Raw genomic sequence first — 55,665 nt, forward strand, 5'->3', positions numbered from 1 at the left:
GCTCGACCTCGCCCTTGATGAACTTCTCGACGTTGGCGAAGGCCTCGTCGTCGAAGTACTGCACCGGCGGGGACTTCATGAAGTACGAGGACGCGGAGAGGATCGGGCCACCGATGCCCCGGTCCTTGGCGATCTTCGCGGCACGCACGGCGTCGATGATGACACCGGCCGAGTTCGGGGAGTCCCAGACCTCGAGCTTGTACTCGAGGTTCAGCGGGACGTCGCCGAAGGCACGGCCCTCAAGGCGGACGTACGCCCACTTGCGGTCGTCGAGCCAGGCCACGTAGTCCGACGGACCGATGTGGACGTTCTTCTCGCCCAGCTCGCGGTCGGGGATCTGCGAGGTGACGGCCTGGGTCTTCGAGATCTTCTTGGACTCGAGGCGGTCGCGCTCCAGCATGTTCTTGAAGTCCATGTTGCCGCCGACGTTGAGCTGCATGGTGCGCTCAAGACGGACACCGCGGTCCTCGAACAGCTTGGCCATCACGCGGTGCGTGATGGTGGCGCCGACCTGGGACTTGATGTCGTCGCCGACGATCGGGACACCGGCCTCGGTGAACTTGTCCGCCCACTCCTTGGTGCCGGCGATGAAGACCGGGAGGGCGTTGACGAACGCGACCTTGGCGTCGATGGCGCACTGCGCGTAGAACTTCGCGGCGGCCTCGGAGCCCACGGGCAGGTAGCACACCAGCACGTCGACCTGCTGGTCCTTGAGGACCTGGACGACGTCCACGGGAGCCTCGGGGGACTCCTCGATGGTCAGGCGGTAGTACTTGCCGAGGCCGTCGAGCGTGTGGCCACGCTGGACCGTGACGCCCTTGTTCGGGACGTCGCAGATCTTGATGGTGTTGTTCTCGCTGGCGCCGATGGCGTCGGAGAGGTCGAGGCCGACCTTCTTCGCGTCCACGTCGAACGCGGCCACGAACTCCACGTCGCCGACGTGGTAGTCGCCGAACTGGACGTGCATGAGGCCGGGCACCTTGGACGCCGGGTCGGCGTCCTTGTAGTACTCGACGCCCTGCACCAGCGAGGCGGCGCAGTTGCCCACGCCGACGATGGCTACGCGAACCGAACCCATTCCGGTTGCTCCCTGTATGTCGTGGAAGCCCTGCTGACGCAGGGTTTCACTTTGCGGTGTCGTCGGACGGATCCGGCCGGGTACTGCCCCCGTGCCGGGGCAGGCCGCCCGTTTCTCCAGAATTTTTGTGCTGTTGAGCGGGGTCCTCGGGTCGGGATCGCTGATCCCGGCCCGCCCGCTCGCTCTCGATGAGCTCGTTCAGCCAGCGCACTTCGCGCTCCACGGACTCCATTCCGTGGCGCTGCAGCTCAAGCGTGTAGTCGTCGAGGCGCTCGCGCGTCCGGGCCAGAGAGGCGCGCATCTTCTCCAGGCGCTCTTCCAGCCGGCTGCGGCGGCCCTCCAGCACTCGCATCCGCACGTCGTGCTCGGTCTGGCCGAAGAACGCGAAGCGGGCGGCGAAGTGCTCGTCCTCCCAGGCGTCGGGGCCGGTGTGGGAGAGGAGCTCTTCGAAGTGCTCCTTACCTTCGGCCGTCAACCGGTAGACGATCTTGGCGCGGCGTCCTGCGAGTGAAGCGGCCAGCGCGTCCTCGGGGGCGCTGCCCGGCTCCTCGATCAACCAGCCGTTGGCGACCAGCGTCTTGAGGCAGGGGTAGAGGGTCCCGTAGCTGAAGGCCCGGAAGATGCCCAGCGAGGTGTTGAGCCGCTTGCGCAGCTCGTAACCGTGCATCGGCGCCTCGCGAAGAAGGCCGAGAACGGCGAACTCAAGGATTCCTGAGCGCCTGCTCATTCGCCGCCTCCTCCGCTCTCGGGACTCGTCTCTCGGAACCAGAAAACTCTTATGCCGAGTCGATGTGCCGCACCGATGTATCGACTCGATACATCCCGACGATAGAACGAGCCCCCGGTTGCGACAAGTGGGGCACGGGTGACCGGCGTCACAATGTCAATTCACAGCGTTCGACTTGCCGGATTTGGGATGAAGTCCGTATGTAGGTGGGTTTTGGCCGTGCGTAGTCTGTGCGGCATGCAGACCACCGGGAACCGAGCGATGCCGCAGGGCGTCAGTGAACCGGGTGACCGGCTGCGGCACGGTGGGGCTTTTCCCGAGGTCCCGCCGTGTGCATTTCGGGGGGACCGGAACTCAACTGCCGCTTCCAGGCGTACGCGCCTGCCCGAGGAGTAGTCGTTCGATGAGCGAGCACCGTCGCAAAATGCCGCAGCAACAGCCGCCGAGTGGCGGTCGCGCTGCGGCCCGGCGCGCGGCCCAGCAGCCGATGGGCCACAGGCCGGCCCAAGGCCATGACGTCGGTTCCGGGTCCCCTTCGGACTCGTACGGACCGCCTTCCGTCCATGGGGAGGAGCAGCGCCCCTACGGGGGGCGTGCCGAGGCCCGGCGAGCCGCCCAGCGGGGCGGTCGCAGGCGTGCGCCCGAGGCCGGTGGGCCCGGCGGCCCGAGCGGCCCCGGAGGCGGACGGCGCGGCGGTGGTGGCGGCGGTCAGGGCGGTGGTCCCGGACGCGGCCGCGGCGGACGCCCGCCCGGCAAGAAGCGGCTCATCGACTACCCGCGCTACGGCAAGTACGGCTGGCGTCGCTGGATGCCGTCGTGGAAGCTCGTCACGGGCCTGTTCCTGGCCTTCTGCGGCAGTCTCATGGGTGCGGGTGCCATCGCGTACGCCATGGTGGGGATCCCCAACGAGGACCTGAGCGCCAAGCAGCAGAACAACGTCTTCTACTGGTCCGACGGCACGGTGATGGCCGCGACCGGCGGTGAGGTCAACCGGCAGATCGTCGGCATCGAGCAGATCCCGAAGTCGATGCAGAACGCGGTGGTCTCGGCCGAGAACAAGACCTTCTGGACCGACTCGGGTATCGACCCGATGGGCATCGGCCGCGCCGTGTGGAACATGGCCAAGGGCGGCGAGACCCAGGGTGGTTCGACCATCACCCAGCAGTACGTGAAGAACAACCGGCTCAACGACCAGTCGCAGACCGTGACCCGCAAGGTGAAGGAACTCTTCATCTCGATGCGCGTCGGCAACGACCTGGAGAAGCCCGTCATCATGGCCGGCTACCTCAACACCTCGTACTACGGACGCGGTGCCTATGGCATCCAGGCGGCGGCCCGCACGTACTTCGGCACGGACGCCAGCAAGCTGAACCCCAGCCAGTCCGCCTTCCTCGCCTCGCTGCTCAAGGGCGCGACCTACTACGACCCGGCCGGCTCCCCCGAGATCGACCCGCAGGCCACCGCCCAGGCCAACCGCGCCCGCGCCGAGAAGCGCTGGAAGTGGATCCTGGACGAGATGGTCAAGGACGGGAACCTCCCGGCCACCGAGCGCGCCAAGTACACCGAGTTCCCCAAGGTGAAGGGCCGGACCCAGGGCGCCCAGCTGGGCGGCCAGGTCGGCTACCTGGTCCGGACGGCCGAGGCGAACTTCCTCAACAACAACGACAAGGGCATCACCGCCCAGCAGATTGCCAAGGGTGGCTTCGAGATCCACACGACCTTCGACAAGAAGAAGGTCGCGTCTCTCGAGAAGGCGATCAAGAAGGTCTACGAGGAGCACATCGACCCGAAGAAGCGCCCGAAGGAGGACACCCACGTCCAGTTCGGTGGCGCTTCGGTCGACCCGAGGACCGGCGCGATCGTGGCGATCTACGGTGGCACCGACGCCACCAAGCACTTCACCAACAACGCCGACCAGACGGGTGCCCAGGTCGGATCGACCTTCAAGCCCTTCGTCCTGGCGGCGGCGATGCGCGACGGTGTGCGGGACAAGACGCTGGGTCAGGAGCAGGGTCCGTCCTCGCGGACGATCGTCGACCCCGACAAGAGCCTCTACAACGGCCAGAACAAGCTGAGGATCAAGAGGTACGACGGCTCGATCTGGCACGACGAGAAGGGCGGCGAGTGGCTCCAGACGAACGACGACGGTGCGAGCTACGGGAACGTGACGCTTCGTAAGGCCATGCAGGTCTCCGCCAACTCGCCGTACGTGCAGCTCGGCATGGACATCGGCATCGACAAGGTCCGCAAGTCGGCCGTCGACGCGGGCCTTCTGGAGTCCTCGCTGATCAAGGCCGATGTGCCGTCGTTCTCGCTCGGTATCTCCTCCCCGAGCGCGATCCGCATGGCCGGCGCGTACTCGACCTTCGCGAACAACGGCGAGCAGAACGACCCGTTCTCCGTGACCAAGGTCCTCCAGAAGGGCGAGGTCGTCTACCAGCACGAGGCCGCGCCGAAGCGCGCGTTCTCCACCGCCGTCGCCAGCAACGTCACCGACGTGCTGAAGGACGTCGTGAAGAAGGGCACCGGCAAGAAGGCCGCGCTCGACGACCGCGAGGCGGCCGGCAAGACCGGTACGACCGACGGCAACAACTCGGCCTGGTTCGTGGGCTACACCCCGCAGCTGTCGACCGCCATCGACATGTACCGCTTCGCGGACGACGAGACGATCAAGGACCGTAAGTTCGAGTCCATGTTCGGCACGGGTGCCCAGCCGAAGATCCACGGTTCGTCGTTCCCGTCGCAGATCTGGCACGACTACATGACCGACGCGCTGAGCGGGACCAAGCCGGTGGACTTCCCGTCGCCCGAGGACCTGGGTGCCGAGGCGGTCTTCGGCGGCGGCGCGGTCAGCCCGACGCCGACGCCGACGGAGACCGAGTCCGAGACGCCGTCCGCCACCGCGACGACGCAGACGCCCACCACGAAGCCGACCAAGACGGCGGACCCTGGCAAGACCTGCTCCGTGTGGGACTGGCCGTGCGACCCGACCGGCGGCGCCAACAACGGCAACGACAACGGCGGCGCGTCCAACGGCGGTGCCACCACGACGCCCCCGCCGACGGCGACGGACTCCCCGTCCACCGATCCCGCAGCAGCGGGCGGCGGAGGCGGAAAGCCCAACGGCGGCACCGGCTGGACCGGCATGGGCGGCTGATCGGCCCACCGGCCGAGCGGCCTCGTCGAGGGCCGTCGCGCCCGGTCCGTACCCCGTGTACGGAACCGGCCGCGGCGGCCCTCACCGTTTTCCCAGGCCCGTACGGCAGGATGTCCCCCATGCCGAGCCTCCAGAAGACGACCCCGCCGCGGGAACCGGCGGTGGTCTGCCCCACGCGCAGCGACGACGTGGCCGCCGCGGGCAGCGAACTGATCGGCGGGCCGATCGGCCGCCGGGCGCTGCTGGGCGCCGGGCAGCTCACCCCGGTGCGCGTGGTGGCCCTGGTGGCCATCGGGATGTTCGCGCTCGGCATGGTGCAGAAGCTGCCCTGCTACAACTGGGCCTGGTTCCGCGGCACCACCTCCCAGTACACCCACGCCTGCTACTCCGACATCCCGCACCTCTTCTCGGGACGCGGCTTCGCGGACGGCCTGGTGCCCTACTTCGACCGGATCGGTGGCGACATACCGTTCCTGGAGTACCCGGTCCTGACCGGTCTCTTCATGCAGGTCGCGGCCTGGCTGACGCCCGGCGGCACCCTGTCGGAGCAGGAGCAGGGCTACTGGATGGTCAACGCGGGCCTGCTGCTCGTGTGCACGGCCGTCCTCGCCGTGTGCGTGGCCAGGACCCACCGCCGGCGCCCCTGGGACGCCCTCCTGGTGGCGCTCGCGCCCGCCCTGGCGCTGACCGCCACGATCAACTGGGACCTGCTGGCCGTCGCCCTGACCGCCGCCGCGCTGCTGATGTGGTCGCGCGGCCGGGCGCTCGGTGCCGGCGTGCTGCTCGGGCTCGCGACGGCCGCCAAGTTCTACCCGATACTGCTGCTCCTCCCCCTGTTCCTGCTCTGCTGGCGGGCCGGGAAGTGGCGTGCGTTCGGGACGGCGCTGCTCGGGGCGGTGGGCGCCTGGCTGGCGGTGAACCTGCCGGTGATGCTGCTCGCGCCCGAGGGCTGGAAGCAGTTCTACGTCTTCAGCACCGACCGGAACGTGGACTTCGGCTCCGTCTGGCTGCTCCTCAGCCAGACCACCGGCCGTCAGGTGCAGCCGGAGACCGCCAACCTCTGGGCGCTGCTCCTGATGCTGCTGGCCTCCGTCGGCCTGGCGATCCTGGCGTTCGCCGCGCCCCGCCGGCCCCGGCTGGCCCAGCTGGCCTTCCTGATCGTGGCCGCGTTCGTGCTCACCAACAAGGTCTACTCGCCGCAGTACGTCCTGTGGCTGATCCCGCTCGCCGCGCTCGCCCGGCCGCGCTGGCGCGACTTCCTCGTCTGGCAGGCCTGCGAGGTCATGTACTTCCTGGCCATCTGGTTCTACCTGGCCTACACGAGCAGCGGGAGCAAGCAGGGCCTGCCGACCGACGGCTACCAGTTCGCCATCGTGCTGCACGTCCTCGGCACGCTCTACCTGTGCGCCCTGGTCGTGCGCGACATCCTCGCGCCGGACCGGGACCCGGTACGCCGGGACGGCTCGGACGACCCCTCGGGGGGTGTCCTGGACGGCGCCGAGGACGTCTTCCTGCTGGGCTCGGCGGCGCGTCCGCCGCTGCACGCGGCCCCGGCGACGGAGGGCCCGCGGGTGGAGTGGGGCACACCCGACGGTGCCCCCTACGGCATCCCCGGGGGCGATCCCTGGGCTGCTCCGGGGAGCGCCTCCCGGGAGTGAGCGTACGGAGACACGAGAGCGGCCCCCGGGTGATCCCGGGGGCCGCTCTCCTGTCCGTACCGTGCCTGACGTCGGCTCCGCGTTCGGCGCTCAGCGCTCGACGAGCCGGTCGTACTGCGTCGTGGTGTGGCGCAGGTGGGCGACCAGCTCGTCGCCGACGTGCGGCTCCTGCGCGTCGGAGGGCACGAACAGGATCGACACCTGCATGTGCGGCGGCTCGGCGAACCAGCGCTGCTTGCCGGCCCAGACGAACGGGGAGAGGTTGCGGTTGACGGTCGCGAGACCGGCGCGGGCCACGCCCTTGGCGCGCGGCATCACACCGTGCATCGCCTTGGGGGCCTCCAGACCGACGCCGTGCGAGGTGCCGCCGGCGACGACCACGAGCCAGCCGTCCGACGCGGCCTTCTGCTGGCGGTAGCCGAAGCGGTCCCCCTTGGCGACCCGGGTGACGTCGAGGACCGCGCCCCGGTAGTCCGTGGCCTCGTGGTCGCCCAGCCACAGCCGGGTGCCGATCCGGGCCCGGAAGCGGGTCTGCGGGAACTGCTGCTGGAGCCGGGCCTGCTCGTCGGCGCGCAGGTGGCTGACGAACATGGTGTGCAGCGGCAGCCGGGCGGACCGCAGCCGGTCCATCCAGGCGATGACCTCCTCGACGGCGTCGGTGCCGTCCGGGCGGTCCAGGGGCAGGTGCAGGGCGAAGCCCTCCAAGCGTACGTCCTCGATGGCCGCGTGCAGCCGGCCGAGGTCCTCCTCGTGGACGCCGTGGCGCTTCATCGAGCTCATGCACTCGATCACGACCCGGGCGCCCACCAGGGCGTGCACGCCGTCCACGGAGGACACCGAGCGGATCACCCGGTCGGGCAGCGGCACGGGCTCCTCGCCGCGCCGGAACGGGGTGAGCACCAGCAGGTCGCCGCTGAACCAGTCCTTGATCTTGGCGGCCTCGTACGTGGTGCCGACGGCGAGCATGTCGGCGCCGAAGCGCGCGGCCTCGTCGGCCAGGCGCTCGTGGCCGAAGCCATAGCCGTTGCCCTTGCAGACCGGGACGAGACCGGGGAACTGGTCGATGACCGTCTTCTGGTGCGCCCGCCAACGAGCGGTGTCGACGTAGAGGGAGAGCGCCATGGCCGGCCCGGAACCTTTCTGGTGGCTGCGGTGGTGTCAGTTGCGGTGGATCAAGGGGGTGTACGTGTGTACGAGACTACGCAAGCCTCGGGCGTGGCGTCAGCGACGCGACATGTAGATGTCCAGCGCCTTGTGCAGGAGCTTGTTGAGCGGGAAGTCCCACTCGCCGACGTACTCGACGGCCTCGCCGCCCGTGCCGACCTTGAACTGGATCAGACCGAAGAGGTGGTCCGTCTCGTCCAGCGAGTCCGAGATGCCCCGCAGGTCGTAGACGGTGGCGCCCATCGCGTACGCGTCGCGCAGCATGCGCCACTGCATCGCGTTGGAGGGCCGGACCTCGCGGCCGATGTTGTCGGAGGCGCCGTAGGAGTACCAGACGTGGCCGCCGACGACGAGCATGGTCGCGGCGGACAGGTTCACGCCGTTGTGCCGGGCGAAGTAGAGCCGCATGCGGTTGGGGTCCTCGTTGTTGAGGACGGTCCACATGCGCTGGAAGTACGAGAGCGGGCGCGGCCGGAAGTGGTCGCGGACGGCCGTGATCTCGTACAGCCGCTGCCACTCGGCGAGGTCCTCGTAACCGCCCTGGACGACCTCGACACCGGCCTTCTCGGCCTTCTTGATGTTGCGGCGCCACAGCTGGTTGAAGCCCTTGAGGACGTCGTCGAGCGAGCGGTTGGCGAGCGGGACCTGGAAGACGTAGCGGGGCTGCACGTCGCCGAAGCCGGCGCCGCCGTCCTCCGCCTGCTGCCAGCCCATCTTCCGCAGCCGGTCGGCGACCTCGAAGGCGCGCGGCTCGATGTGGGTGGCCTCGACGTCCTTCAGGCGCTTGACGTCCGGGTCCTGGATGCCGGACTTGATGGCGGCCGAGTCCCAGCGCCGGATGACGACCGGGGGGCCCATCTTCACGGAGAAGGCGCCCTGCTGCTTCAGGTGCGCGAGCATCGGCTGGAGCCAGTCGTCGAGGTTCGGGGCGTGCCAGTTGATGACCGGGCCCTCGGGCAGGTAGGCCAGGTACCGCTTGATCTTGGGGAGCTGGCGGTAGAGCACCAGACCGACACCGACGAGCTCGCCGGCCTTGTCGAACCAACCGAGGTTCTCCGAGCGCCACTCGGTCTTCACGTCCGCCCACGCCGGGACCTGGCAGTGGCTCGCCGCGGGCTGGCTCTGGATGAATGCCAGATGCTGCTCACGGCTGATGGTCCTCAGGGTCAGGCTCATGCGGGGCGCTCCTCGGCAGGTGTGTCCCCATCGGTCAGGGGCTCCGGCTCTCGCGCCGAAGCCTACTGCGACCGGGGAGCGCCCCTGATGGGACGTGTGTCCCTGAGCCTGTCCGGCCCTCGGGTGGGATCAGGCGAGGCCCCCGTAGAACATGCCGAGGTAGAAGCCCACGGCCGAGGCGCCGAGGCCGACGATGAGGACGAAGCGTTCCCTCGTCGTGACGGAGACGAACTGTCCGACGGCACCGGTCAGGATGCCGATCAGGCCCGCCCAGGACGCCAGCACGTGCAGGCTGTGGAACTGGGCGGTGATGAAGGACAGCACTCCGAGGAAGAGCGTCACCGCCATCAGGGTGTCCTGGAGCGGGTGGGGCTTGCCGTCCGTGGCGAAGAGGGAGTGTCCGGGGTCGGGTCGCATTGCCTGTGCCATGGGGCACCTCCTGGCGTGGCTGCGGGAAGGCGGCGCACTGTGACGCCGCCGACATCCGTTGTGTACAGATTGCGTCCCCTCACCACAGGATTTCAACCGCAGGCCGATGTGCGGGTACTCTGTACGGTCTGCACCGGTGTCTGCCCAGGTCCTTCCTGGAGCCCGACGGAACCCTCGCTCGTCGAGGGGGATTGTCAGTGGTGGCCGATACCGTTGCTTACGCATCACGACCCTCCTGCCACGGAACGACCGTGGCCGCTGAGTCCAAAGGAGGTGGGTTCCACATGCGTCACTACGAGGTGATGGTCATCCTCGACCCCGATCTCGAGGAGCGCGCTGTCTCCCCGCTGATCGAGAACTTCCTTTCTGTCGTCCGTGAGGGCAACGGAAAGGTCGAGAAGGTCGACACCTGGGGCCGTCGTCGTCTCGCCTACGAGATCAAGAAGAAGCCCGAGGGCATCTACTCGGTCATCGACCTGCAGGCCGAGCCTGCGGTCGTCAAGGAGCTCGACCGCCAGATGAACCTGAACGAGTCGGTCCTCCGGACCAAGGTCCTCCGCCCCGAGACCCACTGAGCCTTCGGCTCACAGGTTTTCGGGTTCGAGTAGCAGTAAGCAGCCAGAAGCAATCCCGCCGAGAGGTTCACCCATGGCAGGCGAGACCGTCATCACGGTCGTCGGCAATCTTGTCGACGACCCCGAGCTGCGCTTCACCCCGTCCGGTGCGGCGGTCGCGAAGTTCCGTATCGCGTCCACTCCCCGCACCTTCGACCGCCAGACCAACGAGTGGAAGGACGGCGAAAGCCTCTTCCTGACCTGCTCGGTCTGGCGACAGGCGGCGGAGAACGTCGCCGAGTCGCTTCAGCGAGGCATGCGCGTCGTCGTGCAGGGCCGTCTGAAGCAGCGGTCCTACGAGGACCGCGAGGGTGTCAAGCGCACGGTCTACGAGCTGGACGTCGAGGAAGTCGGCCCCAGCCTGAAGAACGCCACGGCCAAGGTCACCAAGACCACGGGTCGCGGTGGCCAGGGTGGATACGGCGGCGGGCAGCAGCAGGGCGGCGGCGGTGGCAACTGGGGTGGAAACTCCGGTGGCGGCCAGCAGGGCGGCGGAGCTCCCTCCGACGACCCCTGGGCCTCCAGCCCCCCGGCCGGCGGCCAGCAGCAGCAGGGCGGCGGTAGCTGGGGTGGAAACTCCGGCGGCGGCTACTCGGACGAGCCCCCCTTCTAGGGCTACGCCCCAAGAAGCAGCTCGTACCCAAACTTCTTGATCACACAGGAGAAACACCATGGCGAAGCCGCCTGTGCGCAAGCCTAAGAAGAAGGTCTGCGCATTCTGCAAGGACAAGGTCACGTACGTTGACTACAAGGACACGAACATGCTGCGGAAGTTCATTTCCGACCGCGGCAAGATCCGTGCCCGTCGCGTGACCGGCAACTGCACGCAGCACCAGCGTGACGTCGCCACGGCCGTCAAGAACAGCCGTGAGATGGCGCTGCTGCCCTACACGTCCACCGCGCGATAAGGGAAGGGTGACCGAAAAATGAAGATCATCCTCACCCACGAGGTCTCTGGCCTCGGTGCCGCTGGCGACGTCGTCGACGTCAAGGACGGCTACGCTCGCAACTACCTGGTCCCGCGTGGTTTCGCGATCCGCTGGACCAAGGGTGGCGAGAAGGACGTGGCGCAGATCCGCCGCGCCCGCAAGATCCACGAGATCGCGACCATCGAGCAGGCCAACGAGTTCAAGGCCCGCCTCGAGGGTGTCAAGGTCAAGCTGGCCGTTCGCTCCGGCGACGCCGGCCGCCTGTTCGGCTCCGTGACCCAGGCTGACGTCGCTGCGGCGATCAAGGCCGCGGGTGGCCCGGACGTCGACAAGCGTCGTGTCGAGCTCGGTTCGCCGATCAAGACCCTCGGCGCGCACCAGGTCTCCGTGCGTCTGCACGCCGACGTGGTCGCCAAGCTGGGCGTCGAGGTCATCGCCGCCTAAGGCCGGCCTCGGCAGTCTCTGCTGAGCAGTGAGGAAGGGCCGCACCCCTCGGGGTGCGGCCCTTCCTTCGTTTCACGTGAAACATCGTGTTTCACGTGAAACGTCATCGATCGGACACCGGCGGCCTCGGACCGCAGCGGCCTCGGTCACCGGGTGGCGCCGGTCAGCGGGTGGCGCCGGTGACGATCCAGCGTCCGGAGCGGGCGCGGATCCAGAGGGTCGCCAGCCGGACCGTCATCATCAGCGTCATCGCGCCCCAGAGCGCGGTCAGCCCGCCCCCGAGCGTGGGGACCAGCAGGGCGACGGGGGCGAAGACGGCCAGGGTCACGAGCATGGCCCCGGCGAGGTAGCGCCCGTCGCCCGCGCCCATGAGGACGCCGTCGAGGACGAAGACCACTCCGGAGACCGGCTGGGAGAGCGCCACGACCAGGAGGGCGGGGAGCAGGGTGTCCTGGACCGAGGGATCGCTGGTGAACAGCGGGACGAAGAGCGGGCGGGTGACGATGAGCAGCAGCCCGAGCACGATTCCGGAGACCACGCCCCACTGCACCATCCGGCGGCAGACCTGGCGGGCGCCGTCCGCGTCCTCGGCCCCGAGGTAGCGGCCGATGATGGCCTGTCCGGCGATGGCGATGGCGTCGAGGGCGAAGGCCATCAGGCTCCACAGGGACAGGATGATCTGGTGCGCGGCGACATCGGCGTCGCCGAGCCGGGCGGCCACGGCCGTGGCGATCATCAGCACCGCGCGCAGGGAGAGCGTACGGACCAGGAGCGGGGCGCCGGCCTGGGCTCCGGCCCGGATCCCGGCGAGGTCCGGACGCAAGGAGGCGCCGTGCCGTCGGGCGCCGCGGACGACCACGAACAGGTAGGCGACGGCCATGCCGACCTGGGCGATGACCGTGCCCCAGGCGGATCCGGCGATGCCGAGCCCGGCTCCGTAGACCAGCCCGAGGTTGAGGAGCCCGTTGGCGGCGAAACCGGCGATGGCGACGTAGAGGGGGGTCTTCGTGTCCTGGAGGCCGCGGAGGACGCCGGTGGCGGCGAGGACGACGAGCATGGCCGGGATGCCGAGGATGGAGATCCGCAGATAGGTGATCGCGTAGGGGGCGGCGGTGTCGGAGGCGCCGAAGAGCCCCACGAGCCACGGGGCGGTGGGCAGGGTGAGGGCGACGACTCCGGCCCCCAGGAGGAGGGCGAGCCAGATGCCGTCCACGCCCTGCCGGATGGCGGACGGGAGGTCGCCGGCGCCGAGGCGGCGGGCGACGGCCGCCGTGGTGGCGTAGGCGAGGAAGACGAAGACGCTCACCGCGGTGGAGAGCAGGGTCGAGGCGATGGCGAGTCCGGCGAGCTGGGGCGTGCCGAGATGCCCGACGATGGCGCTGTCGGCCAGCAGGAACAGGGGCTCGGCGACGAGTGCGCCGAAGGCCGGGACGGCCAGCGAGACGATCTCGCGGTCGTGTTGCCGTCGAACGGCCTTGGGTGGCGCGGGAGCCTGATGCATGGGCACAATCTAATCTTCCACAGGTAAGAGACGCAATGCCCTTACAACCCTTACTTGGGGAGGGAGTGGACCTTCGGGTGTGCGCCGTTTGTTCTGATCTTGGTCCAGACGGCGAAGTTTTTCTCCCCCACAGCCGGTGGATGGAAAAACAGCAGGTCAGAGGGGTTCGGTCGAGGGTGATATGAGTTTGTCCACATGGCTGTCCCCCGGTCCGTGCACAGGTTCCGGGGAGTTCTCCACAGCATCCGGGCCTTCACCCACAGGCCCTGTGGATAACCAGATTGGCTGACGGTGCCGACGGGCCTACCGTGGACCGGCGCACGACGCGCCAGAAGCGGAGTCAAAGCCTCTCGTTTGTCGGAGCCGTGGCGTAAGAAAGAGTGGCACGGCGAGGTCCGCGGAGCGGACGGCAGGAGGTGGCTTGGTGAGCAGTCCCGAGCCCATGGACGATCCCTGGGCCGACAGCGGACCAGGTGACCGGCTGCCCACCCGCAGCCGCGGCGAGGGCCGTGGCCGGGGGCGCGGTCGTGAGGACCAGCACGAGCGCGGCAGCGAGGACTCCTGGGACTCCGGGATGTCCGGCTTCGAGCGCGTCCCCCCGCAGGACCTGGACGCCGAGCAGTCCGTGCTCGGCGGCATGCTGCTCTCCAAGGACGCCATCGCCGACGTCGTCGAGATCCTCAAGGGCCACGACTTCTACAAGCCGGCCCACGAGACGGTCTACGCGGCCATCCTCGACCTGTACGCGAAGGGCGAGCCCGCCGACCCCATCACGGTCGGCGCCGAGCTCACCAAGCGCGGCGAGATCACCCGCGCCGGCGGCGTCTCGTACCTGCACACCCTCGTCCAGTCGGTGCCCACCGCCGCCAACGCCTCCTACTACGCGGAGATCGTCCACGAGCGGGCCGTGCTGCGGCGCCTCGTCGAGGCCGGCACCAAGATCACGCAGATGGGATACGCGGCCGACGGCGACGTCGACGACATCGTCAACCGCGCCCAGGCCGAGATCTACCAGGTCACCGAGCAGCGGACCACCGAGGACTACCTGCCGCTCGGCGACATCATGGAGGGCGCGCTCGACGAGATCGAGGCGATCGGCTCCCGCAGCGGCGAGATGACCGGCGTGCCCACCGGCTTCACCGACCTGGACGCGCTCACCAACGGTCTGCACCCCGGCCAGATGATCATCATCGCGGCCCGTCCCGCCATGGGTAAGTCGACGCTCGCGCTGGACTTCGCCCGCGCGGCCTCCATCAAGCACAACCTGCCCAGCGTCATCTTCTCCCTCGAAATGGGGCGCAACGAGATCGCGATGCGTCTGCTGTCGGCGGAGGCCCGGGTCGCGCTGCACCACATGCGCTCCGGCACCATGACCGACGAGGACTGGACCCGGCTGGCCCGCCGGATGCCGGACGTCTCGCAGGCCCCGCTCTTCATCGACGACTCGCCGAACCTGTCGATGATGGAGATCCGCGCCAAGTGCCGTCGCCTCAAGCAGCGCAGCGGCATCAAGCTGGTCATCATCGACTACCTCCAGCTGATGCAGGCCGGCGGCTCCAAGCGGTCCGAGAGCCGCCAGCAGGAGGTCTCCGACATGTCGCGAAACCTGAAGCTGCTCGCCAAGGAGCTGGAGCTCCCGGTGATCGCGCTCTCGCAGCTGAACCGTGGCCCCGAACAGCGCACGGACAAGAAGCCGATGGTCTCCGACCTGCGTGAATCCGGCTCCATCGAGCAGGACGCGGACATGGTCATCCTGCTGCACCGCGAGGACGCCTACGAGAAGGAGTCCCCGCGCGCGGGCGAGGCCGACATCATCGTCGGCAAGCACCGTAACGGTCCGACCGCGACGATCACCGTGGCCTTCCAGGGCCACTACTCGCGCTTCGTGGACATGGCACAAACCTGATCGAGTTCTCCGCGGCCGCGCGGCATGATCACCGTATGACCTCATCCTTCGAAGCCCTGCTTCCCAGCACCGAACGTGCCCTGCTGCACCGCGTAGCCGTCGCGCAGACCGAGGGGCGCTCGCCCTCCTTCGCGGCCGGCCTGGTCCGGGAGGGCGAGACCGTCTGGTTCGGGTCGCGCAGCTGTGTCGACGGGCATGCCCCGGAGGCCGACACGCAGTTCCGGATCGGCTCGATCACCAAGGTGTTCACCGCGGTGCTGGTGATGCGGCTGCGGGACGAGGGGCTGCTCGGCCTCGACGATCCGCTGGAGAAGCACCTCAAGGGCACCGGCGTCGGCGAGGTGACGATCGCTCAACTGCTCGGCCACACCGCCGGGCTCGCCGCCGAGAGCCCGGCGCCCTGGTGGGAGCGGACGCCCGGCACGGTACGGCCCGAGCTCGACGACGTCCTTGGGGAGGAGCCGAGGCGGCACCCCGCCGGGCGGCTGTACCACTACTCCAACCCCGGCTACACCCTGCTCGGTTCGCTGGTCGAGGCCCTGCGCGGGGTGTCCTGGGAGGAGGCGCTGCGCACCGAGATCCTGGAGCCGCTGGGGCTGAGCCGGACGACCGCGCAGCCGGTCGCCCCGCACGCCGGTGGCTTCGCCGTGCATCCCTGGGCCGATGTGATGCTGGCCGAGCCCCAGCAGGACCTCGGGATCATGGCGCCGGCCGGGCAGCTCTGGTCGACGGTCGGCGACCTCTGCCGGTTCGGCGCGTTCCTCGCCGCGGGGGACGACCGGGTGCTGGCCCGGGCCTCGGTCGAGGAGATGCGGGTACCCGCATCTCCCCCGGCGGCCGGTGACGGGGAGTTGGGCTACGGCCTCGGGCTCCAGCTGCTGCGCAAGGACGGCCGGACGCTCGTCGGCCACACGGGTTCGCTGCCGGGCTTCGTCGCCTGCCTCTGGGTGAGCGTCGAGGACGGGCTCGCGGCGGTGGCGCTCGCCAACGCCACCTCGGGGCCCCTGACGGGCCTTGTGGCCGCCGATCTCGTGCGGATCGTGGCCGAGGCCGAGCCGCGCCTGCCGGAGCCCTGGCGCCCCCTTCCCGAGGCGGAGGTCGACCAGGAGCTCCTGGCGCTCACCGGTCCCTGGTACTGGGGGACGTACGCCTACGGCCTGCGGGTCGGTGCCGGCCGTGTGGTGACCCTGGAGCCGCTGCGTGGTGTCGGGCGCCGTGCCACGTTCCGGGCGCTCCCGGAGGGCGGCTGGGTCGGCCTGGACGGCTACTACGCGGGGGAGACGCTCCGGGTGATGCGGTGCCCCGACGGCTCGGTGAGCCATCTCGACCTCGGCTCCTTCGTCTTCACCCGCGAGCCGTACGAGCCCGGGGACGCCGTTCCCGGAGGCGTGGACGAGGCGGGCTGGCGCGGCCTCTGACCAGAAGCGCGCTGTTTCACGTGAAACAGCGCGCTCTCCCTCACAGGCTCAGCTTGAACCCGACGTGCGAGGCCTCGAAGCCGAGCCGCTCGTAGAAGCGGTGGGCGTCGACGCGCGTCACGTCGGAGGTCAGCTGCACCAGTCCGCAGTCCTGGGCGCGGGACTCCTCGACGGCCCACTCGATGAGCCGGGTGCCGAGTCCGCTGCCGCGCTCGTCGGCGTGGATGCGGACGCCCTCGATGAGGGAGCGGGTCATGCCCTTGCGGGAGAGTCCGGGGATCAGCGTCAGCTGAAGGGTGCCGACGACCCTGCCCTCGCGCACGGCGACGACCAGGCGCTGGTTCGGGTCCTGGGCGAGCCGGGCGAAGGCGGCCGTGTACGGCGTGAGGTCGTCGGGCGACTCGCGCCGGGCGCCCAGGGGGTCGTCGGCCAGCATCGCCACGATGGCGGGGAGGTCGTCCTGCCGGGCGGGCCGTATCTCGAGATCGCTCATGGAGGGCAGAGTACGTTCCGCCCGTCGGGTCGGCCGGGCCTCGTCGAGCAGCTGTCGGCCGGCCTCGGAATCAGCCCGCCGCGACGGTGAGCGGCGCGAAGCGGCGGTGCCAGTCGCCCGGGAGGTCGGGAAGGGAGTGGATCATGATCGCGTTGTCCATGATCCGCTCCAGGCCGTTCGCCTTCAGCCAGGTGGTCAGCGAGTCGTGCCGGCTGTCGACGTCCGTGCGCAGCGGGCGGTCGGAGGCGGCGGCCAGCGAGGCGACCAGGGCCTGGGCGGTGGCGACGTCGCGGGCGATCAGCGGGCCGATGACGTGGGTGTCCATGTTGGGCCAGAGTCCGGCGAAGCCGGTGATCTCGCCGTCCTGCTCCGCGACGCGCAGCTGGTCGGCGAAGGCCGGCAGCCGGGTGATCATCGCGGTGCGGTCGAGGCCGAAGATCTCGTGGTCGAGGCGCAGCACCGCCGGGAGGTCCTCCGCGGTGGCGGGGCGGACCGGGAGGGCGGGAGCCGGTTCGGCGAAGGTGAAGCGGCCCGTGAGCATCTCCGAACGGCCGACGTCCACGAAGCCCAGCTCCTCGTAGAGGGGCTGGCCGTTGGGGGTGGCGTAGAGGGTGACCGGAGTGTCCCCCGCCTCGGCGAGCACGTGGCGCATCAGCCGGCGCCCGACGCCCTGGCGGGCGTGGCGCGCGGCGACCAGGACCATGCCGATGGCGGCGAGACCGGGCCCGTACGAGGTGACGACGCAGGCGGTCACCAGGCCCTTCCCGGACGGGTCGTCGATGCCGTATCCCGTGCCCGCGGTGAGTAGCAGCCCCCACTTGTGCTCCTCCCGCTCCCATCCCCGGTCCTCGGAGAGGTCCGCGCAGGCGAGGACGTCGGCCGGAGTGAGGTGGCGGATGGGGAGCTGGTCGAGCGAGGGCTGCGAGGAGGGCATGGGGTTCAGGCTCTCCGAAGCGGTGCGGAGGCGTCCACCGTTTTACGGGGGCGGGCGGCGTCCCGCAGGCGGCGCCCGCGTCGGGTGGGCCCCCAGGGCTTGAGCACCGAGATGGCGGTCATGAAGAGATAGGCGCTGGTGGAGATCGCGGGGGCGGCGACCAGGCTGGGGTCCGGCACGCCGGCCGCCGCCACGTGGGCGATCTCCGGGCGGAGCGCGAAGATCGTGGCGGTGGCTGTGGCGAGGGTGATCCAGAACTTGATCCAGACCCATCGGTGCCGGGCGAGCCCCCAGGGCGTCCCCAGTGAGAGCACCAGGCCGGTGCCCAGGGTCAGCAGGGCGACGGGCGCGAGCAGCCAGTCCGCGAACACCTGCATGGCGCGGTAGGACGCGTCCGTCAGGGACGGGTCCTGGGTCGTGTACGCGGTGATGCCGAGGGTCAGCAGCCCCAGGCTGAGGCCGAGCCAGGACACGGAGACGGAGACATGGACGACGAGGAGCGCCCGCCGAGCGGGCCGCCGGAGTTGTTTCACGTGAAACACGGTGCCGTCCGGGGCTCTTCTCCCGCGTCCGGCCGGGGGAGTAACCGGTCGTACTAGCCTCGGCGTACATGACCACCCTCAGCGGCAGCCGCAGGCTCCATCTCTTCGACCTCGACGGCACCCTCATCCGGGGCTCGGCGGCCGCGGTGGAGATCTCGCGGCAGCTCGGACTGAGCGAGGAGATCGCGGAGCTGGAGCAGGGCTTCCTGCTGCACGGCCTCACTCCCGACGAGTTCGCGGTGCGGGCCAGGGCGCTCTGGTCGGAGCTCACCCCGGAGCAGGTGACGGCGGCCTTCGAGGGGGCGCCCTGGCTGGCCGGCATCCAGGAGGTCTGGGCGGGGATCCGGGCCGAGGGCGGCCACTGCGCGGTCATCTCGCTGTCGCCGGACTTCTTCGTCGAGCGGCTGCTGGCCTGGGGCGCCGACGCGGCCCATGGCTCGCTCTGGCCCTCCGTTCCGTTCACGGAACCGATCCACCGCCCGGGGATCCTCGACGCGTCGGCGAAGGTCCGGATCGCCAGGGAACTCTGCGCGCGCTTCGACCTCCCGTTGGACGCCTGTGTGGCGTACGGGGACTCGATGTCGGACGCGGAGCTCTTCGCGGTCGTGCCCGAGACGGTGGCCGTGAACGCGGACCATCACCTCGCGGGTCTCGCCCGGCACCGCTACGCGGGAGCGGACCTGCGCGAGGCGTACGCACTCGTGCGAAAGAGCGCAGCCTAGTCGCCGACGGGAGGCGACCGGCCGGGAATTCCGCTTTCTGCCCGGGATTCGCGCCGGACTGTCATCCTGCGAACACGGAAGGCGACCATCCGGGTCGGCTACGGGGAGGCGAGGACATGACGGATGCTCTGGCTACGGCCCCGGACGCATCACCGCCCCGAATACCTCCGGACGAGAGCGACACGCCCTCGCCGGACGCGGTGCTGGTGCGTCGCACGATGGTGGAGATCGGACCGGTCGCCGACCGGGTGACCTCGTACTTCTACGCCCTGCTCTTCACCCACCAGCCCGATCTGCGGGCGATGTTCCCGGCCGCCATGGACGCCCAGCGCGACCGGCTGCTCAAGGCGCTGCTCACGGCGGCCGAGCACCTGGACGACGTGCCCGTGCTCACGGAGTACCTGCGGAACCTCGGCCGGGGGCACCGCAAGTACGGCACCCAGCCCGGGCACTACCCGGCGGTGGGCGAGGCCCTGATCGGGGCCCTGACGCGGTACGCCGACAGCTGGGACGAGGAGACCGAGGCGGCCTGGGTCCGCACGTACACGACGATCTCCCAGATCATGATCGACGCGGCGGCGGAGGACGAGCGGCACGCGCCGGCCTGGTGGCAGGCCGAGGTGGTCTCGCACGACCTGCGGACCCCGGACATCGCGGTGATCACCCTCCGGCCCGATCAGCCGTACCCGTTCCTCGCCGGGCAGTACACGAGCCTGGAGACCCCCTGGTGGCCGCGGATCTGGCGGCACTACTCCTTCGCCTCGGCGCCCCGCCCGGACGGTCTGCTCTCGCTGCACGTCAAGGCGGTGCCGGCCGGCTGGGTCTCCAACGCCCTGGTGCACCGCGCCCGTCCCGGGGACGTCCTGCGGCTCGGACCGCCCGCCGGGTCGATGACCGTCGACCACTCCACCGACAACGGGCTGCTCTGCCTGGGCGGAGGGACGGGGATCGCCCCGATCAAGGCCCTGGTCGAGGACGTGGCCGAGCACGGCGACCGGCGGCGCGTCGAGGTCTTCTACGGGGCGCGCAGCGACCACGACCTCTACGACATCGACACCATGCTGCGGCTCCAGAAGACCTTCCCCTGGCTGGCCGTCCGCCCCGTCACCGAGGACCAGGGAAGGCTCCCGGACGCCGTGCGCCAGTACGGGCCGTGGGCCGAGTACGACGCCTATCTCTCCGGGCCGCTCGGCATGATCCGCAGCGGGGTGGACGCCCTGCGCGGCGTCGGCATCCCCACCGACCGGATCCGCCACGACTTCCTGACGGAACTGGTCCCGCAGGGCTAGGGCGACAGGCCCCAGGCCGTGTCCGGACCCGGCCTAGCCCAGGTCGGGCGCGTGCATCGCGCGGACGCCCTCGATGTTGCCGTCCAGGTAGTGGCGCAGGGAGAGCGGCACCAGGTGCACGGCGGCGATGCCGACCCGGTTGAAGGGCACCCGGACGATCTCGTACTCGCCCTGTGGCTCCTCGATCTCGGGGCCGTGCCGCAGCGAGGTGTCCATGGACTCCAGCCGGCAGACGAAGAAGTGCTGGACCTTCACGCCGGAGACCCCGCCGTCGACGATGTGCTCGACGGTGTCGACGAAACAGGGCACCACATCGGTGATCTTGGCGCCGAGCTCCTCGTGCACCTCACGGTGCAGGGCCTGGACGACGGTCGGGTCCGAGGGTTCGACCCCGCCGCCGGGCGTCACCCAGTACGGATCCACTCCGGGCTTGGTGCGCTTGATGAGGATCAGGTCGTCCCCGTCGAGCAGGATGGCGCGTGCGGTGCGCTTGACCACAGGTCGTTCGGTCATGGGAAGAAAATGGCCCGTCCCAGGTGTCCTGAAACTCACCAGCCCCCTGCGGTCCGCACCAGCCGCTCGTGGGCCCGCGCGATATGCGGCAGTGCGAGGGTGCCGGTGCGCACCACCAGGAAGTAGGTGCGCAGCGGCGGCACCGGCGGGTCGAGGAGCGCCACGAGCCGGCCGTCGGCCAGGGCCTCCTCGCACAGGTAGCGGGGCAGCACGGCGAGCCCCGCTCCGGCGGCGGTGGCCTCCAGGACGGCCCGCAGGTCCGGTGCGACCACGGTCGCGGCGGCGGCCGGCTTCGACTCGAAGACGGCCGCCCAGTAGCGCGCGACGAAGGGCAGCGACTCGTGCACCTCGACCACGGGCAGCTGCTCCAGGACGACCGCGCCCCGGCGCAGCAGCACCCCGGGCGAGAGGCGGGCGGCCCAGCGCGGGGCGGCGACCAGGACGTGCTCCTCGTCGCAGAGCGGGGTGGCGGTGAAGAGCCCGCCGCGGGGCCGGGCGGTGGCGACGGCCAGGTCGTGGTGCCCGGCGGCGAGCCCGTCGAGGACCTCGTCCGCGGCGCCCAGGAACGAGACGCGCAGTGCGAGGCCCTGCGCGACCAGCGGGGTCAGGGCGGGCAGCACCCGGACCGAGGTGAACTCGGGCGGCCCGGCGAGGTGCAGGGTGCGGAGGCCGCTCTGCTCCCCGAGGCCCGTCTCGGCGATCTCGACGAGCGCGTCCAGGTGAGGGGCGGCGCGGTGGGCGAGCTCGTCGCCGATGGTGGTGGGGGTGACCCCACGGGCCTGACTGAGGAAGAGCGGGCGGCCCAGCTGCCGTTCCAGGGTGCGGATCTGGCCGGTGACCGCGGGCTGGGAGAGGCCGAGGAGGGCGGCGGCGCGGGTGAAGGAGCCGGCCCGGTGCACCATGACGAACGTGCGCAGCAGGGCCAGATCCATGTCCGCCCCCTCCCGGCCGCGGGGGCCGTTCGACTCGGGCGCTCCGCTGACGGCGCCTCAGGACCGTCCAACTATAAATAAGTCGATAGGCCGCTGTCGCTACCGTGATTGGACACTGACGCACAGTCAACTAGCCTTGTCCAGGCGGGTCGTCGGCGCTGGGAACGCCGGGGGAACCGCTGGGGGAAGCAAGGGGGAGAAGGGCGTTCCGAGCCACGAGGGGGGAGGTTCGGAACGCCTCTTCAGGGGACCGCCCGCGTCTGTCAGGCGCCCTTGGCCGCGGTGTCGAGGGCCTGGAGGACGTCGGCGAGCAGGTCCTCCGGGTCCTCCGCGCCCACCGAGAAGCGGACGAAGCCCTCGGGCACGGCGTCGCCGCCCCACCGTCCGCGCCGTTCCGCGGTCGACCGGACCCCGCCGAAGCTGGTCGCGTCGTCCACGAGCCGCAGCGCGTCCAGGAACCGGTCCGCCCAGGCCCGGTCCGGCAGGACGAAGGAGACGACGGAGCCGAAGCGGCGCATCTGCCGGGCGGCCACCTCGTGCGAGGGATCGCCGGGCAGCCCCGGGTAGCGCAGTCCGGTCACGTCCCGGTGCGCGAGGAGGGCCTCGGCGAGCGTCAGCGCGGTGGCGCACTGCCGGTCGAGGCGCAGCTGGAGGGTGGCCAGGGAGCGGTGCGCGAGCCATGCCTCCATCGGGCCGGGGATGGCCCCGACGATCTTCCGCCAGCGGCGCACCTCGGCGGCGCGCCGCGGATCGCGGCAGCTGACGTGGCCGAGCAGGATGTCGCCGTGCCCGGTCATGCCCTTGGTGTCGCTGGCGACGGAGAAGTCGGCGCCCAGCTCCAGGGGCCGCTGGCCGAGCGGGGTGGCCAGGGTGTTGTCGACGGCGACCAGGGCCCCGGCCTCGTGGGCGGCCCGCACCATGCGGCGCACGTCGCAGACGTCGAGCCCGGGGTTGGACGGCGTCTCCAGCCACAGCAGCTTCGCGCCGTCGAGGACAGAGAGCTGGGCCTCGCCGCGGGTCGGCGCGGTGCGCACCTCGACGCCGTACGCCCGCAGCTGCTCGTGCAGCAGCGGCAGCGCCTGGTAGGCGTCGTCGGGGACGACGACGGCGTCGCCGGAGCGCAGCTGGGAGAAGAGGACGGCGGAGATGGCGGCCATCCCGGAGGCGAAGACCAGGGTCTCGACGCCGGTCTCCCCCGGGGCCTCCAGCTCGCCGATGGCGCGTTCCAGCAGGGTCCAGGTGGGGTTCTCGTCGCGGCCGTAGGTGTAGGGGCCGGTGGGGTCGCCCGGCAGGTGGAAGTGGGCGGCGAAGACCGGACCGGGCAGGGTGGGCTCGTACTTCACGGGCTCGGGCAGGCCGGCCCGCACCGCCCGGGTGCCGTCGCCGATCGGGCCGGTCTCCTCGGGCCGCAGCCCTTCGCCGTCGTGCGTGCCGCTCATCGGGTCCGTTCCTCCACCTCGTCGCGCACCGCGGCGAGCAGTCCCTCGCTCGCGGCCTCCACCATGTCCAGGCACTCCTCGAACCCCTCCCGGTCGCCGTAATAGGGGTCGGGCACGTCGAGCTCGGCGCCCGCACCGGGGTCGTAGGAGCGCAGCAGCCGTATCTTCGCGGCGTCCTCGGGAGTGGGGGCGAGCTGCCGTAGTGCGCGCAGGTGCCCCTCGTCGAGGGCGATGACCAGGTCCAGCGCGGGGAACCAGGAGGTGCGGAACTGGCGGGCGGCGTGCGCCGAGCCGTACCCGTGCTCCTCCAGGACGGCGACGGTGCGCGGGTCGGCGGCGTCGCCCTCGTGCCAGCCGCCGGTGCCGGCGCTGTCCACGACGACCGCGTCGGCCAGGCCGGCCTCGGCCACGCGGGCGCGGAAGACGTGCTCGGCCATCGGCGAGCGGCAGATGTTGCCCGTGCAGACGAAACAGACGCGGTACGTCATGGCCGGCCCTCAGTCGCCGTCGGGGAGGACGACGTTCAGCGCCCAGGAGACGACGGAGATGATCAGGCCGCCGAGCACCGCGGTCCAGAAGCCGTCCACGTGGAAGCTGAGGCCGAGCTGGTCGGCCAGCCAGGAGGTCAGCAGCAGCATGAGCGCGTTGACGACGAGGGTGATCAGACCGAGCGTCAGGATGAAGAGCGGCAGCGTGAGCAGCTTCACCAGCGGCTTCACGAGGAAGTTGACCAGGCCGAAGACCAGGGCGACCAGGATCAGGGTCCAGGCCTTCTTCGCGGTGCTGTCGCCGGTCAGGGTGATGTCCTGGAGCAGCCAGATGGCCACGGCCAGGGCCCCCGCGTTCGCGAGCGTCTTGACTACGAAATTCTTCATGTGTCAGATCGTGGCAGACATGATCGAGCCAAGGCAGGGGCGAACGAACCATGAAGGCATTCCGACTGGACGAGCTGGAGGCGGAGCGGGCCGCCAACGACGGCGCGTACCTCCAGTTCCTGCGGGAGCGGAACATGTCCGTCGGGCTGTACGCGCTCGACGCGGGGCAGCTCGACCCGCAGCAGCCGCACGGCCAGGACGAGGTGTACTTCGTGGTGAGCGGCCGGGCCGCGATCACGGTCGGGGAGGAGACGACCCCGGTGGCGCGGGGCAGCGTGGTCTATGTGCCGGCCGGGGTGCCGCACCGGTTCCACCACATCACCGAGGACCTGCGCGTCATGGTCGTCTTCTCGCCGCCCGAGGCGTGAGCCGCACCCCCTAGGGGTCGGATCAGGGAAGAGCGGGGGCCGTGAGGCCCCCGTTCGCTTGGGGTGCGCGCCTAGCATCGAGGGTGTCGGCGACAGAGAACGATGGGAACGCCGACGGCCCCGGGGTCCGGAGGGATCCCGCGGGACGGGACTCTTCGGGAGATGAGGTAAGCGCAATGGCGGTGAAGGAGATTCTCGCGGGGATGCCGTGGTGGGTGAAGTGGGTCGCCATACCCGTTCTCGCGCTCGTCGTCTTCGGCGGACTGATCACCAGCGTCCTGACCTTCGTGGTCGGCCTGCTCTTCAAGCTGCTGGTGTTCGTGGCGCTCGTCGGTGGCCTGATCTACGTCGTACGGAAGTTCACCTCGTCGTCCTCGGGATCGCGCGAGGACTGGTAGCAGGCGCTCCGCCGAGGCAGGGGCCAACGGCCGGGGATTAGCCCGGGCGAGGGAACGCACCGGTTGAAACCGGCCGTGGCCATGGGGGCTGCCATTAGAGTGGAAACCTCTGCCGCCCCAGGAACAACAGGCGTAGACCCGACGGTCCCAGGTCGCGGTGGGCGCGCGGGGGCGGCCCCCGCGGGCGGATGCGACGCGTCCGTCACTCGCCTGGGGGTGACCTTTGGCCACGGCTTCGCAGACCGCTGCTCCTACCCTGATCGGATCGGTACAGCGAGCGCTGAGACTTCTGGAGGCCGTGGGCTCCCATGAGGACGGGGCGCCCGCCAAACAGCTCGCCCGGGAAGCGGGACTGCCGCTTCCCACCGCGTACCACCTGCTCCGCACCCTGACGCACGAGGGCTATCTGCGCCGCGAGAAGGGTGTGTTCGTCTTCGGCGACGCCGCCGGCCGTCTGGTCGGCGGCGGAGTTCTGCAGAATCGTCGCACCAAGGTCGAGGACTCCCTCGCGCACTGGCGTGACGCCATCGGCGTCCCGGTGTACTTCGCGATCTACCGCGAAGGCGAGATCGAGCTCGTCTCCGTCGCCGACACTCCCGCGGTCCCCGCGGTCGAGGAGTGGGCCGATTTCCGGGAGACCGGCCACGCGCACGCCATCGGGCAGTGCCTGCTGAGTCAACTCGATCTGAAGAGCCGTCAAGACCACCTTGACCGCCATCCGGTGGAAGCCATCACGCCATATACGGTGCGTAATCAGCGTGCCCTTTTGGACCGTTTGGGCGGAATAGGGCGTATGGAGCCCCTGGTAGAGCGTCAGGAATATGCGCTCGGCACAGTCTGTGCCGCCATCCCCATCACGGCGGGGTCCACGGCGGCCGCCATGGCCATTTCCGTACCTCTTCACCAGGAAGAACGGTTGCTACCTGCGATCGCTCAGCTACAGAACGAGATCGGAACGCTCTTCAGCTCGCTCGCCTTCTCTATCAGTATCTGAAAAATCACTCCTTGTGATCTGCTAGCGCTTACAGCACGATTGCGTCAAGAGGGCCATGGGGGATCATTCCTGGCCGTTTCGACCACAGCTTTCAGCAGCGTGTTTACACAACTGCTTCGTCTACTGCGGGGTACATGATGCGAGAGACGGTTCAAGCCGAACTCCTGATGAGCTTCCTCGTCTCCGAGGAGCTCTCCTTCAGGATCCCGGTGGAACTGCGATACGAGACCCGCGACCCGTATGCGGTGCGGATGACCTTCCACCTTCCCGGAGACGCGCCGGTGACCTGGGCGTTCGGCCGGGAACTGCTGCTCGACGGGATCAACCGGCCCAGCGGGGACGGCGATGTGCACATCGCGCCCACCGACCCGGACGGGCTGTCCGACGTGATCATCCGGCTCCAGGTCGGCGGCGACCGCGCCCTGTTCCGGGCGAGCGCGCCACCGCTGGTCGCCTTCCTCGACCGTACGGACAAGCTGGTCCCGCTCGGTCAGGAACGCACCCTCGGCGACTTCGAGGACCACCTGGAGGCGGCGCTCGGCCGGATCCTCGCGGAGGAGAACGCCGGCTGAGAACGCCGGACGAGAAGGGCCGAGGCGTACGGAGCCGATCCGGCTCCCGTACCCCCGTACCCCGCGGTCCCTCGGGTCACTTGGCCCGGCGGCGGCGTCCGCCCCTGCCCGGGCGCTGCGCCGCGGCCCCCGGCCGGTCGGCCGAGACCACCAGCGCCGCGAGGACGGTGGTGACCGGGACCGAGGCGACCAGACCGATCGAGCCGATCAGTGTGCGGACGATCTCCACGGCGACCAGCTCGCTGTTGGCCACCGTTCCCACGCTGCTCTGGGCGATCGAGAAGAGCAGCAGCAGCGGCAGGGCGGCGCCGGCGTACGCGAGGACCAGGGTGTTCACGACCGACGCGATGTGGTCGCGGCCGATCCTGATGCCGGCCCGGTAGAGCGCCCGCGGACCCATTCGGGGGTCGGCGTGGTGCAGCTCCCAGACCGCCGAGGTCTGGGTGACCGTCACGTCGTCGAGCACGCCGAGCGAACCGATGATGACGCTCGCCAGCAGCAGGCCCGACAGGTCGATGTTCGGGTACAGGCCGTGGATGAGGCCGGTGTTGTCGTCGGTGTTGCCGGTCAGCGAGGCCCAGCCGATGAAGAGCGAGCCGAAGAGGCCGATCAGCAGCAGCGAGACCAGCGTGCCGAGCACCGCCACCGAGGTCCGGGCGGACAGGCCGTGGCACATGTAGAGCGCGATGAGCATGATCGCGCTCGCTCCGACGATGGCGACCACCAGGGGATTGGAGCCCTGGAGGATCGCCGGCAGGATGAAGAAGGTCAGCACCAGGAAGCTCACGGCGAGCGCGATCAGCGCCATCACGCCGCGCATCCTGCCGACGGCCACCACCACCACCGCGAAGATGCCGGCGAGCACCGCCAGCGGCAGCTTCCGGTTCACGTCCGTGACGGAGTACTGGAGTTCGCGCGGTGCGTCGGGGGCGTACGCGACGACCACGCCCTGACCCTCGTGCAACTGCCGCGGGGCGTCCGGCTGCACGATCTCGGTGAAGGTCCGGCCCTGGTGCGGGCCCGAGGTGACCTCGATCGTCGCCTTCTCGCACTGCCGGGTGTCACTCCCCTGCTGCGTCGAGGCGTCGCCGGTCGGCGGGGGCTGCGCGACGTTCACGTCCGTGCAGGCGACCTGGTCGACGGCGACGACCCGGCCCTGCTCGGTCTGCCGGTCGAAGCCCACGCCGGTGCGCTCGTGCGCCGGGGCGCCGCCCGGCCACAGCACCGCGAGGCCGATCAGGACCGCGGCGCCGAAGGGGATCAGGACCGCGGCGATGACCTTGCGCAGATGACGCGAGACGGGTTCCGCCGGGCCGTGGCTGTGCGCGTGCGCGTGGCCGTGGCCTCCGCCGCCGTGGCCTCCGCCGTGCCCGCCGCCGTGGCCTCCGCCCCCTCCGTCCCCTCCATCGTCGTGGCCGTGTCCGCCATGGCCGTCGTGGCCACCGGAACCGTGCGGATCGGGGGTCTGCTGCGTGGAAGTCACCGAGCGATCATCGCAAGAACGCGGGGGACCCACTGTTCAGCACGCCAGGGAGGGCGCTAGCGTGGTGGCACCTTTGCACACGCGGGAGCTCGGAGCACCGGGCTGAGAGGGCGCTGATCACCGTACGGGCGTACTGGACGTACGTACGGGAGGAGGCTGCGCCGACCGCCGAACCTGTTACCGGGTAATGCCGGCGTAGGGAGATTCGGTCTCATGACCATTCAGGATGCACGCACGCCTGCCTCCGACCAGAACGGCCCGCAGGAGCGCACGCCGGGCTGGCACAAGGGATACGTCGAGGGCTCCCGCCCCGACCTCCGGGTGCCCGTCCGTCAGGTGCACCTCACCAACGGCAAGGACGTGACGCTGTACGACACGTCCGGCCCGTACACCGACCCCACCGTCGAGACCGACGTCCGGCGCGGCCTGGCGCCGCTGCGCGAGAACTGGATCATCGCGCGCGGGGACACCGAGGAGTACGCGGGCCGCCCGGTCCGCCCCGAGGACGACGGCATCAAGCACACCTCGCCGCGCGGCGGCGGGCTCAAGAACCTCGACGCCGTCTTCCCCGGCCGGCCGCGGCTGCCCCGCCGGGGCCGGGACGGCCAGCCGGTGACGCAGCTCGCGTACGCCCGCCGGGGCGAGATCACCCCGGAGATGGAGTACGTCGCGATCCGCGAGAACGTCTCCCCGGAGGTCGTGCGCGAGGAGATCGCCGCGGGCCGCGCGGTGCTCCCGGCGAACGTCAACCACCCGGAGATCGAGCCGATGATCATCGGCAAGCGGTTCCTGGTGAAGGTCAACGCCAACATCGGCAACTCCGCGGTCACCTCCTCCATCGAGGAGGAGGTGGAGAAGATGACCTGGGCGACGAAGTGGGGCGCCGACACGGTCATGGACCTCTCCACCGGCCGCAACATCCACACCACCCGCGAGTGGGTGCTGCGCAACTCCCCCGTGCCGATCGGCACCGTGCCGCTCTACCAGGCGCTGGAGAAGGTCGACGGCAGGGCCGAGGACCTGACCTGGGAGATCTACAAGGACACGGTCATCGAGCAGGCCGAGCAGGGCGTCGACTACATGACGGTGCACGCCGGCGTGCTGCTGCCGTACGTGCCGCTGACCGCCCGCCGCAAGACGGGCATCGTCTCGCGCGGCGGCTCGATCATGGCCGCCTGGTGCCTCGCGCACCACAAGGAGAACTTCCTCTACACGAACTTCGAGGAGCTCTGCGAGATCCTCGCGGCGTACGACGTCACGTACTCGCTCGGCGACGGCCTGCGGCCCGGCTCGATCGCGGACGCCAACGACGCCGCGCAGTTCGCCGAGCTGAAGACCCTCGGTGAGCTCAACACGATCGCCAAGCGCCACCACGTGCAGACCATGATCGAGGGCCCGGGCCACGTCCCGATGCACAAGATCAAGGAGAACATCGACCTCCAGCAGGAGATCTGCGAGGAGGCGCCGTTCTACACGCTCGGCCCGCTCACCACTGATGTGGCGCCCGCCTACGACCACATCACCTCGGGCATCGGCGCGGCGATGATCGCCTGGTGGGGCACGGCGATGCTCTGCTACGTGACGCCGAAGGAGCACCTGGGCCTGCCCAACAAGGACGACGTGAAGACCGGCGTCATCACCTACAAGATCGCGGCCCACGCGGCGGACCTCGCCAAGGGGCACCCGGGCGCGCAGGAGTGGGACGACGCCCTGTCGGACGCGCGCTTCGAGTTCCGCTGGGAGGACCAGTTCAACCTGGCCCTCGACCCGGACACCGCGCGCGAGTTCCACGACGAGACGCTGCCGGCGGAGCCCGCGAAGACGGCGCACTTCTGCTCCATGTGCGGGCCGAAGTTCTGCTCGATGAAGATCTCCCAGGACATCCGGCGCGAGCACGGCGGCGACCTGAAGGCGGACGAGATCGAGGCGGGCATGGCCGAGAAGTCGGCGGAGTTCGCCGCGGCCGGCAACCGCGTGTACCTGCCGCTGGCGGAGTAACCGCGCCGACGCACGGCAGGGACCGGCCCGCGACCCATGGGGGGAGCCGCGGGCCGGTCCCCATGGCAGAAGCGGCGCCCTTCACCTCATCCTGGGAGAGCGGAGCACTAGTGTTCGCTCGTGACCATGCTCAACGCGCTTTCGTTCGGCTTTTTTCCGTTCGTCTCCTTCGAGCCCGCCTATGGCGATCGCGAGCTCCGTGCCGCCGCCGATGCGTTGGTGAAGCGTGGTGACTGGGGCCCTGCCCGGGACCTCCTGCGTGCCAGTGACGGCGACTGGGCGGCGAAGGATCACCGGGTGCAGTACCTGTCCGACCGCGCCGTCGGCAGAACCGTACTGCGGGAGTGGGCCGAGGCGGAGCCGGAGAGCGGGGATCCTCTCGCCGTCCTCTCCCGGGCAGAGGTCGCGCGTGCCTGGGCCGTCCGCAGTGCCCGACCGGCGAGGTACGTTCGGAAGAGCGCTTGGCCGACGTTCTACGAGATCCTTGGCCGGGCGGACGAACTGGCCGCGCTGGCGGGCGATCTGGCGCCGAACGACCCCACCCCTCGGGCGACCGCCGTGCGCATAGCGCGCGGGCTGCAGGTTTCCCGGCATGAGTTCGACGCGAGATGGGACGCCCTTGTCGCTCGGGACCCACTGCACTGGACCGGGCACCGTCAGGCTCTGCAGTACCTGTGCGCCAAGTGGTCCGGCTCCCACAAGAAGATGTTCGAGTTCGCCAGGAACGCCGCGGAACGGGCACCTGCCGGCCATCCGCTCGTGGTACTCCCGCTGCTCGCCAACCTGGAAATGCGACTGGCCGACGGCAACGTGGGGCTGGGGTCCGCACGCCTCGGCATGGACCTGGCCCAGGTCCAGGAGCGCTGGATCGATGCCGGGCCGGCGCCGCACCCACGCATCGTCGACGACCGATCTCTGGTCGCGTTCTACCTGAGTCGTCTGGAGCGCCGCTCGGAGGCCGGTGCTCAATTCCGAGCGATGGGTCGCTTTGCGTCCACGTCGGGCTGGCAGTACACCCTGTTTCCACGACAGGCATTCCTCCGCGACCGCGCAGTAGCCCTGCGGCTTCGTTGAGTTCGGCAGTGACCGGCCCGCGACCCATGGGGGGAGCCGCGGGCCGGCCTCGTTCACGGGTGCCGGGGTGCCGGGGTGCCGGGGTGCCGGGGTGCCCGGGCCGGCTACTCCTGACCGTGGTCCGGTGAGCCGAAGTCCGGGCCGGTGAAGTCCGGGCTCGTGAAGGTCGGACGGGCGGCCGGGGGGCCCTCGGACGGGCTGCTGAAGTCCGGGCCGCTGTAGCCGACCTTGGGGATCCGGCCGGCCGGCGGTCGCTGCTTCGGCTTCGGCTCCGGCTCCGGGAGGGGCGGGGGAGCGGGGGCGGCGAGGGCGTCGCGGAGGAAGGGCAGGATGCCTCGGTCCACCAGGGCGCGGCCCCAGGCCTGTCTCGCGCGGGTCAGATCGTCGTCCGGAGTCCCGGCCGGCACCTCCGTGGCGCTGTTGCGGAGGGCCGTCACCAGCAGGCCGACGGCCGCGCAGACCAGCCCCGCCGCGGCCACCGCGCCGAACATCAGGCCGGCGGTCAGCAGGGTGTCGGCGAAGGCGGGCGCCGGGTCGAGCAGCTTCAGGACCGCGCCGACCAGGAGCAGGAGCACGGCCGCGGTGCCCGCGAGGATCGGGGCGAGGACGGTGACGATCGCGACGACGCCCGCGCCGGTCGAGCCGTCGAGGGCCTCGGCCGGGCTGCCGGCGCCGGTGGTGCTCGCCGACCGGAGCTGTTCACGGACCTTCACGAAGTGGTCGTACTCGACCGCGGCGGCCGTCGTGATGAGCGCTGTCGCGTTCAGCGCCATCTCGCGCAGCTGTGCGGTCGTGAACCGGTCGCCGATGGCGGCGAAACCCGGCCTGTCGCGCGCGGAGCGCAGTGCCTCGTCGAGAACGCGCTCGAACTCGGCGCGGTCCTCGGTCAGCAGGTGCGGAGCCACGTTCATGTGCATCCCCCGATGCTCCGTAGGGCCGCAACGGCCCTGGTGAAGCGACCGGTTGGGCGGAAACGGAGGAGAGCCTGCTACGGATGAGCCGATGGTATTGCGGTTACGGCACGCGGTGACAGGGTGTTTCGGGAAATCGACTTCCCCGGATGCGTACGGTTATGCGTCAGGCAGGCAGCGGGAGTTGTACGACCAGCAGTTTTCCGGCCATGGTCACTCCGCCGTCCATCGCGATCGCAAGCCCGTCCGCGTAGACGTGCGGACCCTCGACGGGCGGGCGCTCGCCCTCCTCGCCGTCCTCCGTGCCGACCTGGCCGAGGAGGTACGGGATGGGGCTGTGACCGTGCACGATCCGGCGGCCGCCGTAGGTGCCGAGCAGCTCCTGGACGGCCTGCGGGCCCGCGGCCTCGTCGCGGAAGGCGAAGCGCTTGGTGAACTTCCGGAAGACGTCCCAGACCTCGTCCGCGTCGTTCCGGTTGAGGATCTCGTGGACGGTGTCGTTGACGTCCTCGATCGTGGTCCCGTACTCCAGGTACGCGGTGGTGTCCGAGTGGAGCAGCAGGTGTCCGTCCTCCTCCACCACGGCGTCGAGCCGCGACATCCACTGGAGGTGGACGTCCTGGAGGCGGTCCATGTCGTGCTTCTGCCCGCCGTTGAGGAGCCAGGCGGCCTGGAAGGTGGCGGTGCCGGCGCCCGAGCTGACGGGCGTGTCGCCGAAGCGCTTGGCGCCGATGAGCAGCAGCTCGTGGTTGCCCATGAGGGCCTTGCAGTAGCCGCCGGCGGCGGCGGCCTCGGCGGAGAGGCGCATGACGAGGTCGATGACGCCGATCCCGTCGGGCCCGCGGTCGGTGAAGTCGCCGAGGAACCACAGGCGGGCGTTGCCCGCGGCCCAGCCGCCGTTCTCGTCGATGAGGCCCTGGGCGCGCAGGGCCTCGGTCAGCTCGTCCAGATAGCCGTGGACGTCGCCCACGACGAAGAGCGGGCCGGGGCCGTCGCCGGTGGCCGCGAGGGGCTGCGGGGCGGGGGCCACGTGGACCTGGACGGTGTCGCCGCGGTTGATGATCGGGAGGTCGCGCTCGGTGGGGGTGTAGCCCTCGGGCGGCTCGTCCTCGGGGTACGCGTTGCCGGGGTGACCGGTGGCGACGGCGACGATCGAGGAGCTCGGGTCGCGGTACGGCTCGCCCTGGTCGGCGTACGGCTCGCCCTGGGCGGCCGCGGGGGCCGGCGGTGCCGGAGGTGCCATGGGAGCCGGAGGCGCCACGGGGGCTGGGGGTGCTGCGGGAGCCGGGGGTGCCGGAGGTGCCACGGAGACCGGGGCCGGCGCGTGGGCCGGGGGTGCCGGGTGGGCCGCCAGGGGCGGAGGGGTCGCGGCGCCGACCAGCTGGAGGGTGGCGTCGGCGGGTGCCGGGGGTGCCACGGGAGCGTCCGGCGCGTCGGCGGGGAACGGCTCGGGCGCGTGTCCCTGGACGGGCACCCGGGCGTACGGAGGTACACGGAAGTCACGCAACGTCGCCGTGCGCACCACGGGTTCCTGCCCGGCCCCCTGAGTCATCGACCCCTCCACCACCGTCGCGATGCCCTGCACATCGCGGACCTGTCTGGTCGAGGTGGTCCGCGGTGTCGTCCGCCCATCATAGGAATGAGGGTCCTCCTGTGTGACGCACCAGGGGTGGTGAATCCGGGTCCACTCCGGGTTCACCGGTTGTTTCGCCCGAATTGGGAAGGTCTAGGCCAGGGATGAGGCCGGGCCGCCCCGAGGTTTTGCCTCGACGCGGCCCTGAAGTGACGTGCGGTCCGATCCGCGGAGTCGCGGTCGGCGGGCTCTCCCGGATCAGTCCTTCGAGGGAGACCTCGGCGGGCTGACCGTCGTCCGCGGCGACCTTCGCTGCGAGGAGGTGCGGATGATCAGCTCCGTCGGTATCACCTGCTCGACCGGTCCGTCCGTGTCGATCCCCTCGATGGCGTCGATGAGGAGCTGGACGACGGCGGTGCCGATCCGGCGGGGCTTGAGCGAGAGCGTCGTGATGGGCGGTTCGGTGTTGGCGTAGACGGTCGACTCGCTGCAGCAGACCAGCAGCAGGTCGTCCGGCACCCGCAGCCCGTAGCGGCGGGCGGCCGCCAGCAGGTCGGTGCCGTTGGGGTCGAAGAGGCCGTAGACGGCGTCGGGCCGGTCCGGTCGGGCGAGCAGCCGGTCGGCCGCGACGGCGCCCGCGCACGGGTCGTGCGCCGGATAGGCCTCGTAGACGGGGTCCTGGCCGACCCGCTCGCACCAGTTGAGGTACGCGGTGGTGGACAGTCGGGTGTAGGTGTCGGTGGTGGTGCCGGTGAGCAGGCCGATCCTGCGGGCGCCGGCGGCGGCGAGGTGGTCGAGCAGATCGAGGACGGCCGCCTCGTGGTCGTTGTCGACCCAGGCGGTGACCGGCAGGGTGCCGGCCGGGCGCCCGTCGGAGACGACGGGCAGTCCTTGGCGGACGAGTTCGGTGACGACGGGGTCGTGGTCGGAGGGGTCGATGACGACGGTCCCGTCGAGCGCGACGTTCGACCAGACGTCGTGACGGGAGGTGGCGGGCAGGATGACCAGGGCATAGCCGCGAGCGAGCGCGGCCGAGGTGGCGGCTCTGGCCATCTCCGCGAAGTACGCGAATTCGGTGAAGGTGAAAGGTTCATCCCCGTACGTGGTCACGGTCAGGCCGATGAGTCCCGACTTGCCCGTACGGAGCGTGCGGGCCGCTGCGGACGGGCGATAGCCCAGCCGGTCTGCGACCTCGCGGACGTGACGGCGGGTGGCGTCCGGGAGCCGGCCCTTGCCGTTGAGCGCGTCGGAGACAGTCGTGATGGAGACCCCGGCGGCGGCGGCCACGTCCCGGATGCCCGCTCGGCCCTGCCGACTTCCCCGGGTCTGTGCCCGGCTCACCTGGTGCTTCCCTGCTGCTGTCATGGCGAGCCGATAGTAGGGCGAGGGAGGTGGGTTGGGCCGGTCGCATATTCACGCATTGACAGGCACGTTTCTGCATGATCAAAAACAGCTAACACCCTGGGAAACAAAGGGTGTTCGGGCCCGTGGCATGTGACCTGTCGGCCTCGGTACCCGTGAGCCTGGCGAGGGGTCGAGGTCTCGAAGAGGTCTCAACTCACCTCTACGGGGGATGCGCGCCACGGCGCTCGCCACCGGCGCGCGCCACCCCTGGGCGCGCTCCCCCCGTTGTCGCTCCGTTGTCCACAGGCCATTCGCAGCAGGGCCGAATCCTCATAAGGTGAGCAGCATTGGCGGTACGGACGGTCGAGGAGGCCACACTGTGAGCGAGACCAGCGGGACGAGCACCGGCAGCCCGAAGCTGCGCGCCGAGCTGGACGGCATCCCCACCTACAAGCCGGGCAAGCCGGCCGCCGCGGGCGGACCGGTCGCCTTCAAGCTCTCGTCGAACGAGAACCCCTATCCGCCGCTGCCGGGGGTCCTGGAGAGCGCGCTGGCCGCGGCCGCGACCTTCAACCGCTACCCGGACATGGCGTGCACGGGGCTGATGAACGAGCTCGCCGACCGCTTCGGCGTCCCGGTCTCGCACATCGCCACCGGCACCGGCTCGGTCGGCGTCGCCCAGTCTCTGATCCAGGCGACCGCGGGTCCGGGCGACGAGGTGATGTACGCCTGGCGCTCCTTCGAGGCGTACCCGATCATCACGCAGATCAACGGGGCCACCTCGGTGCAGGTGCCGCTGACCGACGGCGATGTGCACGACCTCGACGCGATGGCCGAGGCGATCACCGAGCGGACCCGGCTGATCTTCGTCTGCAACCCCAACAACCCCACGGGCACCGCGGTGCGCCGTGCGGAGCTGGAGCGCTTCCTGGACCGGGTGCCCTCCGACGTCCTCGTGGTCATCGACGAGGCGTACCGCGAGTTCGTCCGTGACACCGAGGTCCCGGACGGCGTGGAGCTCTACCGCGACCGGCCGAACGTGGCGGTGCTGCGGACCTTCTCGAAGGCGTACGGCCTGGCCGGGCTGCGGGTCGGTTTCGCGATCGCCCACGAGCCGGTGGCGGCGGCGCTGCGCAAGACGGCGGTGCCGTTCGGCGTCAGCCAGCTCGCGCAGGACGCGGCGGTGGCCTCGCTGCGGGCGGAGGACGAGCTGCTCGGGCGGGTCGGCTCGCTGGTGGCCGAGCGCGCGCGGGTCCATGCGGGGCTCGTGGCCCAGGGCTGGACCGTGCCGGACACCCAGGCGAACTTCGTCTGGCTGCGGCTCGGCGAGCGGACCATGGACTTCGCGGCGGAGTGCGAGCGGCACGGCGTGGTGGTGCGTCCGTTCGCGGGCGAGGGCGTCCGCGTCACGATCGGTGAGACCGAGGCGAACGACCTGTTCCTGAAGACGGCGGAGGGCTTCCGCCAGGAGGGCTGATCAGCCCTCGGAGAGTGTGTCGAAGCAGACTTCCTCGCCCCGTGTCCGGGCGGTGGAGACGATCGGGAGAGCCCCCACGAGCGCCTTGCTCGTGGGGGTTTTCTCGATGCTCTCGGGCGTGACCCCCGGTAGGGGGACCCCCCGATCGAAGGTGCGGATTTCGTATGAGCCATAATGCTTGTGAATGTGAACGCGTTCACAAGCGTGTCCCTGTTCCTCCCGGGATTGGTGGGATTAAAGGGGCAAACTGCCGTTATGAACACGGCGATGTAAGGAGAAGACGACGTGGACCTAGCTTTGGCGCCGGAGACTCTGGCGCGTTGGCAGTTCGGCATCACCACCGTCTATCACTTTCTCTTCGTCCCGCTGACGATCTCCCTCGCCGCCCTCACCGCCGGTCTCCAGACGGCCTGGGTGCGCACCGAGAACGAGAAGTACCTCAGGGCGACGAAGTTCTGGGGCAAGCTCTTCCTGATCAACATCGCCATGGGTGTCGTCACCGGCATCGTGCAGGAGTTCCAGTTCGGCATGAACTGGTCCGACTACTCGCGTTTCGTCGGCGACATCTTCGGCGCGCCCCTCGCCTTCGAGGCGCTGATCGCGTTCTTCTTCGAGTCCACCTTCATCGGCCTGTGGATCTTCGGCTGGGACAAGCTGCCGAAGAAGATCCACCTCGCCTGCATCTGGATGGTGTCGATCGGCACCGTCCTGTCCGCGTACTTCATCCTCGCGGCCAACTCCTGGATGCAGCACCCGGTCGGCTACCGGATCAACGCCGAGCGGGGACGGGCCGAGCTCACCGACTTCTGGCTGGTGCTCACCCAGAACACCGCGCTCACCCAGTTCTTCCACACCATCACGGCGGCCTTCCTGGTCGGCGGCGCGTTCATGGTGGGAATCTCCGCCTTCCACCTGGCCCGCAAGCGGCACATCGCCGTGATGCGGACCTCGCTGCGGGTCGGCCTGGTCACCCTGATCATCGCCGGCCTCGGCACCGCGATCAGCGGTGACCTGCTTGGCAAGGTCATGTTCAAGCAGCAGCCCATGAAGATGGCCGCCGCCGAGGCGCTCTGGGACGGCCAGGCACCCGCACCCTTCTCCGTGTTCGCGTACGGCGACGTCGAGAAGGGCCACAACACGGTCGCCATAGAGATCCCGGGCCTGCTGTCCTTCCTCGCGAACGACGACTTCAGCTCGTACGTCCCGGGCATCAACGACGTCAACAAGGCCGAGCAGGAGAAGTTCGGTCCCGGCGACTACCGGCCGAACATCCCCGTCGCCTACTGGGGCTTCCGCTGGATGATCGGCTTCGGCATGGCCTCGCTGACCATCGGGATCGTGGGCCTCTGGTTGACCCGCAAGAAGTTCATGCTGGCGCCAGGGCTGCGGACCGGTGAGGACGAGGTGCCGAATCTGGTGCTGTTCAAGCGGAAGGCGCTCAGCCCCCGCCTGGGCAAGTGGTACTGGATCGTCGCCCTGTGGACCATGGCCTTCCCGCTGATCGCCAACTCCTGGGGCTGGATCTTCACCGAGATGGGCCGCCAGCCGTGGGTCGTCTACGGCGTGCTGCGCACCCGGGACGCCGTCTCCCCCGGGGTCTCCACGGGCGAGGTGCTCACGTCGATGATCGCCTTCACGCTGCTTTACGCCGTGCTCGCCGTGATCGAGGTGAAGCTGCTGGTCAAGTACGTCAAGGCCGGCCCGCCCGAGCTCACCGAGGACGACCTCAACCCGCCCACCAAGATCGGCGGGGACCGCGACCCCGACCGGCCCATGGCCTTCTCGTACTGAGGCTCAGGAGATCGAGGCATGGAACTCCACGACGTCTGGTTCGTACTCATCGCCGTCCTCTGGATCGGCTACTTCTTCCTCGAAGGATTCGACTTCGGGATCGGAGTCCTGACCAAGCTGCTCGCGCGCGACCGCACCGAGAAGCGGGTCCTCATCAACACCATCGGTCCCGTCTGGGACGGCAACGAGGTGTGGCTGCTGACGGCCGGCGGCGCGACCTTCGCCGCCTTCCCCGAGTGGTACGCGACCCTCTTCTCGGGCTTCTACCTGCCGCTGCTGATCATCCTGCTCTGCCTGATCGTGCGGGGTGTCGCCTTCGAGTACCGTGCGAAGCGGTCTGAGGAGAAGTGGCAGCGCAACTGGGAGCAGGCCATCTTCTGGACCTCCCTGGTCCCCGCGTTCCTGTGGGGCGTGGCCTTCGGCAACATCGTGCGCGGAGTGAAGATCGACCGCGAGATGGAGTACGTCGGCACCTTCTGGGACCTGCTCAACCCGTACGCCCTGCTCGGCGGACTGGTCACGCTCACCCTGTTCACCTTCCACGGAGCCGTCTTCGCCTCGCTCAAGACGCTCGGCGACATCCGCACCCGGGCCCGGGCGCTCGCGCTCAAGCTGGGTCTGGTCACCGCGGTGCTCGCGCTCGTCTTCCTCATCTGGACCCAGGTGGACAACGGCGACGGCTGGAGCCTGCTGGCCCTGGTGATCGCGGCGGTCTGCCTGGTCGGGGCGATCGGGGCGATCAAGATCGGGCGGGAGGGCTGGTCGTTCGCGCTCTCGGGCGTCACGATCGCCGCCGCGGTGGCGATGCTCTTCCTGGCGCTGTTCCCGAACGTCATGCCGTCCTCGCTGGACCCCGCGTGGAGCCTCACGGTCACGAACGCGTCGTCGAGCCCGTACACGCTCAAGATCATGACGTGGTGCGCGGCCATCGCGACCCCGTTGGTGCTGCTCTACCAGAGCTGGACCTACTGGGTGTTCCGCAAGCGGATCGGCACGCAGAACATCGCCCAGGCCCACTAGGCCGTCCGACAGGCCCTGGCCGGACCCGCACCGGCCTCATCAGGGGAGCATGTTTCACGTGAAACCGATCGATCCGCGGCTGCTCCAGCACGCCCGCGCCACCCGGGTCTTCCTCACGGCGGTGGTCGTGCTCGGTCTCGTCGGGGCGGCGCTGGTCGTCGCCCAGGCGATGCTCATCGCCGAGATCGTGGTCGGGGCCTTCCAGAAGGGCCTGTCGGCCTCCGGGCTCACCACGCCCCTGCTGCTGCTCGCCGGAGTGGCGGCGGGGCGGGGGCTGGTCGCCTGGCTGACCGAGCTCGCCGCCCACCGGGCGAGCGCGGCGGTCAAGTCCGAGCTGCGCGGGCGGCTGCTCCGGCACGCGGCCCGGCTCGGGCCGGGATGGCTCAGCGGGCAGAAGGCCGGTTCGCTGGCCGCGCTCGCGACGCGGGGCGTGGACGCGCTCGACGACTACTTCGCGCGCTATCTGCCGCAGCTGGGGCTCGCGGTGGTGGTCCCGGTGGCGGTCCTCGCCCGGATCGTCACCGAGGACTGGGTCTCGGCCGCGATCATCGTGGTGACGCTGCCGCTGATCCCGGTCTTCATGATCCTGATCGGCTGGTACACCCAGGCCCGGATGGACCGTCAGTGGAAGCTGCTCTCCCGTCTGTCGGGGCACTTCCTCGACGTGGTGGCCGGACTGCCCACGCTCAAGGTCTTCGGCCGGGCCAAGGCCCAGGCCGAGAACATCCGGTCGATCACCGCCGACTACCGGCGGGCGACCATGCGGACGCTGCGGATCGCGTTCCTCTCCTCCTTCGCCCTCGAACTGCTCGCCACCCTCTCGGTGGCCCTGGTCGCCGTCACCATCGGCATGCGGCTGGTCCACGGGGACCTCGACCTGTACACCGGCCTGGTCATCCTGATCCTGGCGCCGGAGGCCTATCTGCCGCTGCGGCAGGTGGGGGCGCAGTACCACGCGGCGGCCGAGGGGCTCGCCGCCGCCGAGGAGATCTTCGAGGTCCTGGAGCGCCCGGTGCCGGAGGCCGGTACGGGGCCGGTGCCCGCGTCGACACGGCTGGAGCTCGACCGGGTGACGGTGCGTCACGCGGGGCGCGCGGAGCCCTCCCTGGACGCGGCCACGCTGACCGTGGAGCCGGGCGAGACGGTGGCCCTGGTGGGGCCGAGCGGGGCCGGCAAGTCGACGCTCCTCGACGTGGTCCTCGGCTTCGTGGCCCCGGAGGACGGCGGCTCGGTCCGGGTCGACGGCGCCGAACTGGCCTCCCTGGACCTGGAGGAGTGGCGGTCGCGGATCGCCTGGGTGCCGCAGCGCCCCTACCTGTTCGCCGGGACGATCGCCGAGAACGTGCGCCTGGCCAGGCCGGACGCCTCCGACGAGGCCGTGCGCCGGGCCCTGCGGGACGCGGGCGCCGAGGAGTTCGTCGCCGAGCTGCCCGAGGGCACGGAGACCGTGCTCGGCGAGGACGGCGCCGGTCTGTCGGCCGGCCAGCGCCAGCGCCTCGCCCTCGCCCGGGCGTTCCTGGCCGACCGGCCGCTGCTGCTCCTGGACGAGCCGACGGCCGCGCTGGACGGCGCGACCGAGGCCGCCGTCGTGGACGCCGTCCGCCGCCTCGCCGCGGGCCGCACGGTCCTGCTCGTCGTCCACCGGCCCGCGCTGCTCGCGGTCGCCGACCGGGTGGTGCGGATCGAGGGCGCCCCGGCCGCCGACCGGGCCTCCGTCCCGTACTCCCCCGTCACGGCGGCCCGCCTCACGGACGACCTGGGCGAGCCGCTCCCGTCCCGCCCGAGCGACGAGGCCGAAGGGGACGCGCCCGAGAGCCGCGAGCCCGTGCGCGACGCCGACGGCTCCCCCGCGCGCTCGGTCCTCGGCCGGGTCCGGGGCATGGCCGGGGAGCTGCGGGGCCGCATGGCGCTCGCGCTGCTGCTCGGCAGCCTGGCGCTCGGCTCCGCCGTCGGGCTGATGGCCGTCTCCGGCTGGCTCATCTCCCGCGCCTCCGAGCAGCCGCCCGTGCTCTATCTGATGGTCGCCGTCACCGCGACCCGCGCCTTCGGCATCGGACGGGCCGTGTTCCGCTACGCCGAGCGGATCGTCTCGCACGACGCCGTGCTGCGGATGCTCGCCGACCTGCGGGTGGCCGTCTACCGGCGCCTGGAGCGGATCGCCCCCGCCGGGCTGCGCCGCACGCGGCGCGGCGACCTGCTCGCCCGGCTCGTCCAGGACGTCGACGCCCTCCAGGACTACTGGCTGCGCTGGCTGCTGCCGGCGGGCGCCGCCCTGCTCGTCGGCGCCGGTTCGGTCGGGTTCACCGCCTGGCTGCTGCCCGAGGCCGGCGCCGTGCTCGCCGCGGGCCTGGTGCTCGCCGGCGTGGGCGTCCCGCTGATCGGCGGCGCGCTCGCCCGCCGGGCCGAACGCCAGCTCGCGCCCGCCCGCGGCACGCTCACCACCGCCGTGGTCGACCTGCTGCGGGGCTGCGCCGAACTCACCGTCGCCGGGGCCCTCAAGGACCGCGAGGAGCGGGCCGGGGCGGCCGACCGCACGCTCACCGGCATCGCCTCCCGCCAGTCCGCCGCCACCGCGCTCAGCGCCGGCCTCTCCGCCCTGATCTGCGGCCTCACGGTCGCCGGGGCCGCGCTCGTCGGCGTCCAGGCGGTACGCGAGGGACGCCTGGAGGGCGTCGCGCTCGCCGTCGTCGTACTCACCCCGCTGGCCGCCTTCGAGACCGTCACCGGGCTGCCGCTGGCCGTCCAGTACCGCCAGCGGGTGCGGCGCAGCGCCGAGCGGGTCCTCGACGTGCTCGACGCGCCCGTGCCCGTACACGAGCCGGAGACCCCCGCGACGCCGCCGGCCGCGCCCTTCCCGCTGGAGCTGGCCGGGCTCACCGCCCGGCACGCCGGGCAGGGCCGGCCCGCGCTCGACGCCTTCGCGCTCACCCTGGAGGCCGGCCGGCGGGTCGCCGTGGTCGGTACCTCCGGCTCCGGCAAGACCACGCTCGCGCAGGTCCTGCTGCGCTTCCTGGACGCGGAGTCCGGCACGTACCGGCTCGGCGGCACCGCGGCGGCCGAACTCGACGGGGACGAGGTCCGGCGCTTCGTCGGTCTGTGCGCCCAGGACGCCCACATCTTCGACAGCACCATCCGGGAGAACCTCCGGCTCGCCAGGACCGGCGCCTCCGACGAGGACCTGCGCGGCGCGCTCGGCCGGGCCCGGCTCCTGGACTGGGTGGACGGGCTGCCGGACGGCCTCGACACCCTGGTGGGCGAGCACGGCTCGCGGCTCTCCGGCGGGCAGCGGCAGCGCCTCGCGCTCGCCCGGGCGCTCCTCGCCGACTTCCCCGTCCTCGTCCTCGACGAGCCGGCCGAACACCTGGACCTGGCCACCGCCGACGCGCTCACCGACGACCTGCTCCGGGAGACCGAGGGCCGTACGACCGTGCTGATCACCCACCGTCTGCACGGCCTCGACGCCGTCGACGAGGTCCTGGTCCTGGACCGGGGCCGGACCGTGCAGCGCGGGGCGTACGCGGAGCTGGCGGCGGCCGACGGACCGCTGCGGCGGATGCTGGAAAGGGAGCGGGAGAGCGATCTGCTGTCGGCCTCCGACCAGACGCCGACTTTTCTTGGCAAATAGGACTAACTAGGCTCAGGCCCATGACTGCCGCCGTGCCCGACGCCCCGGACCCGCTCGAAGCCGCGACCCAGGCCACGCGCAGCCTGCAAGGGCTCTCCACCGAGCTCACCGCCCGCGTGCCCCAGCTCCTGGAGGCCATGCGCTCGGTCGGCACCGGCCTCGAACTGCACTCCACGCTCGACCGGATCTGCGAGACCGCGGCCGAGCTGGCCGACGCCCGCTACGCCGCGATCGGCGTGGTCGACGAGGAGGGCGACGGGCTCTCCGACTTCGTCACCTACGGCGTCGGGGACGAGGTGGCCCGCCGGATCGGGCGCCTTCCCGACGGGCACGCCGGGCTGCTCGGCGCGCTCATCCAGGACCCGCAGACGATCCGGCTCGCCGACCTGTCGGCCGATCCGCGCGCGGCCGGATTCCCGCCGGGACACCCGCCGATGCGCACCTTCCTCGGCGTTCCGATCCGGGTGCAGGGCGAGATCTTCGGCAATCTCTACCTCGCCGAGAAGCGCGGCGGCGGCGAGTTCAACGACTACGACGTGCACATGGTCCGGGTGCTCGCCACCGAGGCCGGGATCGCGATCGGCAACGCGCGCCTGTACGAGGCCGCCATGCAGCGCGAGCGCTGGATCGACGGTTCGGTCGCCGTCACCACCGCGCTGCTCTCCGGCGGCGACGCCGACGACGCCCTCACCGTCGTCGCCGAGCAGGCCCGCCGGCTCGCCGACGCGGCCGCCGGGATCGTGCTGCTGCCCGCGGAGGAGGGCGGCCTGGAGATCGTCGCGGCCTCCTCGCCGCACCCCACCAAGTCGCTCGGGGTGGTGATCCCGCCCGAGAGCCCCGTCGTGCAGCGGCTGATGGAGGGCGAGGCGGTGTTCGTGGCCGACGCCTCCAGTGACGTACGGATGGTGCACCGGCTCGCCGCCCAGTACGGGCCCGCGATGCTGCTGCCGCTGCAGAGCGGCGGCCGGGTGCTGGGCGCGCTCGCCACCCCGCGGGCCCGGGGCGCCCGGCAGTTCACGGAGACCGAGCGGACCCTGGCCACCCAGTTCGCCTCGCAGGCGGCGCTCGCCCTGATGATGGCCGAGGCGCAGCGGGACCGGGAGCGGCTCGCGGTCTTCGAGGACCGCGACCGGATCGCCCGTGACCTGCACGACCTGGTCATCCAGCGGCTCTTCGCCACCGGGATGATGCTGGAGAGCGCCCAGCGGAAGTCGGTCGTGCCGGCCGTGCAGGAGGGCGTCGGCAAGGCGGTGGACGAGCTGGACGTCACCATCCAGGAGATCCGTACCGCGATCTTCGCGCTCCAGCAGGGGCCCGCCGAGGCCCCCTCGGGGCTGCGCACCCGGGTGCTGCGGGAGATCAACATGGCGGCCGTGCCGCTGGGCTTCAAGCCCTCCCACCGCTTCCTCGGCGCGATCGACGCGACGGTCGGCGAGCTCACCGGCAAGAACCTCATCGCCGCCCTGCGCGAGGCCCTGTCGAACGCCTTCCGGCATTCGGGGGCGACCCGGATCGAGGTGGTGGTGGACGCCGGTGTCACGCTCCCGGACGGCACCGCCGGGGTCCGGCTCTCGGTCGCGGACGACGGCGTCGGCATCCCCGAGGGTGGCCGGCGCAGCGGCCTGCGCAACCTGGCCCGGCGGGCCGAGTCGCTGGGCGGCGCGAGCTGGTGCGACCCGGGCATCGGGGAGGACGACGGCGGTACGACGGTGGTGTGGGAGGCCCCGCTGTAGGTGCCTGGCGGGCCGCCGGGCCTTGGGCGGGGGCCGGTCGCGGGGCCCTCGCGGTACGGAGGTTCGCCCCGGGCCGGTGTCTAGCGGTTCGCCGCCGCTTCCGCGACGAGCTGCTCGATGATCACGGCGACGCCGTCCTCGTTGTTGCCGACGGTGCGCCCCGAGGCGGCGGTGATGACGTCCGGGTGGGCGTTGCCCATCGCGTACGAGCGGCCGGCCCAGCTGAGCATCTCGATGTCGTTGGGCATGTCGCCGAAGGCCACGACCTCCTGCGCGGTGATGCCGCGCTCGGCACAGCAGTGCGCCAGGGTGGATGCCTTCGAGACGCCGAGGCCGCTGATCTCGATGAGGGCGGTGGGGCTGGAGCGGGTGATCGAGGCCAGGTCGCCGGCGGCCTCGCGGGCGGCGGCGAGGAAGGCGTCGGGGTCGAGCTCGGGGTGCTGGGCGAGGAGCTTGAGCACCGGCGCGGCGACCCCGGGGGCCTCCTCGAACAGCAGCTTCTCGGCGGTGGCGACGGTGGCGCCGGGGTCGAGGAAGAACGGCGGGTACTCGGGCTCGTAGTGGATCCCGGTGGTGAGCTCGACCGCGAAGGAGGTGCCGGGCGCGGCGGCCCGCAGGGCGCGGACGACGTCCAGGGCGACGGGCCGCTCCAGCGGCCTGACCTCCAGGAACGTGCCGCCGGCGTGCAGGTCCACGACCGCGGCGCCGTTGGCGCAGATCGCGAGGCCGTGGCCGTGCACGTGCTCGCGGACGACGTCCATCCAGCGGGCGGGGCGTCCGGTGACGAAGAAGACCTCGATGCCCGCGCGCTCGGCGGAGGCGAGGGCCGCGACGGTGCGCTCCGAGACGGACTTGTCGTCCCGCAGCAGGGTTCCGTCGAGGTCGGTGGCGATCAGCCGGGGGGCCGGGGCTTCGGGGCGCGCGAGATGGGGTGAGGTCACCGATCCATTGTTCCGCAGAAAATGCACGGGCGTGCGAGGGGGTGCACATCTGAGTGTGACGGAGCGGGGCCGGGGTGTGACGGGGGGCGGCGGGGGCTGGACGGGAGCCGCACGGAGGTCGGACGGGGTGTGACGGGACTCGCACGGAGGTCGGGCGGGAGCCGGACGGGCGCCGCACGGGAGCCGTACGGAGGCCGGACGGGACTCGCACGGGACCCGTACGGAGGTCCGACGGGAGCCGCCGGGGGCCCGGACGGGGCCCGCTCCGCCCGGTGGTGCGGGCGGAGCGGGGGTCCCGTTCAGGAGGAGAGGCGGTTCAGTGCCGCGGTGGCGATGCCCGCGAAGGAGGTCGGGGCGGGCCGGCCGGTCAGCTCGACGACGGCGATCCTGGTGCCGCTGCGCAGGACCGCGACCCCGCCGCTGACAGCGCCGTCGCCGTTGTAGGACGCGTACCAGCGGGCGGTGCCGCCGGTGGTGGTCACGGTGTGGGCCGCGCCGTAGCGCCAGTGGCCGGCGGGCTCGTCCTGGCAGTCCTGGACGAGGGCGACGAGCTGCTTCTCCCAGGTGGCGGCCGTGGTCTTGGTGGGGGCGCTCGCGGCCGACTCGGTCAGCATGCCGTCCTTGGCGAGGGTCCAGTTCACGGACGCGTACGCGGTGGCCTTGGCCTTGGTCAGGTCGCGCATCGTCGTCTCGCCGGAGCAGGCGGACAGCGCCTGCCGTCCGGTCAGCTCGACGGTCGCGCCGACCGGGTTCAGGCCCTTCCGGACGTAGTCCTCGCTCTGGACGAGGGCGGCGGAGCCGAGTCCGGGCGCGGCGACCGCGGCCGGGCGGGCGACGCCGGCGGTGCGGTGGGCGGCCCCGTCCGCGGTGGCCGACTGGGCGCCCACGACGGTGGCCGTCATCACCGCGGCGGCGAAGCAGGCCGCGGCGGCGACGCGGTTGCGGCGAACGGACTTCTGCTGGACGGTCCGGTTCTCGTTCATCTGGTCCCCCTGCTGGTCGGGACGCCTGCTGCGTCCTCGTACAACCGGGGGAGATGCCGCCGCGGGACGGAAAGTTGGAGCGCCGACCGCCTGTTTCACAGCTGTGACAGAGCGGTCCTGACGACGCGGTCCATCGCGGCCGTCCCCAGGCAGGCGTCGACCTCCAGCACTCCGTAGTGGGTGCCGCTGCGCAGCACGGCGATGCCGCCGCAGGGCTCCTTGTCCTCGGGCGCCGTGCCGGTGGTGTTGAGGGATCCCGAGTAGGCGCCCATCCAGCGCGCGGTGACGTCCGGGGCGAGCCGCAGGGTCGTGGTCTTTCCGTAGACCCAGTGCCCCGGCGTCTCCTCCTGGCAGGGCACCTGCTCCAGCAGCAGGCGCTCGGCGAAGTTCTGCGCCAGGGAAGGGCTCCGGGCCTCGGCGGCGAACTGGCGGGCGATCTGGTCGGCGCTGTCCAGGGCCAGGGTGGGGTCGCCCGGGTCGGTGCGGGTGCCGGTCATCAGTCCCCGGAAGTGGGCACCGGGCCCGCCCAGGGTCTCCTCAAGGGTCTTCTCCCCGGTGCAGGCCGCGTTGGCGTAATGCCCGTCGCCGAACCGGTCGGTGACGTGGATCCGCCCGGTGGCGATGTCCGGGCCGAACGCCGCGGGTCCCAGCAGGTTCGCCTTCGTCACCGGCCCGGTCGCACCGGTCGCACCGGCCGGCGCGGCGGATCCGGAGGACGAGGGCGTCGGGGCGGGCCCGCCGGGCGTCGCGGGAGCGGACGCGCCCCGGGAGGCCCCGCCGGCCGCGGCGACCGGTCGCGCCGCGGGGTCCGCGTCGGCTCCGGGGGGCGGCGGCAGGACGAACCGGCCGGTCGCCAGCCCGAGCGCGGCGGCCGCCACCAGGGCGGCGACGGCGGACCGGGTCCGGACGACGGTGCGGCCGGCGCCCGTGGCGGGACCGCCGTTCACCGACCGGTGACCAGGCGCTCGCGCATGAAGCGGCGGGCCTGGTGGATGCGGTCCTTGACCGTGCCCAGCGGGGCGCCCAGCTCCTCGGCCACCTGGACGTAGGTCAGGTCGCCCAGGTCGCGCAGCACGAAGGACTCCACCAGGGCGGGGTGCTGCTGCTCCAGCGCGGCCAGCGCCTCCATCAGGTCGAGCCGGCTCCCGGCGATGACGCTGGTGGTGCGCGGGTCGACGGACTCGGGGAGGTCGGCGTGGCTGTCCTCGGCGCGTCGGCGCATCGAGCGGTAGGTGGCCCGGGCGGCGTTCGAGGCGATCACCGTCACCCAGCCGAGGAAGGAGCCTTGGCCGCTGTACCCGCCCAGGTGCGTGCTGATGGAGAGCAGCGCGTCCTGTGCGGCCTCCTCCGCGTCGGCGTGGTGGGGCAGGAAGCGCGAGCAGCGGCGCAGCACCACCGGCCGCAGCTTGGCCAGCAGGTACTCCATCGCGCCCGGGTCGCCCGCCTGAGCAGCTGCCACGAGCCGTTCCAGCTCGCCGTCCTCGAACACCCGGATCCCCCCGATTCGTCCCGCCTGGCATCCCGCCCGCCGAACGGGAGTTCCCCACTCCCCCTCGACTCCGGCAGAATGCTGCCACATGCGCAAGCTCGGCCGTTACCTCCTCCTGGAGCGGCTCGGAGCGGGCTCCTTCGCGACGGTCTGGAAGGCCTACGACCCGGAGCTCGACACCGAGGTCGCGGTCAAGGTGCTGGCCGACAACTGGGCCGCCAACGCCGATGTCCGCGAGCGGTTCCTGGCGGAGGCGAGGCTGTTGCGCCGGATCGCCAGCCCTCGGGTGGTCCGCGTGCACGACGTCGGGGTGCAGGAGGACCGGCCCTACTTCGTCATGGACCTCGTACGCGGCGGCACCCTGGCGGACCGGGTCGGGCAGTGCGACCCGCAGGAGGCGCTGCGGCTGGCCGCGGAGGCGGGCTACGCGGTCCAGGTCCTGCACGAGGCGGGTGTGGTGCACCGCGACGTCAAGCCGTCGAACCTGCTGCTCGCCACCGGCCCCGCGCCCGCCGCGGTGCTGGTGGCGGATCTGGGCAGCGCGAAGCAGCTGGCCGACGCGTCCGGGCTGACGGTGACCACGGGCACGCCCGCGTACATGGCACCGGAGCAGGCCTTCCAGACCGGCGGGTTCGACGGGAGGGCCGACGTGTACGCGCTGGCCGTCGTGGCCTACGAGCTGCTGACCGGGCGTAAGCCGTTCGGTCCGGGCGGGCGGGCCACGGCCCTGATGACCGACCAGCCGACCGCCTCGACGCTGCCGGCGCTCCCGGCCGAAGCGGAGCTCCCCCCGAACGTCGCCCTGCTGCTGCGGGCCGCGATGTCCGTCGAGCCGGCGGACCGGCCGGCGACGGCCCAGGCCTTCGCGGACGCGCTGCTGGCTCCGGTGCCGCAGCCCCGGCCCCTGGAAGGCCGCGGGCTGCTGACCCCGCGCGCGGTCTGTCTGGCGTCGGGCACGGTGTTCACGGCGACGACCCTGTTGAGCTGGCTGCTGCGGTGAATCCGGCGCCCTGACCGTCGCGCATGCCGCGGACCGGGGCGCGGCACCGGCTCCGTCCGGGACGAAGCGGTCGTCGAGGCAGCGGCCCGTCGAGGTAGTGGCCGTCGAGGCGGCGGCTTGTCGAGGCAGCGGCCCGTCGAGGCAGCGGGCGCCGGCCGCTGACGCTTACCGTAGGGTCGTTGGTATGCGTCTGAGCACGGTGATCCTCCCCATCCACCGGTGGGCCGAGGGACAGAAGATCTGGCGGCGGGCCGAGGACCTCGGCTTCCACACCGCGTACACCTACGACCACCTGTCCTGGCGGAGCTTCCGCGACGGTCCGTGGTTCGGGGCGATCCCGACGCTGACCGCCGCCGCCGGGGCCACCGAGCGGATGCGCCTGGGGACGCTCGTCACCTCGCCGAACTTCCGGCACCCGGTCACGCTCGCCAAGGATCTGATCTCGCTCGACGACATCTCGGGCGGGCGGGTCACGCTGGGCATCGGGGCCGGCGGCAACGGCTTCGACGCGACCGCGCTGGGGCAGGAGGCGTGGACGCCGAAGGAGCGGGCGGACCGCTTCGCCGAGTTCGTCCCGCTGCTCGACCGGCTGCTCACCGAGGACGCGGTCTCCGCACGGGGCACGTTCTACTCGGCGGACGAGGCCCGCAACATCCCCGGCTGCGTGCAGCGTCCCCGGCTGCCGTTCGCGGTGGCGGCGACCGGCCCGCGCGGGCTGAAGCTGGCCGCGCGGCACGGGCAGGCGTGGGTGACGACGGGTGACCCGAAGCTGTTCGAGACGGGCACTCCGGAGCAGTCCCTGGAGGCGCTGCGCGGGCAGCTGGCCAAGCTGGGCAAGGCGTGCGCGGAGATCGGCCGGGACGTCGAGCCGATGGAGAAGGTGCTGCTCACGGGGTTCACCCCGGACCGTCCGCTGGACTCCCTCGACGCCTTCGTGGACTTCGCGGGGAAGCACTTCGAGCTGGGCTTCACCGAGCTGGTCGTCCACATGCCGATCGCGGACTCGGTGTTCGCGGCCGACGAGTCGGTCTTCGAGAAGATCGCCACGGGGGCGCTCGACCAGCTCCGCTGAGGCGGAGGGCCCGGCCGGTCAGCGGACCTGGCGTGACAGCCACGGGGTGAGCGAGATCCCGGTGACGAGCTCCTTGTAGGTCTCGTCGCCGGGGAGCGGGACGATCAGCCACCAGCCGGTCGGGAAGAAGCGGCCCTTCACATGGGCCAGCCCGCCGTGGGCGGAGCGGAGGAACGCGGGGACCGCGTCCCGGGGGACGTCGTCGAAGTGGATGCCCTCGACCGTGATCCTCGCGTCGTCCTCGGGGTACAGCCGGACGGTGATCGAGGGGGAGCCGCCGAGCTCGACGAATGCCTCGTGGGGGAGCGAGCCGTCCGGGTCGAGGACGCTGAAGGCGTGGGCGGAGGTACGGCGGGAGGTCTGGTCGGTGCCTATGGCGTCGGTGACGGTCATCTCCAGGTTGAACTCCCGGGCGATCTCGCGGATCGCGGCGACAGCCGACTCGGTGCTGGGCAGATGCGGGTGTCCCATGGGAACGATCATGCCTCAGGCCGGGAAGCGGATGAAGTGCGGTGGTACGGCGTCGGTGAGCCAGACGCCGTTGGCGCTGACGTGGAAGACGTGCCCGGCCCGGTGCATCGCCCCGGCGTCGACGCTGAGCACCACGGGGCGGCCGCGCCGGGCGCCGACGCGGGTGGCGGTCTCGCGGTCGGGCGAGAGGTGCACATGGTGGCGGGCCATGGGGCGCAGGCCCTCGGTCCGGATGGCGGGGAGCGCGGCGGCGACCGTACCGTGGTGGAGGTACGCGGGCGGTTCGGCGGCCGGCAGGTCGAGGTCCACCTCGATGGTGTGACCCTGGCTGGCGCGGATGCGCGTGCCCTCGACGGCGAAGCGCTTCTTGTCGTTGGCGGCGACGACGTGGTCGAGCTCGGCGCGGGTGATCGGGAAGCCGTGCGCGGCGGTGGCCCGGAGCAGCGCGTCGATCTCGGTCCAGCCGTGCGGGTCGAGGGTGAGCCCGATGCGTTCGGGCTGGTGGCGGAGGTGTTTCGACAGGTACTTCGACACCTTCACGGTGCGTTTCTCGTCGTTCATGAATTCATTGAAGCCCCAGGTTTGATCCACAGCCAAGTGGGTTTATCCACAGGCCAATTGGCGATTCTGTGGACAACGCCCGGATGCCCTCAGGTGAATTGGCCGACTTAGGTGTCATTGTTGCTATTTGAGGTAAGAGTGTCCAATGTCCTCTTCTGTACCTCTCGTTCGGTCGCCGCCGCGATGAACGCCGACACGTTCTGCGGACCAACGAGACGCTGAACGGCCCGAATCGTCTCCGGCGGGAGCGCCACCGAGAGCGGCTCCCCGCCCTTCGGCAGCGGGGTGTCCGCCGCGAGGTGCTGCTGGAGGTGACGGGTCGCGAACAGGCGCATGGCACGAGCCAGTTCGGCGTCGACCGTCTGCTGGGCGAGCGGGCGCAGCCGCCGCACCAGGGTCGCCGCCTCGGTCGCGTCGGCGTCCGTCGGCGGGCGGTGCTCCAGATAGCGGGCGAAGACGTGCTCGGTCGTGAACTCCAGGAAACGGGAGGCGATGTGCTCGACCTGGCCGCGAAGTTCCCTCAGATGACCCGTGATCGCGGCCAGTGGGACGCCCGCCGCGTACAACTCGGCCGCCACCGCGAGCTCTTGCGGGCTGGGCACCAGGTACTCGGTGTCCCGGTCCGGGATGCGCTCCAGGACGCCGAGCTCGATCGCCTCCTGGACCGCGTCCTCGTCGGGCCGCCCGCCGAAGCGCGCGTCGAGCTCGGCCCGCGAGATCCGGTCCGCCTCCTCGTCCGTCCACGGCCCGTCGACCTCGGCGACCAGGCCGAGCACCCCGCCGAGACCGCGGCCGGCGTCCCAGGCCTCCAGGAGCTCCTTGATGGAGGCCAGGGTGTAGCCGCGGTCCAGCAGGTCCGCGATCTGCCGCAGCCTGGCCAGATGCGTGTCCCCGTACACGTTCGACCGGCCGCGCCGCTCGGGGCGGGGCAGCAGGCCGCGGTCCTGGTAGGCGCGGATCGTCCGGACCGTGGCCCCGCTGTGATGGGCCAGATCCTCGATCCGGTACTCCGGATGTGCTGCCCGCTCCGACGAATGCACCGACGACCCCACTCCCACCGACCGCTCCCATCTGCCCTGCGAGGGATGGTACGACCGCCCGCCCGCCGTTACGCCGGCGGCTGCCAGCGGGCCAGGGCCCTCAGCAGTCCCGGGGAGAACCGGGAGGCCAGGTGCGCGCCCCGGGCCTCCGGGGTCACCGGGACGACGGCCTGGTCGCGCAGGACCGCGCGCAGGATCGCGTCCGCGACCTTCTCCGGCGGGTAGTTGCGCAGCCCGTAGAGCCGCGAGGCCTTCTTCTGGCGCCGCTTCTCCTCCGCCTCGTCCGTGACGCCGGCGAACCGGGCCGTGGACGTGATGGCGGTGTTGACGATGCCGGGGCAGATCGCCGAGACCCCGATGCCCTGGTCCGCGAGCTCGGCCCGCAGGCACTCGCTCAGCATCAGCACCGCCGCCTTCGACGTGCTGTACGCGGGCAGGGCGCGGGAGGGCTGGAAGGCCGCCGCGGAGGCCGTGTTGACGATGTGGCCGCCCTGGCCGCGCTCGGCCATCTGCGCGCCGAACACCCGGCAGCCGTGGATGACGCCCCACAGATTGACGTCGAGGACCCGCTTCCACTCCTCGCTGGTCGTGTCGAAGAAGGAGCCGGTCAGGCCTATGCCCGCGTTGTTGACCAGCACGTCGACCACGCCGTACTCGCTCGCCACCTTCGCGGCCAGCTTCTCCATCGCCGCCTCGTCGGCGACGTCGGCGGTCTCGCCCCAGGCGGCGGGCGCGCCGATCAGCCGGGCCATCTCGGCCGTACGGGCGGCGCCGTCGGCGTCCCGGTCCACCGCCACGACCCGGGCGCCGGCCTCCGCGAACGCGAAGGCGGTGGCCCGGCCGATGCCGCTGGCCGCGCCGGTCACCAGGACCAGCTGGCCGCCGAAGCGCTCCGCGTACTCCGGCCGTACCCCGCTCTTGGCCGCTGTCTTAGGCGCCTTGGTCGCCGGGTCCTCGTTGGCCTCGACGAACTCGGTGATCCAGGCGGCCAGTTGGTCGGGCCGGGTGCGCGGCACCCAGTGCTTGGCCGGCAGGGTGCGCCGGGTCAGGTCCGGCACCCAGTCGGCCAGGTCGTCGTAGAGCCGCTCGGAGAGGAAGGCGTCCCCGGTCGGGGTGATCAGCTGCACCGGCGTGTGCGCGTAGGCGTCGGCGCGCGGCCGGGAGAGCCGGGCCCGCACGTTGTCCCGGTAGAGCCAGGCGCCGTGCGCCGCGTCGCTCGGCAGCGACGGCGTCGGGTAGTCGCCCGCCGGGATCCGCTCCAGCCGCTCCAGGAGGCGAGGCCAGCGCTTGCCGAGCGGCCCGCGCCAGGCGAGCTCCGGCAGGACCGGGGTGTGCAGCATGTACACGTACCAGGACTTGGCGCCCTGGCCGAGGAGCTGGCCGACCCGGCGCGGGGTGGGCCGGGTCATCCGGCTCTTGATCCAGTGCCCGAAGTGGTCGAGGGACGGGCCGGACATCGAGGTGAAGGAGGCGATCCGGCCCTCGGTGCGCGGGACCGTCGCGAACTCCCAGGACTGCACCGAGCCCCAGTCGTGGCCCACCAGGTGGACCGGGCGGTCCGGGCTGACCGCGTCGGCGACCGCCAGGAAGTCGTCCGTCAGCTTCTCCAGCGTGAACCCGCCGCGCAGCGGGGCCGGCGCCGTCGACCGGCCGTGGCCCCGGACGTCGTACAGCACCACGTGGAAGCGCTCGGCGAGGCGGCCCGCGACCTCCGACCAGACCTCCTTGGAGTCCGGATAGCCGTGCACCAGCAGCACGGTCGGCCGGGTCTCGTCGCCCAGCTCGGCCACGCACAGCTCGATCCCGCCCGTGCGGACCCAGCGCTCCCGCGCCCCGTCGGTCGTCACGCCGCCACCTCTTCCTCGCTCCAGCGCCGCACGTGCGGCAGGTCGTCGTCCAGCCAGAACGCGCTCTGCTCGGGGTCCCGGGAGTCGGTGACGACCAGGATCTCCTCGAACTTCGCGCCCGTACCCCGGAATCCGAGGTGCGGCTCGACCGCCCACAGGCCCGCCCTGGGCGGGTGGTCGGAGAACCTGTACGGCGACCACAGCGGCGACCAGCCGTCCCGGTGGCCGTGCAGGGCATCGCTCGCCAGGCCCTTGAGGGACTGGGTGCCGAAGCCGAACAGCGTCGGCGACCAGCGCCGCTCCCTCACCCGGTCGATCTTGTGGGCGATCACGCCGAAGGGATAGGCCCGGTGCCGGTTCGCATACCCCTGGCGGACCATCAGGCGGTCCACGTCCTCGTATATCTCCCGCAGCGTGCGGCGCTCGCGCACCTCGCGCAGGATCAGCGCGCGGTGCTCCCTGAGATCGGCGAGCAGCTTGTCCTGGACGGGATTGAGGCCCAGGGAGCCCGAGTAGCCGATGTCCGCCGTGTAGCCCTTGTAGACCGGGGCCATGTCGAGGATGAACGGCATCCCGGCCTCCAGCCGCCGGTTGGTCGGGAAGAACTGGAGCGGGATCTTGAAGTCCACGAAGGCCGTCCGGTCGCCGAACCAGGCGAACGGGCGGTGGAACCAGTCCTTCACCCCGCGCTCGTACAGCCACTCCCGCTGCATCCGGGCCGCGTCGCGCTCGGTCACACCTGGCTTGAGCTGGGCCGCGACGGCCTCCGCGCACTCGTACGAGAGGCGCTGCACCTCTCTGAATCCGCGCAGCTCCGCGGTGAGCCCACGCGTCCCTGCCGTGCCTGTTGAGGCCATGCCACCCGCCCGTCCCGTGTGAGCGTCCGGCGACGCTACGCGTACGTAACTTGACATCGATGAATGTGACAATGCTCGGCGGCTGCGTCAAGGGGTCCGGCGCCGCCTGTGGAAAACCCGTGGCCGGAACGACTTTGGTCTCGACTCCCCTACGGGCTTGTACGCCTGGAGTCGGAGAGGGATCGAGCCGTTGGGCTGACGACCTGTGTGGCGCACACCACTACCGTCGTAGGCGTGACTGTGATCGCGACCGAAAGCCTCAGCAAGCGGTTCCCCCGGGTGACCGCTCTCGACCGGCTCTCCCTGGACATCGGGCCCGGTGTGACCGGACTTGTGGGTGCCAACGGAGCCGGCAAGTCGACGATGATCAAGATCCTTCTTGGTCTGTCCCCGGCCACGGAGGGCCGCGCCGAAGTCCTCGGACTCGACGTGGCGACCTCCGGCGCCCAGATCCGTGAGCGCGTCGGCTACATGCCGGAGCACGACTGCCTGCCGCCGGACGTCTCGGCGACCGAGTTCGTCGTCCACATGGCGCGCATGTCCGGCCTGCCCGCGACCGCCGCCCGTGAGCGGACCGCGGACACCCTGCGCCACGTCGGTCTGTACGAGGAGCGCTACCGCCCCATGGGCGGCTACTCGACCGGCATGAAGCAGCGGGTGAAGCTGGCCCAGGCCCTCGTCCACGACCCGAAGCTGGTCCTCCTCGACGAGCCGACCAACGGCCTCGACCCGGTCGGCCGCGACGACATGCTCGGCCTGATCCGGCGGGTCTGGACGGACTTCGGCATCTCGGTCCTGGTCACCTCACACCTCCTCGGCGAGCTGGAGCGCACCTGCGACCACGTCGTCGTCATCGACGGCGGCCGGCTGCTCCGCTCCAGCTCCACCAGCGAATTCACCCGCACGACCACGACCCTCGCGGTCGAGGTCACCGACTCCGAGGCCCACCCCGACGGCACGGAGGCGCTCCGCGCCGCCCTGACCGCCGCCGGAGCGACCCTGCACGGCGGGACGGAGGAGGGCCTGCCGGGCGCCGGGCACATCCTGCTCCTGGAGGCCCCGGGCGAGGAGGTCTACGACCTGGTCCGCGACACCGTCGCCGA

Annotated in this window: 50 protein-coding genes, 1 pseudogene and 1 riboswitch (1 of these 52 only partly in view); of the genes and pseudogenes, 24 read left to right on the forward strand and 27 right to left on the reverse strand. The window is 71.1% G+C overall.

Features of this window, described 5'->3' with window-relative positions:
* Both AB0Q96_RS33315 and AB0Q96_RS33320 read right to left on the reverse strand, forming a co-directional pair.
* Positions 1–1,078 (reverse strand): inositol-3-phosphate synthase (locus AB0Q96_RS33315; RefSeq protein ID WP_365332075.1); only part of this gene is annotated, 1,078 nt, incomplete at its 3' end.
* Between the two features lie 46 nt (positions 1,079–1,124).
* Positions 1,125–1,805 (reverse strand): PadR family transcriptional regulator, encoded by a 681-nt coding sequence (locus AB0Q96_RS33320; protein ID WP_365332077.1) that lies wholly within the window; start codon positions 1,803–1,805, stop codon positions 1,125–1,127.
* Positions 1,806–2,208: 403 nt separating this feature from the next.
* Between AB0Q96_RS33320 and AB0Q96_RS33325 the strand changes: the two genes are divergently transcribed.
* Entirely contained in the window at positions 2,209–4,962 is a 2,754-nt protein-coding gene (locus AB0Q96_RS33325) for a transglycosylase domain-containing protein (protein WP_365332079.1), read from the forward strand.
* A 119-nt stretch (positions 4,963–5,081) separates the two neighbouring features.
* Positions 5,082–6,620 (forward strand): glycosyltransferase 87 family protein, encoded by a 1,539-nt coding sequence (locus AB0Q96_RS33330; protein WP_365332081.1) that lies wholly within the window; start codon positions 5,082–5,084, stop codon positions 6,618–6,620.
* Positions 6,621–6,710: 90 nt separating this feature from the next.
* Here AB0Q96_RS33330 and AB0Q96_RS33335 read toward each other — a convergent pair whose 3' ends face one another.
* The 3 genes from AB0Q96_RS33335 to AB0Q96_RS33345 all read right to left on the reverse strand — a co-directional run bounded on the left by AB0Q96_RS33335 (position 6,711) and on the right by AB0Q96_RS33345 (position 9,389).
* Entirely contained in the window at positions 6,711–7,742 is a 1,032-nt protein-coding gene (locus AB0Q96_RS33335; RefSeq protein WP_365332083.1) for an alanine racemase, read from the reverse strand.
* 99 nt (positions 7,743–7,841) lie between these two features.
* The gene (locus AB0Q96_RS33340; protein ID WP_365332085.1) at positions 7,842–8,960 is read right to left on the reverse strand and encodes a peptidoglycan bridge formation glycyltransferase FemA/FemB family protein; all 1,119 of its coding nucleotides are present in this window, start codon (positions 8,958–8,960) and stop codon (positions 7,842–7,844) included.
* Between the two features lie 129 nt (positions 8,961–9,089).
* Positions 9,090–9,389, reverse strand: a complete 300-nt coding sequence (locus tag AB0Q96_RS33345) for a hypothetical protein (protein ID WP_365332087.1) — start codon at positions 9,387–9,389, stop codon at positions 9,090–9,092.
* A gap of 284 nt (positions 9,390–9,673) precedes the next feature.
* Here AB0Q96_RS33345 and rpsF point away from each other — a divergent pair, with 284 nt between their 5' ends.
* The 4 genes from rpsF (at position 9,674) to rplI (ending at position 11,376) form a co-directional block, all read left to right on the forward strand.
* Positions 9,674–9,964 carry a 30S ribosomal protein S6 gene (rpsF, locus tag AB0Q96_RS33350; RefSeq protein ID WP_004950685.1) on the forward strand — a complete coding sequence of 97 codons (291 nt, stop codon included), beginning with the start codon at positions 9,674–9,676 and terminating at the stop codon, positions 9,962–9,964.
* A gap of 73 nt (positions 9,965–10,037) precedes the next feature.
* Positions 10,038–10,616 carry a single-stranded DNA-binding protein gene (locus tag AB0Q96_RS33355; RefSeq protein ID WP_365332089.1) on the forward strand — a complete coding sequence of 193 codons (579 nt, stop codon included), beginning with the start codon at positions 10,038–10,040 and terminating at the stop codon, positions 10,614–10,616.
* Between the two features lie 58 nt (positions 10,617–10,674).
* The gene (gene rpsR / locus AB0Q96_RS33360; protein WP_003949403.1) at positions 10,675–10,911 is read left to right on the forward strand and encodes a 30S ribosomal protein S18; all 237 of its coding nucleotides are present in this window, start codon (positions 10,675–10,677) and stop codon (positions 10,909–10,911) included.
* Positions 10,912–10,929: 18 nt separating this feature from the next.
* Positions 10,930–11,376, forward strand: a complete 447-nt coding sequence (gene rplI, locus AB0Q96_RS33365) for a 50S ribosomal protein L9 (RefSeq protein ID WP_365332091.1) — start codon at positions 10,930–10,932, stop codon at positions 11,374–11,376.
* 163 nt (positions 11,377–11,539) lie between these two features.
* Here rplI and AB0Q96_RS33370 read toward each other — a convergent pair whose 3' ends face one another.
* The gene (locus AB0Q96_RS33370) at positions 11,540–12,877 is read right to left on the reverse strand and encodes an MATE family efflux transporter (RefSeq protein ID WP_365332092.1); all 1,338 of its coding nucleotides are present in this window, start codon (positions 12,875–12,877) and stop codon (positions 11,540–11,542) included.
* 442 nt (positions 12,878–13,319) lie between these two features.
* Here AB0Q96_RS33370 and dnaB point away from each other — a divergent pair, with 442 nt between their 5' ends.
* Both dnaB and AB0Q96_RS33380 read left to right on the forward strand, forming a co-directional pair.
* On the forward strand, positions 13,320–14,783 hold the full coding sequence (gene dnaB / locus AB0Q96_RS33375; protein ID WP_365332245.1) for a replicative DNA helicase: 1,464 nt from the start codon (positions 13,320–13,322) through the stop codon (positions 14,781–14,783).
* 35 nt (positions 14,784–14,818) lie between these two features.
* Positions 14,819–16,201 (forward strand): serine hydrolase domain-containing protein, encoded by a 1,383-nt coding sequence (locus AB0Q96_RS33380; RefSeq protein WP_365332094.1) that lies wholly within the window; start codon positions 14,819–14,821, stop codon positions 16,199–16,201.
* Positions 16,202–16,241: 40 nt separating this feature from the next.
* On the opposite strand, the gene AB0Q96_RS33385 is transcribed toward AB0Q96_RS33380, so the two are convergent.
* The 3 genes from AB0Q96_RS33385 to AB0Q96_RS33395 form a co-directional block, all read right to left on the reverse strand.
* Positions 16,242–16,694 (reverse strand): GNAT family N-acetyltransferase, encoded by a 453-nt coding sequence (locus AB0Q96_RS33385; protein WP_365332096.1) that lies wholly within the window; start codon positions 16,692–16,694, stop codon positions 16,242–16,244.
* Between the two features lie 70 nt (positions 16,695–16,764).
* Entirely contained in the window at positions 16,765–17,628 is an 864-nt protein-coding gene (locus AB0Q96_RS33390) for a GNAT family N-acetyltransferase (protein WP_365332098.1), read from the reverse strand.
* 5 nt (positions 17,629–17,633) lie between these two features.
* A complete protein-coding gene (locus AB0Q96_RS33395) occupies positions 17,634–18,161 on the reverse strand; it encodes a DUF2269 domain-containing protein (RefSeq protein ID WP_365332100.1) in 528 nt (175 codons plus the stop codon).
* A 77-nt stretch (positions 18,162–18,238) separates the two neighbouring features.
* Between AB0Q96_RS33395 and AB0Q96_RS33400 the strand changes: the two are divergent.
* A pseudogene (locus AB0Q96_RS33400) lies at positions 18,239–18,715 on the forward strand (haloacid dehalogenase-like hydrolase); the annotation flags it as partial.
* Positions 18,697–20,181: a globin domain-containing protein gene (locus AB0Q96_RS33405; RefSeq protein WP_365332247.1), complete on the forward strand. Its 1,485-nt coding sequence runs from the start codon at positions 18,697–18,699 to the stop codon at positions 20,179–20,181. The pseudogene AB0Q96_RS33400 and the gene AB0Q96_RS33405, both read left to right, overlap by 19 nt.
* 33 nt (positions 20,182–20,214) lie before the next feature.
* On the opposite strand, the gene AB0Q96_RS33410 is transcribed toward AB0Q96_RS33405, so the two are convergent.
* From AB0Q96_RS33410 to AB0Q96_RS33430, 5 genes are all read right to left on the reverse strand, one after another.
* Positions 20,215–20,694, reverse strand: coding sequence for an NUDIX hydrolase (locus tag AB0Q96_RS33410; RefSeq protein WP_365332102.1), 480 nt, complete (start codon positions 20,692–20,694; stop codon positions 20,215–20,217).
* A 35-nt stretch (positions 20,695–20,729) separates the two neighbouring features.
* On the reverse strand, positions 20,730–21,626 hold the full coding sequence (locus tag AB0Q96_RS33415) for a LysR family transcriptional regulator (RefSeq protein ID WP_365332104.1): 897 nt from the start codon (positions 21,624–21,626) through the stop codon (positions 20,730–20,732).
* A 263-nt stretch (positions 21,627–21,889) separates the two neighbouring features.
* Complete coding sequence (locus tag AB0Q96_RS33420; protein ID WP_365332106.1) at positions 21,890–23,065, reverse strand: cystathionine gamma-lyase; 1,176 nt, start codon at positions 23,063–23,065, stop codon at positions 21,890–21,892.
* Positions 23,062–23,553, reverse strand: a complete 492-nt coding sequence (locus tag AB0Q96_RS33425) for a low molecular weight protein-tyrosine-phosphatase (protein WP_365332108.1) — start codon at positions 23,551–23,553, stop codon at positions 23,062–23,064. Before AB0Q96_RS33425 ends, AB0Q96_RS33420 begins: the two co-directional genes overlap by 4 nt.
* Before the next feature lie 9 nt (positions 23,554–23,562).
* Positions 23,563–23,940, reverse strand: coding sequence for a phage holin family protein (locus AB0Q96_RS33430; RefSeq protein ID WP_329422269.1), 378 nt, complete (start codon positions 23,938–23,940; stop codon positions 23,563–23,565).
* A 50-nt stretch (positions 23,941–23,990) separates the two neighbouring features.
* On the opposite strand from AB0Q96_RS33430, the gene AB0Q96_RS33435 reads away from it, so the two are divergent.
* From AB0Q96_RS33435 to AB0Q96_RS33450, 4 genes are all read left to right on the forward strand, one after another.
* Positions 23,991–24,308: a cupin domain-containing protein gene (locus AB0Q96_RS33435; protein ID WP_365332110.1), complete on the forward strand. Its 318-nt coding sequence runs from the start codon at positions 23,991–23,993 to the stop codon at positions 24,306–24,308.
* A 182-nt stretch (positions 24,309–24,490) separates the two neighbouring features.
* A complete protein-coding gene (locus AB0Q96_RS33440) occupies positions 24,491–24,706 on the forward strand; it encodes a DUF5326 family protein (protein WP_365332249.1) in 216 nt (71 codons plus the stop codon).
* A gap of 223 nt (positions 24,707–24,929) precedes the next feature.
* On the forward strand, positions 24,930–25,700 hold the full coding sequence (locus AB0Q96_RS33445; protein WP_365332112.1) for a helix-turn-helix domain-containing protein: 771 nt from the start codon (positions 24,930–24,932) through the stop codon (positions 25,698–25,700).
* A 137-nt stretch (positions 25,701–25,837) separates the two neighbouring features.
* Complete coding sequence (locus tag AB0Q96_RS33450) at positions 25,838–26,272, forward strand: SsgA family sporulation/cell division regulator (protein ID WP_365332251.1); 435 nt, start codon at positions 25,838–25,840, stop codon at positions 26,270–26,272.
* Positions 26,273–26,348: 76 nt separating this feature from the next.
* On the opposite strand, the gene AB0Q96_RS33455 is transcribed toward AB0Q96_RS33450, so the two are convergent.
* Complete coding sequence (locus AB0Q96_RS33455; RefSeq protein ID WP_365332114.1) at positions 26,349–27,755, reverse strand: YibE/F family protein; 1,407 nt, start codon at positions 27,753–27,755, stop codon at positions 26,349–26,351.
* A 71-nt stretch (positions 27,756–27,826) separates the two neighbouring features.
* Positions 27,827–27,974, forward strand: a riboswitch (TPP riboswitch).
* Here AB0Q96_RS33455 and thiC point away from each other — a divergent pair.
* Both thiC and AB0Q96_RS33465 read left to right on the forward strand, forming a co-directional pair.
* Positions 27,969–29,753: a phosphomethylpyrimidine synthase ThiC gene (gene thiC, locus AB0Q96_RS33460; RefSeq protein ID WP_365332116.1), complete on the forward strand. Its 1,785-nt coding sequence runs from the start codon at positions 27,969–27,971 to the stop codon at positions 29,751–29,753. It overlaps the preceding riboswitch by 6 nt.
* 120 nt (positions 29,754–29,873) lie before the next feature.
* Positions 29,874–30,827, forward strand: coding sequence for a hypothetical protein (locus tag AB0Q96_RS33465; protein ID WP_365332118.1), 954 nt, complete (start codon positions 29,874–29,876; stop codon positions 30,825–30,827).
* A 104-nt stretch (positions 30,828–30,931) separates the two neighbouring features.
* Here AB0Q96_RS33465 and AB0Q96_RS33470 read toward each other — a convergent pair whose 3' ends face one another.
* The 3 genes from AB0Q96_RS33470 to AB0Q96_RS33480 all read right to left on the reverse strand — a co-directional run bounded on the left by AB0Q96_RS33470 (position 30,932) and on the right by AB0Q96_RS33480 (position 34,676).
* Positions 30,932–31,744 carry a hypothetical protein gene (locus tag AB0Q96_RS33470; protein ID WP_365332120.1) on the reverse strand — a complete coding sequence of 271 codons (813 nt, stop codon included), beginning with the start codon at positions 31,742–31,744 and terminating at the stop codon, positions 30,932–30,934.
* Positions 31,745–31,904: 160 nt separating this feature from the next.
* Positions 31,905–33,305 (reverse strand): metallophosphoesterase, encoded by a 1,401-nt coding sequence (locus AB0Q96_RS33475; protein WP_365332253.1) that lies wholly within the window; start codon positions 33,303–33,305, stop codon positions 31,905–31,907.
* A gap of 264 nt (positions 33,306–33,569) precedes the next feature.
* Positions 33,570–34,676 (reverse strand): LacI family DNA-binding transcriptional regulator, encoded by a 1,107-nt coding sequence (locus AB0Q96_RS33480; protein WP_365332122.1) that lies wholly within the window; start codon positions 34,674–34,676, stop codon positions 33,570–33,572.
* A 358-nt stretch (positions 34,677–35,034) separates the two neighbouring features.
* Here AB0Q96_RS33480 and hisC point away from each other — a divergent pair, with 358 nt between their 5' ends.
* The 5 genes from hisC to AB0Q96_RS33505 all read left to right on the forward strand — a co-directional run bounded on the left by hisC (position 35,035) and on the right by AB0Q96_RS33505 (position 44,301).
* A complete protein-coding gene (hisC, locus tag AB0Q96_RS33485) occupies positions 35,035–36,132 on the forward strand; it encodes a histidinol-phosphate transaminase (RefSeq protein ID WP_365332124.1) in 1,098 nt (365 codons plus the stop codon).
* Positions 36,133–36,417: 285 nt separating this feature from the next.
* On the forward strand, positions 36,418–37,923 hold the full coding sequence (locus tag AB0Q96_RS33490) for a cytochrome ubiquinol oxidase subunit I (RefSeq protein WP_365332126.1): 1,506 nt from the start codon (positions 36,418–36,420) through the stop codon (positions 37,921–37,923).
* Between the two features lie 18 nt (positions 37,924–37,941).
* Positions 37,942–38,943 (forward strand): cytochrome d ubiquinol oxidase subunit II, encoded by a 1,002-nt coding sequence (gene cydB, locus AB0Q96_RS33495; RefSeq protein ID WP_365332128.1) that lies wholly within the window; start codon positions 37,942–37,944, stop codon positions 38,941–38,943.
* Positions 38,944–39,001: 58 nt separating this feature from the next.
* Positions 39,002–42,568 (forward strand): thiol reductant ABC exporter subunit CydD, encoded by a 3,567-nt coding sequence (cydD, locus tag AB0Q96_RS33500; protein ID WP_365332130.1) that lies wholly within the window; start codon positions 39,002–39,004, stop codon positions 42,566–42,568.
* A gap of 20 nt (positions 42,569–42,588) precedes the next feature.
* Entirely contained in the window at positions 42,589–44,301 is a 1,713-nt protein-coding gene (locus tag AB0Q96_RS33505) for a GAF domain-containing protein (RefSeq protein WP_365332131.1), read from the forward strand.
* An 80-nt stretch (positions 44,302–44,381) separates the two neighbouring features.
* Here AB0Q96_RS33505 and AB0Q96_RS33510 read toward each other — a convergent pair whose 3' ends face one another.
* From AB0Q96_RS33510 to AB0Q96_RS33525, 4 genes are all read right to left on the reverse strand, one after another.
* Positions 44,382–45,242 carry a Cof-type HAD-IIB family hydrolase gene (locus AB0Q96_RS33510; RefSeq protein ID WP_365332133.1) on the reverse strand — a complete coding sequence of 287 codons (861 nt, stop codon included), beginning with the start codon at positions 45,240–45,242 and terminating at the stop codon, positions 44,382–44,384.
* Positions 45,243–45,541: 299 nt separating this feature from the next.
* Positions 45,542–46,225, reverse strand: coding sequence for a hypothetical protein (locus AB0Q96_RS33515; RefSeq protein WP_365332135.1), 684 nt, complete (start codon positions 46,223–46,225; stop codon positions 45,542–45,544).
* Positions 46,226–46,320: 95 nt separating this feature from the next.
* Positions 46,321–47,172 (reverse strand): hypothetical protein, encoded by an 852-nt coding sequence (locus tag AB0Q96_RS33520; protein ID WP_365332137.1) that lies wholly within the window; start codon positions 47,170–47,172, stop codon positions 46,321–46,323.
* Positions 47,169–47,714, reverse strand: a complete 546-nt coding sequence (locus tag AB0Q96_RS33525) for an RNA polymerase sigma factor (RefSeq protein ID WP_365332139.1) — start codon at positions 47,712–47,714, stop codon at positions 47,169–47,171. The genes AB0Q96_RS33520 and AB0Q96_RS33525 overlap by 4 nt, the downstream gene beginning before the upstream one ends.
* Before the next feature lie 88 nt (positions 47,715–47,802).
* Here AB0Q96_RS33525 and AB0Q96_RS33530 point away from each other — a divergent pair, with 88 nt between their 5' ends.
* Both AB0Q96_RS33530 and AB0Q96_RS33535 read left to right on the forward strand, forming a co-directional pair.
* Positions 47,803–48,714, forward strand: a complete 912-nt coding sequence (locus tag AB0Q96_RS33530; RefSeq protein WP_365332141.1) for a serine/threonine-protein kinase — start codon at positions 47,803–47,805, stop codon at positions 48,712–48,714.
* Positions 48,715–48,898: 184 nt separating this feature from the next.
* Positions 48,899–49,786, forward strand: coding sequence for an LLM class flavin-dependent oxidoreductase (locus AB0Q96_RS33535; RefSeq protein ID WP_365332142.1), 888 nt, complete (start codon positions 48,899–48,901; stop codon positions 49,784–49,786).
* Between the two features lie 18 nt (positions 49,787–49,804).
* Here the strand turns inward: AB0Q96_RS33535 and AB0Q96_RS33540 are convergent, their stop codons facing one another.
* The 5 genes from AB0Q96_RS33540 to AB0Q96_RS33560 form a co-directional block, all read right to left on the reverse strand.
* Complete coding sequence (locus AB0Q96_RS33540) at positions 49,805–50,257, reverse strand: hypothetical protein (RefSeq protein WP_365332144.1); 453 nt, start codon at positions 50,255–50,257, stop codon at positions 49,805–49,807.
* 15 nt (positions 50,258–50,272) lie between these two features.
* Positions 50,273–50,818 (reverse strand): RNA 2'-phosphotransferase, encoded by a 546-nt coding sequence (locus AB0Q96_RS33545; protein ID WP_365332146.1) that lies wholly within the window; start codon positions 50,816–50,818, stop codon positions 50,273–50,275.
* A gap of 107 nt (positions 50,819–50,925) precedes the next feature.
* Complete coding sequence (locus tag AB0Q96_RS33550) at positions 50,926–51,858, reverse strand: MerR family transcriptional regulator (protein WP_365332148.1); 933 nt, start codon at positions 51,856–51,858, stop codon at positions 50,926–50,928.
* A gap of 68 nt (positions 51,859–51,926) precedes the next feature.
* Complete coding sequence (locus AB0Q96_RS33555) at positions 51,927–53,705, reverse strand: SDR family oxidoreductase (RefSeq protein ID WP_365332150.1); 1,779 nt, start codon at positions 53,703–53,705, stop codon at positions 51,927–51,929.
* Positions 53,702–54,562, reverse strand: coding sequence for a M24 family metallopeptidase (locus AB0Q96_RS33560; protein ID WP_365332152.1), 861 nt, complete (start codon positions 54,560–54,562; stop codon positions 53,702–53,704). The genes AB0Q96_RS33555 and AB0Q96_RS33560 overlap by 4 nt, the downstream gene beginning before the upstream one ends.
* 240 nt (positions 54,563–54,802) lie before the next feature.
* On the opposite strand from AB0Q96_RS33560, the gene AB0Q96_RS33565 reads away from it, so the two are divergent.
* Positions 54,803–55,665, forward strand: partial view of an ABC transporter ATP-binding protein gene (locus tag AB0Q96_RS33565; RefSeq protein WP_365332255.1) — the 5' portion only. The gene runs 94 nt beyond the window's last position; 863 of the gene's 957 nt are visible here — the first part of the coding sequence; the start codon lies at positions 54,803–54,805; its stop codon lies beyond the right edge, outside the window.

The sequence above is a fragment of the Streptomyces sp. NPDC093111 genome (assembly GCF_040683955.1).
GTDB lineage: Bacteria > Actinomycetota > Actinomycetes > Streptomycetales > Streptomycetaceae > Streptomyces.

What these genes read in the sequence shown, in the direction of transcription:
- AB0Q96_RS33320 (WP_365332077.1), bottom strand. Translation starts at nt 1,805, where the DNA reads ATGAGCAGGCGCTCAGGAATCCTTGAGTTCGCCGTTCTCGGCCTTCTT.
- AB0Q96_RS33325 (WP_365332079.1), top strand. Translation starts at nt 2,209, where the DNA reads ATGAGCGAGCACCGTCGCAAAATGCCGCAGCAACAGCCGCCGAGTGGC.
- AB0Q96_RS33330 (WP_365332081.1), top strand. Translation starts at nt 5,082, where the DNA reads ATGCCGAGCCTCCAGAAGACGACCCCGCCGCGGGAACCGGCGGTGGTC.
- AB0Q96_RS33335 (WP_365332083.1), bottom strand. Translation starts at nt 7,742, where the DNA reads ATGGCGCTCTCCCTCTACGTCGACACCGCTCGTTGGCGGGCGCACCAG.
- AB0Q96_RS33340 (WP_365332085.1), bottom strand. Translation starts at nt 8,960, where the DNA reads ATGAGCCTGACCCTGAGGACCATCAGCCGTGAGCAGCATCTGGCATTC.
- AB0Q96_RS33345 (WP_365332087.1), bottom strand. Translation starts at nt 9,389, where the DNA reads ATGGCACAGGCAATGCGACCCGACCCCGGACACTCCCTCTTCGCCACG.
- rpsF (WP_004950685.1), top strand. Translation starts at nt 9,674, where the DNA reads ATGCGTCACTACGAGGTGATGGTCATCCTCGACCCCGATCTCGAGGAG.
- AB0Q96_RS33355 (WP_365332089.1), top strand. Translation starts at nt 10,038, where the DNA reads ATGGCAGGCGAGACCGTCATCACGGTCGTCGGCAATCTTGTCGACGAC.
- rpsR (WP_003949403.1), top strand. Translation starts at nt 10,675, where the DNA reads ATGGCGAAGCCGCCTGTGCGCAAGCCTAAGAAGAAGGTCTGCGCATTC.
- rplI (WP_365332091.1), top strand. Translation starts at nt 10,930, where the DNA reads ATGAAGATCATCCTCACCCACGAGGTCTCTGGCCTCGGTGCCGCTGGC.
- AB0Q96_RS33370 (WP_365332092.1), bottom strand. Translation starts at nt 12,877, where the DNA reads ATGCATCAGGCTCCCGCGCCACCCAAGGCCGTTCGACGGCAACACGAC.
- dnaB (WP_365332245.1), top strand. Translation starts at nt 13,320, where the DNA reads ATGGACGATCCCTGGGCCGACAGCGGACCAGGTGACCGGCTGCCCACC.
- AB0Q96_RS33380 (WP_365332094.1), top strand. Translation starts at nt 14,819, where the DNA reads ATGACCTCATCCTTCGAAGCCCTGCTTCCCAGCACCGAACGTGCCCTG.
- AB0Q96_RS33385 (WP_365332096.1), bottom strand. Translation starts at nt 16,694, where the DNA reads ATGAGCGATCTCGAGATACGGCCCGCCCGGCAGGACGACCTCCCCGCC.
- AB0Q96_RS33390 (WP_365332098.1), bottom strand. Translation starts at nt 17,628, where the DNA reads ATGCCCTCCTCGCAGCCCTCGCTCGACCAGCTCCCCATCCGCCACCTC.
- AB0Q96_RS33410 (WP_365332102.1), bottom strand. Translation starts at nt 20,694, where the DNA reads ATGACCGAACGACCTGTGGTCAAGCGCACCGCACGCGCCATCCTGCTC.
- AB0Q96_RS33415 (WP_365332104.1), bottom strand. Translation starts at nt 21,626, where the DNA reads ATGGATCTGGCCCTGCTGCGCACGTTCGTCATGGTGCACCGGGCCGGC.
- AB0Q96_RS33420 (WP_365332106.1), bottom strand. Translation starts at nt 23,065, where the DNA reads ATGAGCGGCACGCACGACGGCGAAGGGCTGCGGCCCGAGGAGACCGGC.
- AB0Q96_RS33425 (WP_365332108.1), bottom strand. Translation starts at nt 23,553, where the DNA reads ATGACGTACCGCGTCTGTTTCGTCTGCACGGGCAACATCTGCCGCTCG.
- AB0Q96_RS33430 (WP_329422269.1), bottom strand. Translation starts at nt 23,940, where the DNA reads ATGAAGAATTTCGTAGTCAAGACGCTCGCGAACGCGGGGGCCCTGGCC.
- AB0Q96_RS33435 (WP_365332110.1), top strand. Translation starts at nt 23,991, where the DNA reads ATGAAGGCATTCCGACTGGACGAGCTGGAGGCGGAGCGGGCCGCCAAC.
- AB0Q96_RS33450 (WP_365332251.1), top strand. Translation starts at nt 25,838, where the DNA reads ATGCGAGAGACGGTTCAAGCCGAACTCCTGATGAGCTTCCTCGTCTCC.
- thiC (WP_365332116.1), top strand. Translation starts at nt 27,969, where the DNA reads ATGACCATTCAGGATGCACGCACGCCTGCCTCCGACCAGAACGGCCCG.
- AB0Q96_RS33470 (WP_365332120.1), bottom strand. Translation starts at nt 31,744, where the DNA reads ATGCACATGAACGTGGCTCCGCACCTGCTGACCGAGGACCGCGCCGAG.
- AB0Q96_RS33480 (WP_365332122.1), bottom strand. Translation starts at nt 34,676, where the DNA reads ATGACAGCAGCAGGGAAGCACCAGGTGAGCCGGGCACAGACCCGGGGA.
- cydB (WP_365332128.1), top strand. Translation starts at nt 37,942, where the DNA reads ATGGAACTCCACGACGTCTGGTTCGTACTCATCGCCGTCCTCTGGATC.
- AB0Q96_RS33505 (WP_365332131.1), top strand. Translation starts at nt 42,589, where the DNA reads ATGACTGCCGCCGTGCCCGACGCCCCGGACCCGCTCGAAGCCGCGACC.
- AB0Q96_RS33515 (WP_365332135.1), bottom strand. Translation starts at nt 46,225, where the DNA reads ATGAACGAGAACCGGACCGTCCAGCAGAAGTCCGTTCGCCGCAACCGC.
- AB0Q96_RS33530 (WP_365332141.1), top strand. Translation starts at nt 47,803, where the DNA reads ATGCGCAAGCTCGGCCGTTACCTCCTCCTGGAGCGGCTCGGAGCGGGC.
- AB0Q96_RS33535 (WP_365332142.1), top strand. Translation starts at nt 48,899, where the DNA reads ATGCGTCTGAGCACGGTGATCCTCCCCATCCACCGGTGGGCCGAGGGA.
- AB0Q96_RS33540 (WP_365332144.1), bottom strand. Translation starts at nt 50,257, where the DNA reads ATGGGACACCCGCATCTGCCCAGCACCGAGTCGGCTGTCGCCGCGATC.
- AB0Q96_RS33545 (WP_365332146.1), bottom strand. Translation starts at nt 50,818, where the DNA reads ATGAACGACGAGAAACGCACCGTGAAGGTGTCGAAGTACCTGTCGAAA.
- AB0Q96_RS33560 (WP_365332152.1), bottom strand. Translation starts at nt 54,562, where the DNA reads ATGGCCTCAACAGGCACGGCAGGGACGCGTGGGCTCACCGCGGAGCTG.